Below are 56834 nucleotides of genomic sequence, written 5' to 3'. Positions count from 1 at the left end.
AGGTTGAACAACTACCTGAACCAGCGCGATAAGTTCCACAAGACCATACTTACCACGCAGAAGGACCTGGCCGAATGGAAACAGAAGAACAATGATGCCCTTTGGAATGCGGCCACATCGGGTTTTGACTTACTGTTCAGTAAATTCCTGGCCAATGTATCGCTCAAGGGAATACAGGCGGAGAATATCCGGCTCAGGCTGCTGAAGCAGGAAGAAGCGCTGCGGGCCAAAGGGGTGGACTTTGATAAGTACCTGGGTGTATTGAACCAACGGATCTTTACGGCCAATAACCTGGCAAAAGATGCGTCTGAGTTCAAGGACGCTGTGGAGTACGATGCTTTTTTCCGGGACGCGGTACAGATAGGCGCTTCCCGCATTGCGGAAACAGATACGGTATATCAGCAGATCTTACAGGATACTACGGTGAAACAACTGCTGAACGACGGCGGTTTTGTAGAAGTGGATGCCGGACAGTTTGCTGCGGGAAAGACAGTGGAGAAGATCCTGTCTTCCAATTTCCTGAAGAACCTGAAAGGGTTCAGCAATAAGATACCCTACGTTACCTATGCCCAGTTTGCAACCGATATGATCTACAACGCAACCGACTGGTGGCAAAGCTACCAGCGCATCAAACAACTGCGGGACGTAAGTGGACAGGAAACCCGGGCAGCTATGAGCCTGCAGATGAATATTGATAAAACAATGGAACAGCTAAAGGGATGCCGTGAATAATTGGGGATTAGGTGACCAACAACAGCTGGGGCAGAAGCTTGCCATATACCATAGTGCTGCTATGGGGATACCATACGCCCTGGATAGGGGTAGGCGTATCATCGGCGTATCACCGGAGTATTAACGGATAGTGATTGGATGGCAATAGCTATAACTTAACTATAACTTCACTATAAGTTAGCTATAATCTCCAGCCGATGTTGGTCGCCTGAGGTAACTATATATTTGTTAGACCAACAACGGCGGATCTATAATCCGTCGGTGTTGTTTTGATCCATTATTCTGTTCTTCGTCTCCCCCTTCATCATTCCTTGCTCACCATTCATCATTCAATATTCCCTCATCCTGCCCACCCCTCTCTGTCCAGGCTCCGGAACTGTATTGCTTCCGCCAGGTGTTCTGGTTTAATGTCGGTACTTTCCGCCAGGTCTGCAATGGTGCGGCTCACTTTCAGGATACGGTCATAGGCACGGGCACTGAGGTGTAAACGTTCCATCGCTTTTTTTAACAGGTTCTCTCCCACGGTACTGATCATGCAGATCTCGCGTAACAGTTTGCTGCTCATCTGGGCGTTATTGTAGATGCCGGTATGTGCCAGGTATCTTTCTGCCTGCAGTTCTCTTGCCCTGATCACACGGTCCCGGATCGTGGCTGAATTTTCTGCTGTTTGCTGGCTGCTGAGTTCACTGAAAGCTACGGGCGTCACTTCCACATGCAGGTCAATGCGGTCGAGCAATGGGCCGGATACTTTGTTCAGGTATTTCTGTACAGCTCCCGGCGGACAGGTACATTCTTTTTCCGGGTGATTATAATACCCACAGGCGCAGGGGTTCATGGAAGCGATCAGCATGAAATTGGCCGGGAAATCAAGGGCCATTTTAGCGCGTGAAATGGTGACCCTTCTTTCTTCCATAGGTTGACGCATCACTTCCAGCACTGTGCGTTTGAATTCCGGCAGTTCGTCCAGGAATAAGACGCCGTTATGCGCCAATGAGATCTCGCCGGGTTGCGGTGTGCCACCACCACCTACCAGGGCAACATCGGAAATGGTATGGTGTGGTGAACGGAAGGGACGTTTGCTGATGAGCGCGCTGTTTTCGGGAAGTTTGCCGGCCACACTGTGTATTTTGGTGGTCTCCAGTGCTTCCTGCAGACTCAGCGGCGGTAAGATAGTGGGTAAGCGTTTGGCCAGCATCGTTTTTCCGGCGCCCGGTGGGCCTATCAGGATGGCATTATGTCCGCCAGCTGCCGCTATCTCCATGGCCCTTTTGATGTTCTCCTGACCTTTGACCTCACTGAAATCAATATCGAACTCGTATTGGTCACTGAAAAATTCTTCGCGGGTATTGACAACTACCGGTTGCAGGTAATTTTCATCCTCAAAAAAACGTACCAGATCTGTGAGGTGTTCCACACCGTACACCTGTAGGTTGTTCACCATGCCCGCTTCCCGTTCATTGGCTTTGGGTACGATCAGGCCGGTGAATCCTTCTTTGCGGGCCTGGATGGCAATGGGTAAAGCGCCTTTAATGGGTTGTATGCTTCCATCAAGACCCAGTTCACCCATGATCACATATTGTTGCAAACGTTCAGTTGCTGTTATCTGTTCGCTGGCACCCAGGATGCCAATGGCAATGGGCAGGTCAAAAGCAGAGCCGCTTTTCCGGATATCTGCCGGAGCCAGATTCACCACGATCTTGGTACGTGGCATAAAGAAGTCATTGGTCTTGATAGCGCTTTCGGTTCGTTGCAGGCTCTCCCGTACGGCATTATCGGGTAAACCCACAATGGTGTAATGCTGCCCCATGCTTACGTTCACTTCAATCGTGATAGTAATGGCTTCTACACCATATACGGCACTGCCAAATGTTTTTACCAGCATGGGAAGCTTTCTTTTCTGCTGGCAAGATAAGCTGGATGTTTGAGCTGTGATAGCGTATTTATACCTGATTTAATGCCCGTTCCGGGAGATCACCGGATGGATTCTCGTAAAATGATCATTGGTCAGTTCCATTGGATAGCAAAGTACAGACAGGGGGTGGTACCTACATTACTCAGATTGTGCAGTACATTGGACCCCAGCCATACCACATCGCCCGGATTGGCTTTCTGGTGTTCGGAGCCTATCTGCATTTCGGCATTACCATCCAGCATGAGTATAATCTCTTCGTTTTTGTGGGTATGTGGGTCGTGACTCTTCCATCCCTGGTTCAATTGCGTTACGTGTATGTCAAAACGGTTGAACATAGTGGTTTGCCTGTCGAACAATTGACGAACACCCCCTTTGTCGTGGGGTTTGAATACCATATCATTCCAGTTCATCATAAACGAAGTACCGGCTTTGCTGCCTCTGTCCGCATCGGGTTGGGCAATGGATCTGTAGCGCATTTCGTATACCTGAGCGTCTGTATTACCGGTGTTTTCCATGCTTACCCTATCGCCGGGTAATACCAATATAACAGAACCCCGATCGAGCTGGCTATGCTGTTGGTTCAGGTGAACTGTTACCGGGCCGTTTTTAATGATGAAGAAAAGTTCGTCATCGTTAGGGGCTGGCTTGTAATGGAGGGTTTTGCCTTTCTCTATTTTGATGAGGGTAATGGTCTGTTCGGCAAGAATGGCACCTGAACCGGACAAGATCTCTTTGCGGGTGCCGGTCTTTGTTTTGGTTTCGGGGTTTTTATTCAGAAGATATACCTCTGAGACAAGGGGTGCCTGCGCAAACAATTGGATGCTGAAGAGAAGAGCAGCGAAAAGGATCGGGAGCTTCATATGGCAAGTGTTTGTACCGAGGAAGATACTTATAATTTATTCAACAAATCCACCACACCTTCTTTTTTCAGGATAAGATAACCCAGTCTGTCGTTGCTGATCCCTTGTTTTAGTTGGTAGCTGAATACGAGCTGGTCTTCTTTTACCGAGGTTTCAAAATAATGGAATTGGATATTCTCATATTTTTTGAGGTCGTCCCCGATCTCGTAGAGATGGGTAGATAATACAAAAAGGGCGTTCTGCATTTTCCGTAAACCTTCGATCACCGTGGTACTGCATTTAACGGCATCCTGCTGGTTGGTGCCTTTGAACAGCTCATCGATCAGGATGAGCCAGTTCCTGCCATCACTGATCTTTTCAATGGTGTTCTTGATGCGTTGTACCTCATTAAAGAAGAAACTTTCTCCTTTGATGATATTATCGACCACCTGAATATTGCTCAGTAACCCGTCGAACAGGCTCAGCTGCATTTGTTTTGCAGGTACGCCCATTCCGAGGTGTGCCAGGTATACGGCCACTCCTACGGCTTTGATGAAAGTGCTTTTACCGGCCATGTTGGCGCCGGTAAGAAAGAGGAAATTCCTGTCTTTGGTCAATTCAATATCATATGAAACCGGCATCTGCAGTAACATGTGATACAGTCCCTTGGTTTTAATAAAAGGCTCTTTACTTTCTGCGATCTCGGGAAAACAGAACCCATATTTGCTACAGGCTTTTGCTACGCTGAGGTATGCATCAAATCGGCTGTACAGTTCTACCAGCTCAACACTCTGGTTTTTGAAGTGGTTTCGTAAAAAACCGCCATAATATAATATCTTTTCTGGCTGTAATTGTTTTTTATCCTCCCGGATCAATTCCTGGACAGCATTTTTACTAAGCAGCATCGACATGCGCGTGGTCCAGGTGGCAAGCTGTTTGCTCAGGTTGGACTGTTGCTGCAGCAGGTCAACAATTTTTTGCAGCCCGCCTGCAAAATCAATGGCATGTTCTACCGTATAACGGATCAATGAATAATCGGGATTATTGAGGATCTTATACAGCAGGCTATTGACCCGATTGGGAATTTTTGGGAAAGCATTGATCTGTGAGTCATAGAATCTCTCCATCACCATGATGGTCCCGTTGGTGACCGTAACGGGCCAGTCCTGGGTTACTTGCATCAATTGCCGGATGGTAAGCTGCGTATCGTTGATCTCCTGAAGGGTCTGCAGCGGATGTGCCAGCAGGTAACGGAGGTATTCCCTGCCCACATTGGTTTGGGTATGGTTCAGGTGAAAAAAGACAGATTGCTCCTCTTCACTGTGAAAGATGGAGAGATCGGCAAGAGTGGTTTTGTCTACCTGCATAAGGTTAGTTGGAAGTGAGAAGTCTTACCTGAAGTTAGGTGTTGTTTGGCAATCATCCATCCCGGCTTCCGGCTTCTTTATCGTTCAAACTGCATTCTTTGTCCCTTCTGTGATTCATCAAACACCCCATTTCCATAAACCAGGTGACCATTTACAAACGTGTGTGTAACGGATGCCGGGAAATGAAAACCTTCCAGCGGGCTCCAGCCGCATTTGTACAGGATATTTTCTTTAGCCACCGTATTGCCCTGGTGCATGTTGACCAATACCAGATCGGCATGGTAGCCTTCGCGGATATAACCGCGTTCTTTGATCTGGAAACAGGTTGCCACGGCATGGCTCATTTTCTCCACTACTTTCTCTATACTGATCTTCCCTTCCTTCACATAATGAAGCATGAGTTGCAATGAATGCTGCACCAGTGGCAGGCCGGCGTGTGCATGTTCGTAGTCCTCCTGTTTCTCTTCCCAGGTATGCGGTGCATGGTCGGTGGCGATGATATCCAGCCTGTCGTCGAGCAATGCCTCCCACAGTGCTTTGCGGTTATGGGGTGCTTTGATGGCGGGGTTGCATTTGATCTGGTTGCCCAGTGTTGCATAATCCTCGCTGGTAAAATGCAGGTGGTGCACACATACTTCGGCAGTGATCCTTTTTTCAGCCAGGGGCAGCATATTACCGAACAGCTGTAATTCCTTTTCTGTGCTGATATGAAGTATGTGCAAACGACTATCAAATTTTTTGGCATACTGGATAGCGCGGAAAGAGGATTCAAAACAACCTTCCTCGTTGCGGATGATCGGGTGGTCGGAAGGTTCCAGTTTTGCTTTCCGGCTCTTCAGCGCCTGCAGGTTAGCCTTGATAATGGATTCATCCTCACAATGTGTGGCTATGAGCAGTTCGGAACCGGCAAATATTTTTTCGAGTGTCAGCGGATTGTCTACCAGGAGGTTGCCGGTAGAAGAACCCATGAATATTTTTATACCGCAGATATCCTGTTTCCTTTCATTGGTGCGCAGCACTTCTTCCAGGTTATCGTTAGAAGTGCCCATGAAAAATGAATAGTTGGCAAGGGAGGTGTTTCGGCCTATTTCGTATTTGTCTTCCAGTAAAGCATGTGTAAAAGCGGGGGGATTGGTATTGGGCATTTCCATAAAACTGGTAACACCGCCCGCCACGGCCGCTTTGGCTTCTGTGTAAATGGTGGCTTTGTGCGTAAGCCCGGGCTCGCGAAAATGCACCTGGTCATCGATCACGCCCGGCAAAAGATACCGGTCGCTGGCAACCAGTTCCGTACTGTTTTCTTTGGTGGTAATGTTCGCGGCGATCTTTTCGATCCTGCCGTTCTTCACCAATACATCAGCATGTACCTGTTTTCCTTCGTTGATGATACAGGCATCTTTCAGGAGAAATGTTTTCATGACTGCAAGTTATTAAATAGTAGTGAGTGCTGAGTAGTGAGTGGGGAGGATTGTCAATTGGCAATGGATAATTGGCAATGGAGGACTGTGTTAAGGGTTTTTTCTATTTATCGCTCACTACTCACGATTGACCATTCACGATTACCCATTGCTTATATCAATCCTCAAAATGAATGGAAAACACGATCATACGGGAGAGGATCTGGTCGAGGGCGCGTGAATATTTCAGGTTGGGGTCCACTTTATGCAGGTTGCTCAGTCCGTTACTGATCTTGATCTCCGGTGAGATGGTCACGAATGGCAGGTAAAAATTAAAGCCGATACCGAGCTCAAACCCGAAATCGTTTCTTTTGATTTTGATGATATCGTCCGCATTACGGGCGGTAGAGTTGCTCGAAAGATCCGTGTCGAATTTGATACCTCCCAACAGGTAGGTCCGAAAATTGCCAATACGGTCTGAGTTGAATTTTAGCTGGAAAGGGAAACTCACCAATGTGGTAGGAAGGGTCTGGTTCTGGAAACTGGCTTCTCCTGGCTGGGTCTTGCTGAGTGTGTAGGCGATATATTTGGAGCCGCCGATGATCAGTTGCGGATTGGCACGCACCTGCCAGTGATCGCTAAGCCTGCCGGTAGCCAGCAAGCCCATGGCAATTCCGCCGCTGGAGCCAGGTTCGGCAGACATGATGGAATCGTTCTGCAGGAAATAAGGTGATTTGCTGATGTGCAGCGAGGAGAAATTATACCCCAGGGTAAGGCCGAAATAATAAGGCATATCGTCGTGGTTACGGCGATAGACTTCCTGCTGCGCAGATACGCGGGATGCACAACAAATAAGCACAAAGAAAAACAGGACTACTTGCTTCCGCAATAGATAGTGCATATTCCTAAACTAAGTTTTTTCAGATAAGTTTGGGTAAATCCTGCTTCATTCATGATGTTTATAAAGGTTTGTCCTTCGGGGAAGGCCTGAACACTATCGTTCAGGTATTGGTATGCGTCTTTGTTTCTTGCAAAAAACTTTCCGATGGCTGGTGTTACCTTGTTCATATAGAAGTTGAACAATACCGATAACATACCCGCATCGGCTTTTGAGAATTCCAGAACCACCAGTTTGCCACCGGGACGTAATACCCGGCGCATTTCCTGCAGCCCTTTTTCCAGGTTCTGGAAATTACGTACGCCAAAAGCTACAGTAATGGCATCAAAACTGTTATCGGCAAAAGGGAGTGCTTCACTATCGCCTTCCTGTAATTCGATCTTTCCGGTAAGCCCCAGTTTTTCTATTTTTTTCCTGCCCAGTTCCAGCATGCCTGCCGAAATATCAATTCCGGTGATCTTTTCCGGTTGCAGCATCCGCCAGGTCATGATGGCTACATCACCGGTGCCGGTGGCTACGTCCAGGAGCTGTTTTGGGGCCAGTTTTTTTAACTGGCTGATCGCTTTTTTCCGCCACCACACATCAATACCCACACTCAGAAAACGGTTCATGAAATCATACCGGTAAGCGATACTGTTGAACATATCGGCTACCTGTTCTTTCTTTTCCTGCCGGCTGTTTTGGTAAGGAACAACCTCATCATGCGCAAATTTCGCCATAGACAGCGAAGATATTGATTTTCTGCTGCCTGTACCTTTGTGTTCAGGTGTTTCAGGGGGCAAGGGGGTTAATATTTAGCAAAATTTGCCTGTAAACAGACTTTCTTTTCTGTAACGGATGATTTTCAGGGCAGTATCTTCGCTGTTCATGAAAGCCCGCATCTATAAATCAACCGGTTCCTGGTATGTGGCCAAAGGGTCAGACGGGAAATTGTACAATGCCCGTATCAAAGGGATCTTCAAGATAGATGAGATCACTTCTACCAATCCCATTGCCGTGGGCGATGAAGTGGAGATGGAGGTGGAGGATGTACAGGAAGAATCGGCCATGATCGATCATATTTACGACCGGAAGAATTATGTGGCACGGGTATCACCACACAACAAAAGACAGCATCATATCATCGCCTCCAACCTTGATCAAAGTATCCTGTTTGCCACGCTGAAAGAACCCAAGACCTCACAGGGTTTCATCGACAGGTTCCTGATCTCCTGCGAGTCATATCATATTCCGGCCATCATCGTTTTCAACAAAGCGGATCTCTACAAGAAAAAAGAGATGGATAAGTTCGGAATGCTCAAAGAGATCTATGAATCCATCGGGTATAACGTTGTATTGGCCAGTGTTCACACCGGGCAGGGGATTGCGGAAGTGAAACAATTGCTGCACAACAAGACCACTTTGCTCAGTGGGCATAGCGGTGTGGGTAAATCCACTTTTATCAATGCCGTGTTCCCGCAGTTCAACCTGCGTACGCAGGAAGTGAGCGGATGGAGCGGTAAGGGGATGCATACCACCACTTTTGCAGAGATGTTCGACCTGGATGGCGGACAGATCATTGACACACCGGGTGTGCGCGAGTTCGGCCTTGTAGATATCAGTAAACAGGAATTGTCGCATTTCTTTCCCGAGATGCGGGCGCTGATCAATGATTGCCAGTTTAACAACTGCATGCACATTAATGAACCGGGTTGTGCCGTAAAAGCGGCTGTGAATGCCGGAACGGTTTCGGTAGACAGGTACGCCAGTTATCTTTCCATATTGGATACCATGGAAGAGAACCTGTATTAAGCGTTTGTGCTGGTTTATTTTGTTCCGCTCACTTCATTGTAATCACTAAACCAGGAAGCATATTTTACGTAGTTATTGGCGATGCGGTCGATTTCGTCATGTACCATGTTCTGGGAAATATCTTTTACTTTTTTAGCCGGAACACCTGCGTAAATACTGCCAGCTTCCACTACGGTACCTTCCAGTACCACAGCACCAGCAGCGATGATGGCATTGCTGTGAACCACGCAACGGTCCATCACAATAGCTCCCATGCCGATCAGTACATCGTCCTGGATGGTGCAGCCATGTACCATCGCATTGTGGCCGATGGATACGTTATTGCCGATCACGGTTGGGTTTTTCTGGTAAGTGCAATGGATCACAGCACCATCCTGTATGTTCACTTTGTTACCCATTTTGATGAAATGAACATCACCCCTGATCACGGCATTGAACCATACGCTGCAATCATCACCCATCACTACATCTCCCACGATGGTGGCATTGGGTGCCACAAAACAATTTTGACCGAATTGGGGATGTTTTCCGAGAACAGGTAGTATGGTTGCCATATTTATGCGATTTTTACGGAATAAATTTCGCGTATAAATTTGAGGAATACCAAAAAAGATGAGTGGAATTTCAAATAGGCAATTATTTCTCGCACATGTGGCGCAGACCTCATCTGCCCCTATTGGTATTGAAATGGTGAAAGCCGCCGGCATTCATCTGTGGGATGCGGAAGGAAAAAAATATGTGGACCTGATTTCAGGTTTCAGTGTTTGTAATATTGGTCACTCACACCCCAAAGTGGTGAAAGCGGTGCAGGACCAGGCAACAGAATATATGCACCTGATCGTGTATGGTGAGTTTATAGAGTCACCGCAGACCGCTTATGCCAAATTGCTTACAGACCTGTTGCCTCCTTCGCTTGATTGTGTATACTTTACCAACAGCGGTGCCGAAGCCACTGAAGGTGCCATGAAACTGGCCAAACGGGTTACGGGGCGGACAAAGATCCTTGCCTGCAACAAAGCCTATCATGGCAGCACACAGGGTGCTTTGAGTGTGATGGGCGATGAATACTGGCGTAATGCATTCCGGCCATTGCTGCCGGATGTGTATCATTACGACTATAACAAACCGGAACTAACCGCTGCTATCGATACACAAACAGCTTGTGTGATTGTGGAAACCGTACAGGCTGAAAGCGGCATCATACAACCTTCTGCTGAATGGCTGCAGGCCATCCGGAAAAAATGCGATGAACAGGGCGCATTACTGATCCTCGACGAGATTCAGGCCGGTTTTGGCCGTACAGGCTCTCTCTGGGCTTTTGAACAGATGCAGTTGGTGCCCGATGTGTTGCTGCTTGGGAAAGCCCTGGGTGGCGGTATGCCCCTGGGTGCATTCATTGCAGGTCACAGCCGCATGCAAATGCTGACAAAGGATCCTGTATTGGGTCATATCACCACATTTGGCGGCCATCCTGTTTCCTGTGCTGCCGGTAAAGCTGCGCTGGAAGTATTGCTGGAGGGTCATTATATTGAAACGGTAAAAGCGAAGGAACAGTTGTTGCAGGAGAAACTGGTGCATCCCGCTATTGTTTCAAGGCGAAGTGCCGGTCTGTGGATGTCGTTGCAGTTTGCCTCAGACAAGATCGCCCAGGCAGTCGTACATGAATGTGTTCGGAACGGCCTGATCACCGACTGGTTCCTGTTCGCTCCCGATCGCATGCGTATCGCACCGCCGCTGATCATAACAGAAACAGAACTGGCCGAAGTTTGCGCAACCATCCTGCAAAGTATCGATGAGGTGATCAATAACGGCCACTAGATCAGCTCCCAGAGGACACCACGCTGAATTACTAATTATTAATTTCTAATTACTAATTAACCTTACAGGTATCCATCCGGCAAAAGCGGCTGTATAATTTCTCGTAAACGGGGATGATGTTTTTGATATCGAAACGGCAGGCCTGTTCATAAGCGGCTTCTTTCATAGCTGCCAGTTTCTTGTCGTCTTTCAGCAGTTCAATGGTATAACGGCTCATACCGCCCACATCGCCCACATCGGACATGTAACCGGTTTTTCCCTGAATATTGATTTCCGATAATCCTCCCGCATTGGTACTTACGACCACGGCCCTTGCTGCCATGGCTTCGAGTGCGGCCAGACCAAAACTTTCATATTCGGAAGGAAGCAGGAACACATCACTGACTGCCAGTATATCTTCCATCTGTTCCTGTTTGCCCAGGAAACGGATATCTTCTTCGCGGCCCAGGGCACGGGCCATTTCTTCGGCGGTATGTCTTTCGGGTCCGTCTCCCACCATCAGTAATTTGGCGGGCATTTCTTTGCGTACAGCATCAAAAACGTTGATCACATCATCCACCCTCTTCACTTTACGGAAATTGGAAGCATGCACCAGGATCTTTTCGCCGGCGGGGGCGATCACTTTCCGGAAAGCATCGATGGGTTTTTTGTTAAACCGTGCTACGTCCACGAAATTGTGGATCACGTCGATCTCTTTGGTGATGGCGAAAGATTTGTAGGTCTCATCCTTCAGGTTCTGCGAAACCGCTGTTATGGCATCACTTTCGTTGATGGAAAAAGTGACTACAGGTTCGTAGGTCTTGTCCCTCCCCACCAGCGTGATATCGGTACCATGCAGGGTGGTGATTACCGGAACATCCCTTCCGTTTTTCTTTTTTACGATCTGTTTGGCCATATAGGCAGCTGAAGCGTGCGGGATGGCGTAGTGCACATGCAACAGGTCAAGATCGTGGTTGATGATCACATCCACCATAGTGCTGGCCAGCGCCACTTCATAAGGCGGATAATCGAATAACGGATAGGTGGGGACCCGTACTTCGTGATAAAATATGTTGGCATTGAATACATTGAGCCTTACCGGTTGCTGGTAAGTGATAAAATGCACTTCATGACCCTCATCGGCCAGTGCTTTGCCCAATTCTGTGGCCAGCACACCGCTTCCACCAAAAGTGGGATAACAGACAATCCCTATACGCATGACTTTCAGAAGTTTTGGGCGCAGTACCGGAAGCAGGGTGTTTTGATCAGCCAACTGCTTCAGATAGGGCACCAATTGTATTGCAAGTAACAATTATTTCTTCATTTGGCCTCTCCGTTTATCCCGGTTGCTGAAATACCACAAATGGTTAACTTTAGCCTTATGAAAAAAACACTCACGGCATTATTGTTCTTACCACTGGTAGGTATGGCACAGACTGGCGATGAAGCCAGGATCAAAGAACTTTCAGACGAGATCATGCGTAACGGCAAAGCCTACAAACTGCTTCGCCAGCTAACCAAGGATATTGGCGGCAGGTTGTCCGGTTCGCCCCAGTTTGCCAAAGCAGTGCAGTGGAGTAAACTTTCCATGGAGCAGAATGGTGCCGATAAAGTGTACCTGCAGGAGTGTATGATACCACATTGGGTTAGGGGCGGTCAGGATAAGGCCTACCTGGTAGAGATCGATAAAAAGAAGACCAGCCAGAAGCTGGACGTGTTGGCATTGGGTAATTCGCTTGGCAGTGGAACAGTGACCGGTGAGCTGCTGGCCGTGGCTGATTTTGCGGAACTGGAAAAAAGAAAAGACGAGGTAAAAGGGAAGATCGTTTATTATAATAGCGGGTTTAATCCTACCAATATCAAACCTTTTGTTTCCTATGGTGAATCGGGTATCTATCGTCGCTGGGGCGCCAGCCGTGCCGCCAAATACGGGGCTATCGGCGTGATGATCCGCTCACTCACCGAATCAACGGCCAATGATCCGCATACAGGTGGCATGGCCTATATCGATTCGTTCCCCAAGATACCGGCCATCGCCGTAGGGCCCAGAGATGCGGATAAAGTATGGGCCATGAGCAAAGCTTCTGCCATGAAGCTGTCCATGACCACCAACGGTCATTTCCTGCCGGATACCATCGGTCATAATGTGATCGCTGAACTGACGGGTACCGAATTCCCCGATCAGATCATCACGGTGGGAGGTCACCTGGACAGCTGGGATGTGAACGAAGGGGCACATGATGATGGTACCGGCGTAGTGCAGACCATCGAGATTATGCGTGCCCTGAAAGCGATCGGATACCAGCCCAAACACACCATCCGTTTTGTACTGTTTGCCAATGAGGAGAACGGTTTACGCGGTGGTACCAAATATGCGGCGGAAGCCAAGGCTAAGGGGGAGAAACATGTGTTCGCACTGGAAAGCGATGCAGGTGGTTTTACACCCAGAGGTTTTTCTATCCAGGCCAGTAAAGCGCAGCTGGAAAAACTAAGAAGCTGGATCCCGCTGCTTTCCCCTTATGGTTCTTTCGAGATCACGGGTGATGGTGGTGGTGCGGATATCGGTCCGCTGAACAGGACCTTCGGGATACCCGTAGGTGAACTGCTGCCCGATCCGCAGCGATACTTTGACCTGCACCATGCCCGCAGCGATGTTTTTGAGAACGTGAACAAGAGGGAACTGCTGTTGGGTGCGGTAAATATGGCAGGCCTGATCTACCTGGTTGATAAATACGGGTTATAATGAAGAAGATATTCTGGACGGTTGGCGCCATCACGTTGTTGATCTTACTCATCTTCTGTTACTGGCGTTTCTATTTTGTACTGGCCGAAGGTACCCAGGCCGGTACGCTCAATATTTTCCAGAAGAAAGGTATTGTTTTCAAAACCTATGAAGGAAAGATCATTCTCAGCGGTTTTAAGGCCAACGTGCAGAGCAATGAGTTCTCTTTCAGCGTTACCAAAGAAGAAGTGGCGCAACAGTTGCTGCAGGTATCGGGTAGGGAAGTGAATGTGCATTACAAACAATATTTTGGTTCGCTGCCCTGGCGCGGAATGCAGAAATACATCGTAGACAGTATTTACGAAGTAAGGGGCGTGCCGGGCGAACCGGTGTTGAGGCCGAAGTAGGGAGTGGTGAGTAGTCAGTGGGTAGGAGTAAAGAATGCTATTTCGTATCTCTTCACCACTGACTACTCACTACTCACCAACCGCTCATATCATGCATGAAGCAGGAAGATGGCCAGCCTTTTATGGATATCCGGAATTTCCTGTTTCCATTTTTTGATGGATTTGGTTCGGATGGATTCTGAGGACGCCGTAATATCAACTGCAATGCACAAACGGGTCTCTTCGCGGCAGCTGTCTAAAATGTCTTTGATCAGCGGATTGTTGCGGTAAGGAGTTTCAATGAATATCTGTGTGCAGTTTCTTTTGTGTGAGTCGGTTTCCAGTTCGCGTAGTTTCTTTTTTCTTTCTATGGCATCGATGGGCAGGTATCCATGAAACTGGAAACATTGACCGTTCATACCACTGGCCATCAAAGCCAGCAGAATGGAGCTTGGACCAACCAGCGGTTTGATGGTGATGCCTGCCTGTTGGGCTGCTTCGGTCAATACCTGGCCGGGATCTGCTACGCCCGGACAGCCCGCTTCACTGATGATACCGATATTTTTCCCCGCTTTCAGCAACTGCAGGAACTGTGATTTTACCTCTTCTTCTGCCTTATGTATGGTAAACCACTGGTAATCATCGATGACCATTTCGCGCCAGATCTTTTTCAGGAAACGGCGGGCGGTCTTTTCATTCTCTGTAAAAAATACGGAACAGTCTTTCACGGCATCCAGCAGGTAGGCCGGAATGGTTTCCAGTGCTTCTTCGTGCAGTACGGTAGGTATCAGGTAAACTTTGCCTTGGCTCATAATTTAGCTGCCATTTATTTTTCGGCTTTTTTCAGCGGGTAGATGCTTAGTGTGGCGGCGATCACCGAATAAGCGGGGGCCAGTACCCATCCTACAATGGGTAGCAGATGCATCATGTAAAAAATGAGTCCGTTACCTACGGCCAGTCCTTTGTGGTTACCAATGAAGAAAATGCTTTGTGCCGGTGTTCGTTTGTGCCGTTCCATGCTGTAATCCAGCATGGAGAACCCGTAATAATAACATTCTACCAACACGGCAAGAATAGGAGTCAACCAGCCAATCAAGGGTATCAGACTAAGCAATAGGATGGATAATGTGTATACGGTTTGCCAGAGACTGTTTCTTGCGGCAATGATGATACCTCTTTTTATATCTTTCAGCAGTTGCTGAAAACTGAAAGGATATTCTTTACCCTCAATGATTGATTCTGTTTTTTCGCTCAGGTAGGCAAACAAGGGTGAGCCCACGATCAGGAAAACATATTTGAAAAGGGAAAAATAAAATAGCATCAGGATAAGCCATAGCAGCAGGTTGCCGATGATGAAGATAAACCCCAGAAACCCATTATCCAGTTTGTTCAGCCACTTGGCCAAACCGGTACGGTTACTCATCCATTCAAAGAATTCGCTGGATGTCTGGCTGAAGAAATACATACCCAAAACGAATAAAACCGCGTAAATGATACCTGGTATGATGATCCACTTCCACAGCTTATGCTCCCGTATGAACCGGTGAGCCTGGAAAAAAGCCTGGATACCAATGATCATTTCTTTCAGCACAGCTGGGGGATTTAGATTCGTAAAGTTAACACAATCCTTAGTTTTATGTCTATGAAAGCTATAACGCTCGGGCAGTATGATAAATTGCCTGTAGACTTTTACCAGCAAAAAGATGTTTGTGCGGTTGCCAGGGCTTTACTGGGCAAAATTGTTGTTACAGGTATAGATGGCAAACTCACCGCAGCCCGTATTGTAGAAACTGAAGCGTATAATGGTATTGTAGATAAAGCCTCCCATTCCTGGAATGGCCGCAGAACGGCACGTACTGAAGTCATGTATGCTGCCGGAAGCGTGTCTTATGTGTACCTGTGTTATGGGATACATCATTTGTTCAATGTAGTTACAGGGGAAAAAGGCGTACCACAGGCAGTGCTCATCAGGGCTGCGGAACCTGTATCGGGACTTGAACACATGTTGTTCCGGACACGTAAAAGAACGCCGGATCATTCTATCACCCGTGGACCGGGCAATTTTTCAAGGGCAATGGGTATTTGTACTGTTCATACCGGTATCAGTTTGCTCGGTGATGAGTTATTTATAGTGGATGATCGGTTACGTATCCCACCTTCATGCATATTAACTACGCCGAGAATCGGTGTGGATTATGCAGGAGAGGATGCAAGGCTGCCATATCGTTTTATACTGAAAGATAACCTGTATGTAAGCGGAAAACGATCTCAAAATATGTAATATTTATTGACAGATATATCGTTTTAATGCTATGAGTTGTATCATATAGGAGAAATATAGTTACAGGCTTCCAAATATCGCTTCCGGTGGGTGAATTTACTCTCTCAGGATAGTATAAATACGCTTGTATGGGTAGGGGGATATCTATAGATTAACGCTTATAAAATAAGCGTATGGGTAAAGTAATACAAACCTATCCCGCCCGGATAGTTCAACGAATCTTTTTTATCAGGATGCATAAAGTCATATTTGATTTTGACCTTGCAGAAATGTATGGTGTTGAAACCCGTGTATTAAAGCAGGCTGTGAGGAGAAACATTGATCGGTTCCCTAAGGATTTTATGTTTCAGCTAACTAAAAAAGAATTCAATGAGGTTATCACAAATTGTGATAACCTCATACAACTGAAATATGCCCCTGCACTACCAATGGTGTTTACAGAGCAAGGTGTTTCTATGCTTTCTTCTGTATTAAAAAGCAAACAGGCGATCAAGGTTAATATTGCAATCATGAGGGCATTTGTTCAGATGCGGCAATTGCTGGAAGGAAATAAAGATCTGGCAAAAAGGATCATTGAGCTCGAAAAGAAATATGATGGTCAGTTCAAAACAATATTTTCCGCTATCAGGTCTTTACTGCACGAAAAACAACGTCCAAGGGAACGGATCGGGTTCATAAAAGACAGAATACATTAATGGAAAAGGTTATCACAAATTGTGATAACCTTTTCCATTAATGTATTAAACAGTTGATATTGACAATCAGAACTTAGGACAATTCACAGGTTTGTCGGTAGAGGGCCTGCGTATATAGATCAGTGATAATTCGATACCTCCGCGGTTTTGTGAGGCAGTCTTTAAGGAAGAAGAGTTGTAATCATATGTGACACCCAGCCGAAAATCATCAAACTCCAAACCGAAATAGGGGATGATGGCATCTTTGAACCTGATCCAACTGCCGAAATAAAAACTGGTGGGCTTGGGTACATCCGGTGTGGCTGTCAGTTGTATGGCACCTCCGAGGATAGTGGCAGACGCACCTCCCTGAAACATTTGTTGGGCACTTACATGCAGGCTGGTATTTTGTCCGATAGGGAAATAACCACCGCCGTGAAAAGTGGTTCTGGGGTTTAGTACATACTGTGCCCCGGTAAAACTTTGCTGCGGGCGGTTGATATGATACATGCTTACACCAAAATAAAAATTATTCTGCTCAGAAGTGCTACCGTTATATAGAATACCTGCGTTCACATCAACATAGTTGGACTTCAGCGTAGCGCCGTTAAAGACCTCAGAAGTAACGCCCGTAAAACCTGAACTGGTAAGCTGGTCCTCAAATTTCAACTGAGCAGTGTTGATGAGCATATTGGCATAAGTTACCTGGAAACCACCCCCCAGCGTATGCATGCCATCTTCATCCAGTCCTTTGTGATAGGCTGTAGACAACGAAGCATAGTTAAACTTAACGGCTCCGTTGGCGCTGTTGTCATTGTAACCTACAGCACCGATCCCCCAGGTATCATTGCTGGGAATCCGGTTTTGCAGCATATGAAAATCGGCAGAAACGGTGGCAGTGGTAAATGCGTTATTTATAGAGGGCCACTGGTTACGGTAATTACCGGCAATACGGTAAGACCCAAAGAACTTACCTGTTAAAGCAGGATTCAATGTGAGCGGGGAACTGAAAAATTGTGAAAAATGCGGATCCTGTGCATTGGCAGAAACCAATACGAGGCATACCCAGCAACTAATGAACAATTTTTTTATAAACATCCGCAATATCGAATTTAGGTGAATCCGCTGAAGTTGCGGGTCCCATAACAAATATTAAAGCCGTCTTAACTATTTGCCGTTACGGGTGCAGGAGAAAGAATCAGAAGTTGATCAGGACTGCATTTTGGTACCAAAAGCGAGGTCGCCGGCATCACCCAGGCCGGGAACGATATAACCTTTGGCCGTCAGCTCTTCATCAATATCTCCGCACCAGATATAAATATCATCCCCACATTCGCGTTGGATATATTCAATGCCCATAGTGCAGGCAATGGCAACTACCACGTGAATTTCTTTGGGCGTGCCCTCATCCTTCATGTATTGGATCGTTTTTACGATGGAAGCGCCGGTAGCCAGCATGGGATCACTGATGATGACGATCCGGTTTTCTAGTGAAGGACAGCTCATGTATTCCAGGCTGATCTCAAAACTGCCATCACGGTGATGTTTCCGGTAGGCAGAAATAAAAGCGTTATCAGCCTTATCGAAATAATTCAGCATGCCATTGTGCATAGGTAAACCTGCCCTCAAAATGGTGGCCAGTATCGGTTGCAACTCCAGCACTTTGCTGTCATGTGCACCCAGGGGAGTAGGTATATCAACCGTTTTGTACGGTAAACGTTTACTGATCTCATAAGCAGCTACTTCGCCAATACGCTCCAGGTTGCGGCGGAAGCGCATGCGGTCGCCCTGCATATTCACATCTCTGAGTTCAGAAACCCAGTTGCTGACCAGGCTGTGTTGTTCGCTTAAATTAACTATCATGGCACCAGGGAATTACGGGGTAATTTGATCCCCAAAACTAAATTCTATCGGCTGGAATGGGAAATTTATGTTTTTACGACACAAAGGCGAACCGGTCACCATCAAAAAGTCCTTTGTCGCTTAATTTCAGGTGGGGTATCACCAGCAAAGCCATGAAACTGAGGGTCATGAACGGTGCACCCAGTGATGATCCCAGGGATTTGGCCATGGCGTCGATCTCCGTGTATGCCGCTGCTACCTGGTACCCATCGTTGGCGCTCATTAATCCTGCTACGGGCAGTCCCAGTACCTTTTCTGCACTGCCGTTTACACAACTGATACCTCCTCTTTCCCTGATTACCAGGTTGATGGCTTGAGCGATACTTATATCATCTGTACCTACAGCTACAATATTATGGCTATCGTGCGCTACGGAAGAAGCGATGGCCCCTTCCCTGAATCCGAAATTCCGGATAAAACATTTGGCCACCGGTGTGCTGTGGTAACGGTTAACGACCACCATCTTCAACACATCGTTGGTCACATCGCTTACCCAGGCACCATCGATCTGTTTGCCTGGCAGGTTCAGCCGGTTGGTGATGAGCTGGCCATCCAGAGCTTCCATCACCGGGATATTCCCATTGGAAGAAGGATATTCATTTGATTTGACCACCAGCTGCTCGGCTGCAATCGAAACACAGTTAAACTGGTTAATGGGTGTGGTTATAACTGAATGGATAAAGGATTTGCCGTTTTCAGCTACCAGTTTGCCATCGATAAAAGTTTTCAATATCCTGAAGTTTACCAGGTCTTCCGCCACAATAAAATCAGCCGGATCACCCTCGCGGAGCAATCCGATCGGGAGCTGGTAATGCAATACAGGATTAATACAGGCTGCACGCACCACATTGAAAATATCGTGTCCTTTGGCAATGGCACGGGCGCAGAGCTGGTTCAGATGACCTTCTACCAGACTGTCGGGATGTTTATCATCGCTACAGAACATGATCATTTTGGGATGGTCTTCCAGGAGTTCTATCAGGGCTTCGAAATTTTTAGCAGCACTTCCCTCCCGGATGAGTATCTGCATACCGTGCGCAAGTTTGTCTACCGCTTCTTCCGCTGTAAAACATTCATGGTCGGTAGAAATACCCGCTTCAATATATTGTTTGGCTTGCTCGCCCCTTAGTCCGGGTGCATGTCCATCCACTGGTTTGCCTGCCGCATGTGCTGCCGCGATCTTTTTCATTACTTCAGGATCCTTGAACAGGACCCCGGGAAAATTCATCATCTCGCTCAGGTACCGGATCTCCTTTTTCGCCAGCAGTTCAGTAATATCGTCACTGGTAATTGTGGCGCCAGCCGTTTCAAATACGGTGGCCGGAACACAGCTGGGCGCACCAAAATTGAATTTGAAAGGGGTTTGCTTCCCGTTCTCGATCATAAACTCAACACCGGGCATCCCGCATACATTGGCTATCTCATGTGGATCGCTCACTGTGCCCACGGAACCGTGTACCACGGCTAACCTGGCAAATTCGCTGGGTATGAGCATGCTGCTTTCAATGTGTACATGACTGTCTACAAATCCCGGCAGTAAAAATGTACCGACTGCAGAAGCATCTTCGCCGATTTGGGTAATGGCACTGATGATACCGTTATCTACTTTTATTTCTGCAGGGTAAATGGCTTTTTTCCAAACATCTACCAGATTGCCGGTGATCGTGAATGATGAGGATTGCATAATAAGAAAAACTTAAATGAACGATAAAACTCTGCTCCGTTTGTTCTTGCCTGTTTTTTGCAAGTACATTTGAAACCTTAACGAAATTAGACCATATGAAAAAAATATTCACAGGTTTGTTTTTACTGCTGGGGATTCTGCAGGTGCGATCGCAAACCGTAGAAGAGATCCTGACCAAATACGAAGTTGCAGCCGGTGGCCGCGAAAAACTGGAAGCCATCCGTTACCTGGAAGTACTGAGTAATGTAAAAATGGGTGTTATGGGGCAGAATATAGAACTGCCGCTGACACTGGTGAGAGAAAAAGGAAAACTATTTCGCAGGCAGGTAGGGGGAATTATGGGGATGGGGGATAGTTTTACCATGCTAACTGATACTTCGGGAGTGATTTATGTACCCCCGGTAAGGGGCTTTGGCGGTCGTGGCGGCTTCGATGGTATGCCACAAAGTAATGAACCCACTATCACCCGGATGAAACCGGAGGAAGTAATCGCACAGCAATATGAACTTGATTGCGCCGGAGCTTTTGGCGAATTGGTGAATTATGCTGCTAAAGGACATACGGCTGAGCTCAGTGGTACGGCCAAAGTGAATAAAGTGACTTGTTATAAAGTAAAACTGACTTTGAAGACCGGACAAACGGTGATGTATTATTTAGATTCCCAGACCTTCCTGGTGAAACAGGTGGAAGCTACCGGCGATATGGCCCTTAACCTGACTGGTTTTGGTCCTATGATGAAAGCTTTTGGCAGCAGGGTAGGTAAAGACACCAAAGCCAGCTTACTGGTGAAAGAATACAAAGAGTTTAAAGGTATCCAGTATCCTGTAAAAGCGATCCTGAGTTTTGGTCCGGTAGAATCGGAAGTGGAGAATGTGACGGTGAACATTAACGAAGGACTGGAAGAAAGGTGGTACCATGTGAAATAGACATCATCCATAAGAACCGTGCCTTTGCACCTTGTGAGAAAATTTTCTCGTAAGGTGCAAAGGCGCGGTTGGTTTATGGGATGAATCTGATTTTTTTCTGATAGAATAGTAAAGTAACTTACTCTCCCAATTCTAACGATTATGAGAAAATCAATCCTTCTGCTACAGGCAGTGCTTTTACTGTCTGTGGGCATGTTTGCACAGAAAGCGAACAAAGCCAAGAGCGCTTCACCTGTTACCGTTAAACAGGATAACAGTGATTCTGTTTTTCACTCCCGACAACGATATCGTTTGGTAGGTCCTTTCCGTGGAGGCCGTAGTGGTGCTGTGGCTGGTAGTTACAAGAACCGGAACACCTTTTATTTTGGTGGTACCGGTGGTGGCGTTTGGAAAACACAGGATGGTGGCAGTAACTGGAAGAATATCACTGATAAATATTTTGGCGGAACCATCGGTGCCGTAGCAGTAGCTCCAAGCGATGAAACGGTGGTGTATGTAGGCGAAGGTGAAAACACCATGCGCGGAAACGTGGCCGAAGGTCTGGGCGGCATCTGGCGCAGCGATGATGGCGGTAAGAACTGGCGAAATCTGGGACTGAAAGACGGTCGTCATATTATCCGCATTGTTGTTCATCCAAAAGACCCGAACACGGTCTGGGTGGCCGTGATGGGGCATCTGTTCGGACCCAATGAAGAACGTGGTGTATACAAAACAACCGATGGCGGTAAAACCTGGAAGAAAACCTTATTCGTCAATAACCAGACAGGTTGCTCAGACCTGGTAATGGAACCTGGTAATCCTTCCGTATGGTATGCAGGTATGTGGCGCGTGATCCGTACTCCGCACAGCATGGAAAGTGGTGGTGAGGGAAGTGGTCTGTACAAGTCTGTTGATGGTGGAGAAACCTGGACCAGCCTTTCCTCCAAAAAAGGATTGCCCAAAGGAACCTGGGGTATTGTGGGTGTGGCCGTAGCGCCATCCAACACAGATAAGATCTATACCATTATCGAAAATGCCAATGGCGGCCTGTTCATGAGTGCCGATGGCGGCGATAGCTGGACACTTACCAGCAACGATAACAATATCCGCCAGCGTGCCTGGTATTACAGCAAAGTGTTTGTAGATCCGAAAAATGAGAACCTGGTATACTGTCCCAATGTTGAGTTCATGCGCAGTCGTGACGGAGGCAGAACTTTTCAGGCGATGAATACGCCACATGGCGATCACCATGATCTCTGGATCGATCCCGAAGATGGTAACCGCATGATTGTGGCAGACGATGGCGGCGCACAGGTGAGTTTTGATGGTGCCAATAACTGGAGCACCATGAATAATCAGCCAACCGGCCAGTTCTATCGGGTATCCACCGATAATGCATTCCCTTATCGCATATTGGGGGCACAACAGGACAATTCAACGGTTCGCATCAAGAGCCGTACCTCAGGAGCAGGCATCACAGAAAGGGACTGGGATATCACCGCAGGTTCTGAAAGCGGTTATGTACAGGCTGATCCGCTGAATCCGGATATTGTGTATGGTGGTAATTATGGCGGCTACCTGTCAAGACTGGATCACAGGACCGGAGAGAACCGTGCTATCAACGTATGGCCTGATAACCCCATGGGCGCAGGTGCCGATGTGCTGAAATACCGTTTCCAGTGGAACTTCCCGTTTTTCTTTTCTCCGCATAATCCAAAAAGGTTGTATGCAGGCGGTAATCACCTGTTTGTGACCGAAAATGAGGGACAGAGCTGGGAGACCATCAGTCCGGATCTTACTACCAATGATAAATCAAGACAAGTATCCAGTGGGGGTCCTATCACCAAGGACAATACTTCGGTTGAATATTACTGTACCATCTTTACCGCTGCGGAATCCGTGCTGGAGAAAGACTTGTTGTGGACAGGCAGTGATGATGGTCTGATACATGTGAGTAAGGATGGTGGAAAGAACTGGGAAAATGTAACCCCGGCCGAAGCAGGAAAATGGATGATGTGGAACTGTATTGAAACAGACCCTTTCAAAAAGGGTACTGCTTATTTTGTGGGGACCAAATATAAACTGGACGATTTTGCACCGTACATCTTCAAAACAGAAGATTATGGTAAGACCTGGAAGCGCATCACCAATGGTATCGATAATATGCATTTCACCAGGGCGCTGCGTGCCGATAAAAAACGTCCTGGCCTGTTGTATGCAGGTACGGAATATGGTATGTACATCAGTTACGATGATGGTGCAAACTGGAAAAAGTTCCAGCTGAACCTTCCGGTCGTTCCGATCACCGACCTCACTATTAAAGAGAATGACCTGATCGTTGCTACACAGGGCCGTTCTTTCTGGGTGCTGGATGACCTAAGTGTGATACAGCAGAAAGATGCCGAACTGCTCAATAAGAATCTGCATGTATTTGCTGTGAATGACGCTTACCGAACAGAAGGAGGCGGAGGCCGGAGGATGCGCGGACAGGCCGGCACACAGGCCAATATGGGAGAGAACCCAGCTTCCGGTGTGGTGTTTAACTATTACCTGAAGGGAGCTGATGATTCTTCTAAAGTGTCTATTACCGTATTTGACAAACAGGGTAAAACCATCAAGACCTTCAGCAAAAACGCGAAAGCAGCTACTGATAAGATAGATTTCAACAACGGGATGAACCAGTTTGTGTGGGATATGAATTATCCTCCGGCAGAAACCGTAGAAGGGCTGATCTTATGGAATGGCAGGATCAGTACTGCCAAAGCGGCGCCTGGCAAGTACAGTGCACGTTTCCGGTACGGTAAAGATTCTGTGGATGTTCCTTTTGTGATCAAGGCCGATCCTAACTATAAAATGACGGAAGCTGATTATGATGCGCAGGTAGACTTTTTGCTGCAGGTCAGAGATAAGTTCAGTGAAGTGCAGGTGACCATCAAGAATATCCGCTCATTGAGAAGCCAGATCAACGAGTTCACTGCCAAACTGGAACCAGGTGAAAGCAGTAAGGAGATCAAGAAAATGGCCGACAGCATCAACAGGCAGATGACAGCGGTGGAAGAAGCCCTATACCAGACTAAATCCAAAAGCGGGCAGGATGTGTTGAACTTCCCGATACGCCTGAATGATAAGCTGGCCGGATTATATGGTGTGGCTTCCAGTGGTCAGAACCCACCGAGCAAGCAGGCTCGTGAAGTATTTGCCGACCTGGGCGCACAATCTGATGTACAGATGGCCAAACTGAAAAAGATCATGGACACAGACCTGAAAGCATTCAACAAAATGATCAATGATAAACAGCTGCCGGTGATCGGGGTGAAGAAATAAAACAATAAAGCATTTGCTGCTTGGCGGGTTAGCGGATCGATACAACGATCTGGTAACCCGCTTTTTTTGTATTGGCTGATCCGCTAGTCCTCCAACATATCTGGTCTTCTCTCTTTTGTGCGCTGCAGCGATTGCTCATGCCGCCATTCTTCTACTTTTTTAGGATCACCCTGCGTAAGGATCTCGGGCACTTTATCGCCGCGGAAATCGGCTGGGCGGGTATACACAGGTGGGGCGAGCAGATTGTCCTGGAAGGAATCGAACAGCGCCGAGGTTTCGTCATTCAATACGCCGGGGATCAACCGCCCAATGGCATCCACCACTACGGCCGCGGCCAGTTCACCGCCACTCAGTACATAATCGCCAATAGAGATCTCCATGGTTACATACCGTTGACGAATACGCTCGTCAATGCCTTTGTAATGACCGCAGATGATCAGGATATTCCCTTTCAGTGATAGGTTGTTCGCGGTTTTTTGGGTAAAGGGTTTTCCGTCAGGTGTCATGAAAATGATCTCATCGTATTTGCCATCCTGCTGCAGTTCATCAATGGCATTGGCCAGGGGCTCGGGCATGATCACCATACCGGCACCACCGCCAAACTGGTAGTCATCTACCTGCATATGTTTGTTGATGGCCCATTTGCGAAGGTTGTATACATTCACCTGCAGCAGGCCTTTTTCACGGGCGCGTTTCAGGATGCTGTGACTGAAAGGGCTTTCCAGCAGGTCGGGAACCACGGTGAGTATATCGATCTTCATGCTGCAAACATACTGAATACCTGCAGAGGCTGCAACCGACTGTGCGGCGAGCGGGTTCAGATATCCATGAACCCTTCCAGGTCGCGGCGTTCGCGTTTGGTAGGGCGGCCGATCTTACTGAGTCGTTTACCGGTATGAAAGCTGGCAGCTTCAAAACGTATGCGATCCAGCTCTTCAGCGGGTGTCAGGTCAATATAATAGTTGATGGCATCTGAATACTGCACGCGGCTGTGCAGCAGTCCGGAAACTTTTACCACCCATTTACGGGCTTCCGTTTTTACTTCATACTCATCACCGATGACTACAACGCGCGAAGCTTTCACGGCCATGCCGTTCATCTTCACCTTGCCTTTGTCACAGGCATCACCGGCCTGGCTCCTGGTTTTGAATAACCGGATGGCCCAGAGGTATTTGTCGATGCGGAGTTTTTCTTTTTGCTCGCTCATGGTAGAAAAAACTTTGGGAAAGCCAGTACACTTTCCCAAAGCAGTTTATTTATCATTATTTCATCTCAGCATAGAACTGGTGAAAATAAGGGATGGTTTCAATACCCTTATAGAAATTCACCAGGTCGTATTTTTCATTCGGACTGTGCAGATTATCACTGTCAAGACCAAAACCCATGAACACGATTTTCAGTCCCAGTTCTTTTTCAAACAGGGAACAGATAGGGATGCTGCCGCCACCCCGAACCGGGATGGGTTCTTTGCCGAATGTGGCATGGATGGCCTTGGCTGCTGCTTTGTAGGCATCTGAATCGATCGGCGTCATATACGGCTCACCACCATGATGTTCCTCGGCTTTCACCGTTACACCGGCTGGAGCAATGCTTTTGAAATAGTTCAGGATCTTTTCGGTCATTTTTACCGAAGACTGGTTAGGCACCAGGCGACAGGAGATCTTGGCAAAAGCCTTCGATGGCAATACGGTCTTTGCACCCTCACCCGTATATCCGCCCCAGATTCCATTCACTTCCAGGGTAGGACGGATCCCGGTCCTTTCATTGGTAGTATAGCCTTTTTCGCCCCAGAGTTGTTGCACACCCAGGTCGGTCTTGTATTCTTCTTCGTTGAAAGGGGCCTGTGCCATTTTCTCTCTTTCGGCAGGGGTAGATTCTACCACATCGTCGTAAAAACCGGGAATGGTGATGTGGTTATTCTCGTCGTGACAGGAAGCGATCATCCTGGCCAGCATGGTAATGGGATTGGCAACAGCGCCACCATATACGCCACTGTGCAGGTCACGGTTCGGGCCGGTCACTTCCAGCTCAATGTAACTCAGTCCGCGAACGCCGATATCAATGGAGGGCGTGTCCATACTCAGCATAGAAGTATCGCTGATCAGGATCACATCTGCCTGCAATAAACTTTTATTGGCCTTTACAAATGTGGCCAGGTTTGGACTTCCCACTTCTTCTTCGCCTTCAATCAGGAACTTCACGTTGCCGGGTAAAGTATTTGTCTTTACCATGGTTTCGAGGGCCTTTACGTGCATATAAAATTGTCCCTTGTCATCGGCAGAACCGCGGGCGAATATTTTTCCGTCTTTGATCACCGGCTCAAATGGACCGCTGTTCCAGAGTTCCAGCGGATCAGCAGGTTGTACGTCGTAGTGTCCATATACCAATACGGTGGGTTTGGAAGGGTCAATGATCTTTTCACCGTAAACGATGGGATGACCTTCGGTGGGATAGATGGTCACGGTATCGGCACCAGCTTCCAGCAAACGTTGCTTTACGGCTTCGGCGCAATGGTTCATATCTGTTTTGTGCTCGCTGCGGGCGCTAACGCTGGGGATGCGCAATAAGTCCAGCAATTCGTTCAGGAAACGCTCTTTGTGCTGTTCCTGGTACTCTTTCCAAACCTTCATGATCGTTGATTTTATATGATAGATAGTTTGATCTTATTGTTGCCCCGCAAAGGTAAGCAGGTTTTCGCGATTCATGGCCGTGACAAATGGCCTGCCCATCAGCTGATCCGGTACACTCATAACTGGTGTTTCTGGTTCGACAGGATATTCTCCAGGCTCCAGGTCAGTCTTTCTTTCATGGGCTGCTGGCGCACACTGCAATCTGTTCTGGTGCAGATGGTGCAGCTGAAAGGCAGACAGCCATCGGTATGTACAAACAGTTCAATGGCATCGCCGAACTCTTTTTTGATGAGGTCCGCAAGTGCATCGATCTCTTTATGTGCTTCGTGTACGTTCAGGTACCAGGGTACGGTCAAATGACAGTCGATATGGAGTAAAGCGCCATACTTGATCACCCGCAGGTTATGCAGATCTATCCAGTTGGCGCGCCGGTTCCGGTTCAGCACAGCAATGAAATTATTGAGCAGTTGCAGGTCAGCTTCATCCATGATACCTGCCAGTGAAGTGCGGATGATGCGGTAGCCGTTATAGATCACGAGCACGCTCATGCCCAGTGCGATCACTTTATCCAGCCAGAGCAGCCGGGTGACCAGTATGATCACAAGTCCGGCAATGATACCGATGGTGGAGTATGTATCCGTTTGTAAATGTTTGCCGCTGGCTTGTAAGGCCAGTGATGAATTCTTTTTACCGATCCTGATGCACACCATACCGGCAATGTAATTGATGATTGCTGTGGCCCCCACCAGTACCAGGCCGGTATCCAGTTTCTGTAAAGGGTTTTCGTGCAGGAAGTTCATCACGGTCTCATAAATAATCATGATACCTGCCGCCACAATCAGGCCCCCTTCAATGGCTGCAGAAACGAACTCGGCTTTACCATGGCCGTAAGGATGTTCCCTGTCGCGGGGTTTGGCCGCTACATAGAGACTGTAGAGTCCGATAAAACCGGCAATCACATTCACTATACTTTCCAGTGCATCGGAAAGTATGGCCAGGGAGTGCGTGAAATAATAGGCAATGATCTTGGTGAGGAACAATACCACGCTCAGGACGGTGATCCAGAGCTGTACGCGAAAATTCTGTTTGGCTGACTGCAGAAAAAAAGTTTCTGCAAAGGTATCTGTAAATCGGGAAGAAAGAACTGCTTATCTCAGCTTATGCGCAGCCACACCTTCCCGGGTGATGATGACAGGTTTGATGAAACCGTTCTCGTCGAAATACAGTTGCTCAATACAGGTAACCCTTGCGTTGGCATCTTTTTCTCCCTGCGGGCGGCGGTGGTAGACAATGTACCATTGGTCTGTACCCGGTACCCGTATCACTGAATGGTGTCCTGCACCGGTAGCAATGGTGGGATCCTGCTGCAAAATTTTCCCGATACGTTTAAAAGGGCCAAGCGGAGAGTCGGCTATGGCGTATGCCACTGTGTAATTGGGCCCGGTCCAGCCGCCTTCCGACCACATGAAATAATATTTGCCATTCCGTATGAACATGAATGGTCCTTCCACATACCCTTCCGGTGTGATCTCCTGGAAAGTATTGCCATCCTTGAATGGAACAAAACCGGTGAAATCAGCATTAAGCCTTCCGATATTGCAATGCCTCCATCCGCCATAGATAAGGTAATGCTGCCCGTCCTTATCTGCAAATACGAATTGGTCAATGGGTTGGGCGCCGTTGTAAAACTGGTCCACCAATGGTTTGCCCAGGTGATCCCTGAATGGCCCGGCCGGGTCATCGGCTACGGCCACACCGATGCCTCCTTTTTCCTGGTTGCTCTGGATATCGTTGGCACCAAAGAACAGGAAATACTTTTTGTTGTGCTGTATGATGGACGGTGCCCACATGGCACGCCTGGCCCATTTGATGCTGGCTGTGTCCAGAATACGACTGTGTTTTGTCCAGTTCACCAGGTCAGGAGAGGAAAAAGCATCCAGGAATACCTGTTTGTCGTAAGGAGCAGAGTAGGTAGGATAGATCCAGTAGCGGTTGCCAAAGATCGTTCCTTCCGGGTCCGCATACCAGCCCGGGAACACCGGGTTGTTTGGTTTTACAGCAGGTGGTGTTTCCTGGGCATGCAGCCATACCTGTATTGTCAGCAAAGCGGCGAGTAACAGCAGTTTGTTCGGCATGGTATACAATAACAGCCTTTTCAGTGATCAGATCAATTCAATGGTATAACTGATATCGCAATGTTTGGCCAGCATAGCAGAGATGCCGCAATATTTTTCCTGCGAAAGGTCCACGGCTCTTTTTATCTTATCCAGGTCTTCCGGTTTGGCATCAATGCGGTATGTCATTTTGATGAACGTGAAGGTCTTGGGATGGTCTTCTGTCTGCTCGGCTTCTGCCACTATTTCAAACTTGCTGAAAGCTACTTTCATCTTCTTCAGGATCTCTACCACGTCCATGCCGCTGCAGCCGTTCAATGCACCCAGTAACATTTTTTTGGGATTCATGCCACTCGCAGTTCCTCCACCTTCTACGGTGGTGTCTATTCTAACGGTCTGACCGGTATCGGCAGTGGCATCAAATGCCATTCCTCCTGCCCATTTGGTTACGGTTTTCATCTGCTTTTTTTTAAGTCAAAATTCAAAAGTAAAAAGTAATAAGTGCAATTTTGACTTTTTACTTTTAACTTTTGCATTTGTTTCATCCCAATTCATATCTTTTCTGAACAAATTCCCAGTTCACCACATTCCACCAGTTATTGATGTAGTCGGGGCGTTTGTTCTGGTATTTTAGGTAATAGGCGTGTTCCCAAACATCCAGTCCCAGCAAGGGTGTTCCTTTCAGGTCACTGATATCCATCAATGGGTTGTCCTGGTTCGGGGTTGATCCGATGGCCAGTTTTTTATCTGCGGTCAGTACCAGCCAGGCCCATCCGCTTCCGAAACGGTTTTTGCCGGCATCGGTGAACTGTGTTTTAAACGCTTCAAAAGATCCGAAACTCTGGTCAATGGCCATTGCCAGTTTGCCTTCAGGTTTGGTGGCTGCTCCGGGTTTCATACACTGCCAGAACAGTTCGTGGTTATAATGACCACCACCATTGTTGCGCATTTTGGCTGAGTATTTGGATGCGCTGCGCAATACGTCTTCCAGTTTTGCGCTGTTGGTATCTACTTTTTCAGCACTACAGGCTTCTGCCAGGTTTTTGGCATAGGCTGCTGCATGTTTGGAATAGTGGATCTCCATGGTCATGGCGTCGATCACGGGTTCCAACGCTTTATAATCGTAGGGCAGGGGTTGTTGCGAAAAGGGATTGCCTGCTGCAACAGGTGATGCCTGTAAGAAACCGGGCAGCACAGTAAGTCCAATACCGGTTACGCCCGTGGTCTTGATGAACGCACGACGGCTTTTGTTATGTGTAGTCATAAAATAGGGTTTAGGATTTTTTAGAGAAACTAAAATTAGCCAAAAAATTCCGCAACTGTTTGAAAGATCGGTAGTAGAATTCCTGGTTAAAGAGTTGTGAATCGCGCATGGCTTTGTAAGTAAGGAAAGCGCCGATAGGGATGAGGATGAAAGTGGAGAGCCACATGCCCATGAGCGGACTGGCCTGCTCCGATTTGACGAATTTTTCGCCGAATGTGTTGAATAAGTGGAAGATGACAAAGAAAATAATCGCAAATACCAAGGGAGTACCCAGTCCGCCTTTCCGGATAATGGAACCCAGCGGTGCGCCGATCAGGAACAGCACGATACAGGCAGCCGACAGGGTCAGCTTCCGGTGCCACTCGATCTCATGCAGGCGGAGTGATTTCTGGCGTTCCTTGTAATCGGCTTCCAATGCGGCAATATTTCCTTTGACACTTTGTAACTGGCTGATGGCTGCGTCGGTCACGCTTTGTTTGATCGAATCAGCGATCAACTCATCAAAATATTTGATCTTTTTTAGCGAGTCGGGTTTAATCAGGGCCCAGCCGGTATCGCGAAAACGGGTAAAACGCAGATAGGGAGATACTTCCCGCTCGGTACGCTTCAGATAAAAGCTGTCGAGACTTTGCAATGAGTCAATGGCTCCATTCAACTGTCGGAGACTCAGCATTTTGGGGTCGTAAAAAGCACTGTCGCCCGATTTGTTCATCTGGAAACTTTTCAGGTCGAACACTTTCTTGTATTCCTGGAAGCCCATACGGGTGAATTCGGTATTGGTGGTAGAACGTTGCCCTTTTTCCTCGTATCGCCAGCCTTTCTTGAGGATGAATTCCAGAAAACGTTTGTCCTGGGTGATTCGCATCACACCGCTTTCAGCGATCAGCATATTGTCCTGCAGGCCATTCTTCTTTTCAAAGATCACCACGTTGTGGATCACACTGTCGTTCTTCTCTTTCTTGCCCAGTTTGATCACATAACCTTCTATTTTATCATAAAAGATCCCTTCTTTGATGTCGAAAGCAGGCTTGGAAACGATGATGTCATATTTCAGGGCCGACAGTTTCAACTGGGTCACCGGAATGATATTGTTGGCGAACAGGAATGCTAGTCCGCTGATGAATATGGTGATGATCAGCAGGGGACGCATAAAACGAAGTAATGGGATGCCGGATGCTTTGATGGCCACCAGCTCAAAAGTTTCTCCCAGGTTACCAAAAGTCATGATGGAAGAGAATAACAGCGCCAGGGGCAAAGCGGTGGGTACCCAGAACAGGGTTACCAGTCCAACGAGTTTCAGAATGGTGAAGAGGTCAAGCCCTTTTCCCACCAGGTCATCAATATACAGCCAGAAGAACTGCATGGTAAGTACGAAGACGGAAATGGCGAATGCAGCGATAAAAGGACCGATAAAGGAGCGGATAACGAGTATATCGAGTTTTTTAATCACTGGTCCTTGCTTAATATTGTTTTATGAGCCCTGCAAAAGTAATGCTTTCACCAAAGGAACGGGAACTGGTAACCGATGCCGGTTGGATTTTAACAAAGAACCAGATTATTGCTAAAGTATACACGCTCTTTGGCAACCTGAGTGAGCAGTACAGGATAGTATGGCAACAGTACCCCATGCTGGCGGGCACGGAACCTGGTTTTCATTCTCCCAAAATATCGAAGGGAGAGCAATACAGGGGTTTGCCCTGGGTGATGCTGGACCAGCCCCGGCATTTTATTGCGGCTGAAAGTTTCGCGATCAGGAGTTTTTTCTGGTGGGGAAATTTTTGCAGCATCACATTACAGCTGTCGGGGAAATATCAGGCTCAATACGCTGCAGGACTGCAGGAATATTTCCGCTTACATCCCGAAATGCGGGCAGGCTGGTACATTGCCGTAGGTGCAGATGCCTGGGAGCACCATTTTGAAATGGATAACTATGTGGCTCTTGCTGAACAGATGGATGCCTCATGGACAGCGCTTCCTTTTTTTAAACTGGCAAAAAAAATCCCATTGCAGGAATGGGATGGATTGACTGATTTTTTTGAAGACACTTACCAGGAAATACTGCAAATGCTGTCTGGCGTTGACCATTAAGCACTACCTAAACGGTGAAACAGGTCTTTGATCTGGTAGCCCCATAATTGGCTCTGGTCTTTGATCTCGTTCTTTTCGGCAAAATCCTTGATTACCAGAATCGTCTGGTTGGAGATCTCTGTTTTTTCGATGCGGAATTCGAAATATTCGTTCTTATCGCTATGCTGCCAGTGGAAACGGATGAATTTGTCCTCCTCCTTGTCAACCACATCTGCTTTATCGGGTGTACCACCGTTCCATGAAAAGCTGTACACATTCTCCCATTCGTCTACTTTATCGGCAAACCACTCCTGCAAACCGGCAGGTGTAGCTAAAAATTCAAATAAAATCGTTGGGGAACATCTGACCGGGAATTCCAACGTAAATAGTTGCTTCTTACTCATTACAATCTCTTTAACCTACAGTCCATCGTAGGCCTGCAATAATATTAAATAATCCTTCGCTTCCAAATGTTTTTTTGACAACATAGATGAATTCCTTTATCCGAAAAAGCTGTTGTCAAAAAAGAATTATTTAATATATTGACTATCAATTGTTTGTAGAAAATATATTTTTTGATAAGTTTTCAGAATTTGTTAAATTGCTTAACAACAGACTATGTGGCGTAGTGTTTTGTTTGAATGACCCTGCAAGCTCGGTTTCTATCACCAATATAACCACTATCTAAAATCCGATTATTATGAGTATGCGCCAGCTCAAGATAACAAAGTCTATCACCAACCGCGAGTCGCAAAGTCTGGAAAAATATTTACAGGAAATCGGTAAAGTGGACCTGATCAGTCCTGAAGAAGAAGTGCAGCTGGCCATGCGTATCCGGGAGGGAAACCAGGCGGCGCTCGACAGGTTGGTGAAAGCCAATCTCCGTTTTGTGGTGTCCGTAGCCAAACAATATCAAAACCAGGGACTGACCTTACCAGACCTCATCAACGAGGGTAACCTGGGCCTGATCAAAGCCGCACTGCGTTTTGATGAGACCCGTGGTTTCAAATTTATTTCTTACGCCGTATGGTGGATACGGCAGAGCATATTACAATCCCTGGCTGAACAGAGCCGTATCGTTCGTTTACCCCTGAACAAAGTAGGACTTACCAACCGCATCAGTAAAGCGTACCAGCAGCTGGAGCAGGAATTTGAACGGGAGCCTACACCCGAAGAGCTGGCCGATCTGCTGGAGATTGGCATAGAGGAAGTTACCGCTACCATGAGCGTGGGTTTCAGGCATATAAGCATGGATACCCCTTTGTCTGATGGTGAGGACGGCACCCTGCTTGACCTGATGGAGAACCCCAATGCCGATAAGACCGATGAGAACCTGGTGCACCATGAGTCGCTCCGCATGGAAATAGAACGCAGCCTCCGTACACTTACCGAGCGGCAGAAAGATGTGGTCTGTTATTTTTTTGGGATTGGTGTAGACCATCCGCTGAGCCTGGAAGATATCGGGGAAAGGTTTCACCTCACCAGGGAAAGGGTAAGGCAGATCAAAGACAAAGCCATAACGAAGCTCAGAAGTACCAACCGGTCCAAACACCTGCGTTTTTACCTCGGTTAACGCTATCAATTAGTCATATCTATTAACTCATATCGGAACCCCAGCTTTCAGGCTGGGGTTTCTTGTACATGTTACTTACAGGGATTCGGCCATGGCCCTCAGGCTGGGTGTTTAAATAGAAAATCCTGCATTTCGTAGCTACATTTTATATTTGCACTCCTTACTGAATATGGCTTCGGTTATTATTCATTTTTATTTGTGATCATCAGAAACCCGTGAATTATGTTTAACTCTCTCAGTGAGAAGCTCGAATCGGCCTTTAAGAACCTCAAAGGGGAAGCAAGGATCAATGACCTCAATATTGCCAATACAGTAAAAGATATCCGCCGTGCCCTGATCGATGCGGACGTGAATTTCAAGATAGCCAAGGAATTCACTGATAAGGTCAAGGAAAAAGCGACCGGTGAAAAAGTGATCAATGCCATCAGTCCCGGACAACTGATGGTGAAGATCGTTCAGGATGAACTGACCGAACTGATGGGTGGATCTGAGGCGCAGTTCAACGTGTCGGGTAATCCGGCCATCATCCTGGTTGCGGGGCTGCAGGGTAGTGGTAAGACCACGTTCACCGGTAAACTGGCCAATTACCTGAAGACCAAAAAGGGTAAATCGGTATTGCTGGTGGCAGCAGATATCTACCGCCCGGCGGCGATAGACCAGCTGACCGTGCTGGCAGAACAGGTTGGTGTGGATGTGTACAGTGAAAGGGAGAACAAAGACGCGGTTGCCATTGCACAGAACGCGATCAAGGAAGCAAAAGCGAAGAATAAGAATGTGATCATCATCGATACCGCCGGCCGCCTGGCCATTGATGAGGCGATGATGACGGAAGTGGCCAATATCAAATCTGCCGTGAATCCGGCAGAGATCCTGTTCGTAGTGGATTCCATGACGGGTCAGGATGCGGTGAACACCGCCAAAGCCTTCAACGACCGGCTCGATTTCACCGGTGTGGTACTGACCAAACTGGATGGTGACACCCGGGGTGGTGCAGCGCTCTCGATCAAGTATACCGTTAACAAACCGATCAAGTTTGTGAGCAGCGGTGAGAAGATGGATACACTGGATGTGTTCTATCCCGACCGTATGGCGCAGCGTATCCTGGGTATGGGAGATATTACCAGCCTGGTAGAGAAAGCGCAGGCCCAGTACGATGAGGCAGAAGCCAAAAAACTGGAGAAGAAGATCCGGAAGAACCAGTTCGATTTTCAGGATTTCATGGACCAGTTGCAGCAGATCAAAAAAATGGGTAACCTGAAAGACCTGATGGGCATGATACCCGGTGTGGGCAAAGCCATGAAGGATATCGATATCAAGGATGACGCTTTCAAAGGGATCGAAGCAATGATCAGTTCCATGACACCTTTTGAAAGGGCCAATCCCGATTCCCTCACCCCCTCACGCAGGCAACGGATCGCGAAAGGCAGTGGCAAGGATATGGCCGAAGTGAATGCCTTCATGAAACAGTTCGACCAGATGAAGCAAATGATGAAGATGATGAACAATCTTCCGATGGGCGGCAGGTTCCCTGGGATGAAACGGTAGGGAATATTGAACAGACGAGCAAGGAACAGAGGAATGTTGAATGGAGGAGAAAGGATAAGCCTCTGCGTCATCTCCCCGCTCTCCCCGGCTCCGCGGTGAAAAATACCCCTGAATTCTCTGCAAAATGGCGCCCTTCAGCTGAAGTGTGCGACGCAAGGGACGCCCAGATGCCATGCAAGTGCCTGGATAACAATAATTTAATATTTCCTTGACAGACGGTCTTGGAAAAATTCTCTTTTCCCTTTACATTTGCCGTCCGGTTATTCTTAGCCGGATTAACCAATTTCTTTAACGCCTTTAAATTTCTATTTAACATGGCAGTCAAAATCAGACTACAGCGTCACGGTAGCAAAAAGCGTCCGTTCTACTTTATCGTAGTGGCCGATGCCCGTGCACCAAGAGATGGTAAGTTCATCCAGAAGGTTGGAACTTACAACCCGCTTACAGTACCAGCAACTATCCAGTTGGACCGTCAGAAGGCCCTGGAGTGGCTGAACAAAGGAGCTCAACCCACCGATACTGTACGCCGAATTCTCTCTTTCAAGGGAGTATTGTACCTGAAGCATCTGTTGAGAGGTGTGAGCCTGGGATTGTTCGACCAGGCTGCGGCTATGACCAAATTCCAGGCATGGCACGAAGCGCATGAAGCTAACGTTACACGTCGTTCTAGCGAGCACAAGAACACTCAGAGAGCTAAGAAAGCTTATGTTCCCGTTGTAAAAAAAGTGGAAGTTAAGCAGGAAGAAGCTCCTTCTGAAGGCGCTGCTGAAGCACCAGCTGAAGCTTAGTAAGTACGACTTACGATATTCCAGTAAAAGCCCGATTCGAAAGTTTCGGGCTTTTGTGTGTAAAACCGGGACTTGATGGGAAAACTTGCTCGCAAAGTCGTAAAAGCACGGTTTATTGAGATTCAATTAAATTGCATATCGATGAAAGATTATATCAACATAGGACGCATCGTAGCAGCTTTTGGCTTGCAGGGGGAAGTGATCCTGAAACATGCATTGGGTAAAAAAACAGTGCTGAAAGATATCGAAGCCATATTCATTGAGGAACATAAGGGGTCTTATCTGCCCTATTTTGTTGAGTCATCGAAGGCAAAGGATACCGAAGAGACCTATGTGAAACTGGAGGGTGTGCATACGCGTGAGACAGCGGCGAGACTGGTCTCAAAAAATGTATGGTTGCTGGATGTGGACTTCCGGAAACTGGCCGGCAAAACAGCACCGATCTCCTTACTGGGATTCGAAGTGATCACGGATGAGGACGAGAACCTGGGACCGATAGAGGAAGTGATAGAACAACCCCACCAGGTATTGTTGCGCATCAGTCTCGATGGCAAAGAAGCCCTGATACCCCTGCATGCAGAATCACTCGACAGGATCGACCACAAGCAAAAGCAGGTGCATGTGATTTTACCCGATGGATTACTGGATATTTACCGATAGTCTTTTTTATCATAACATTCCATGGAACCAGCCCCCGTATTTGAGTATCGCATCAAAGTGATGCAGGAGCATATCGATGAACTTGAGCACGTCAACAATGTGGTCTACGTACAGTTCATGCAGGATGTGGCTGATAAACATTGGCATAGTATAGCTTTAAGCGATCAGGAAAAAGAACTGGTCTGGGTGGTACGCCGCCATGAGATCGATTACCTGCACCCGGCCGTACTGGGTGATGAACTGTTGATCCGTACCTGGACAGGTGAACATGGTACCGTTACCTGGGACAGGCATTATGAGATCATTCGTCCTGCCGATCAAAAAAGGATTATCACAGCCAAAAGTGTATGGGTACTTCTTGATAAAATCACTGGTCGTCCCAGGCGTATAGAAGAACCGATGCTCCGACGGTTTTTATGATTTGATGGACGGATTACGGATCGTTAACCCCTTCTTCACTTATTCATCAAATTCACGATCCGCTTAGCCATCAATCATTTCATCATTTCACCCCTTACTGCAAAACCATCCAGTTTTTTTAATGGAATACCTGCATTTTGCAAGGCACGCTCAGCCTGCAGGATATGCCGGTAGTTATGGGCGATCAGGAAAAGAAAGATGTCTCCCAGCTTCAGTTTGATGAATGTGGCGATGGAGATCGGTATCCTCACTTTGTTAAGATCCACCTGCTTGGCTTTCCGTAATAAACGCAACAGTTGTTCCTGCTGCTCAATGAACTCGGCAATCGCTGCATAGCTGTCCTCATTGCTTGTGGGAGTATGATCTTTGGGTGCCGACATTTTTTTAGCGGGAAACCCGGTCTCTTTCGGAAGCATCATCTGTGTGAAATAATTGCCCAGCCAGCCGGCAGTAAAACGGATAGCAGGTTTCTGTTGCTGCTGTATGGCATCCTCAATGGCTTTTTCCATTTTGGGCAGGTAATAACGGCCATAACTGTTCAGGTGCATCAGACACTGGTTGGCGCTCCATTTTTCTGACGAGCTCTTATATGCGAACTGGTGATGGGGCAACATCTGCCACTCGCTTACGGCTTTGTTCAGAAAAGCATCTGTCTGGTCGATCAGCGAATCGGTCAGGGTTTGTGATAGGTAAACTGGCATATTGTTTTGTTTTTGATACCACAAAACTGGCATCGGCCCGGGGAATAATTCTTGGTGTAGACTAAGATTTTATTGTACTGCTGTAAATAGTTTCTATTACTCACTCCTATTTTCCTATACCCGAACCGTTCCCAGCAGTTTGCTGAAGGTAGTGGCATCGATACCCAGGTAGGAAGCCAGGTATTTATGCGGGATAAGGGTAAGCACATGCGGACTTCTTTTTAACAGTGTTCTGAATTTTTGCTCCGCCGAAAAACACTGCAGTTCTATTTGACGTTCCAATACACCTGCCATTGTATAACTGGTGGCTTTCCGGATCAGCCGCTCAAAATTGTGGTAGCGGTCAAGCAGGTCCTGCACCTGCTGGTAAGTGGTACGGATGAATTCGCTTTTGGTAAGGGTTTCCAGGTGGTATTTGGAGGGCTGCTGCAGTAAGAACGAATCTGCCACACCCGAAAAAGAAAAGGGATAGGTGAAAACAATGGTGGCTTCCTTATCATCCTCGGCCAGGTAAAAAGCGCGCTGTACCCCTTCTGTAACAAAATAGAGGTATTTCTCCGTTTCACCGGCTGCTGTCAGCAGTTCCTTACGCTTGGCAGAGAAAGGTTGCCAGATCGATGCAAATGCGGTCCATTCCTCTTCCGTTAAAGGATGGATCGGGTCTATGAACCGTTTCAGCTGTTCTATGGCGATGTTGTTATTCACAGATTGATGGATTTCGGATGGTATGATTCGGCTAATGCTTCTTCAGCCAATTTACAGCGCTTTCCAGAACCGTGTCTTTTTTTTCTTTTAGGTCCATGGAACTTGGTTTTATCAGTATATCCGGCAGTATCGGATCAAAATTCTTTTCATCACCATCGGCCCTGGTGAACATCTTGGTAGAAGCCCTGGCAATGATATGTGAATGCGGAAGCATGAACTGGTACATCTCCCCGAAATCGTTACCCGGTTCACTGGTGGGTTCCCCGAACAGGGTTGCCAGCCGGTATGATTTGATACCATCTGCCAACATATTGGCGCTTGAAAAAGTATTCGGACCGATCAGCACAGCGGTTCTGCCTGTAAATGTCAATGCTGAATTAAGCGGCTTGCGCTTTTGTTTGTTCACGTAAGAATAGGTATCGCCATCTTTAATGGAGTTATAGAAACGCGTATCCATGTTCACCCCATTTTGTTGCAGCAGCCGTTGGTATTCTTTGTAGTGTATACTGCTTTTCCATTTCATTCCGCCGGAAAGCATATAGGGTGTGGTAGAGAAATAGCCGATCAGTGAATCACCAAAGACAGAATTGCCGCCGCCATTCTCACGAAGGTCAATGATGAGACCGATGGCATTGGCTTCTCTGATCTTTGTAAAACTGTTATGCAGGAATGTGGAGAAAGGCAATGTGGATGGCGATACCATATGCCGGTAATTGATATAGGCAATATTGCCGGGCAGCATCGTGAAGGTATACGGATCACCGGGGTTACTGATGCTTGCCGCCAGTACTTTATTCAGGCTGTCTGCCTGTTGCCTGGAATATCCCTGTACCGTATAATCGATAAGGGTACCGTCTTCTTTGCGGGCTTTGATCCGGTATGGGCTTTCTATGCCGTGCAGGAATAACAATTTACGGACATACGTGGTGATCTGCTGTTTACGCCAGGTTTCCAGTCCGCCATAATATTCCCTGAACTGTTGGTTGAGCTCCGAAACAGATTTGCCATTCACTTCTAGTATCGCTGCGTTTATGCCCAGCTTTTGTTCAGTGCTGAGGTCCCGGTCTACGATCCATTGATCATCTTCCGCTTTTTGCAGCAAAAAAGGGAAACGCAGTGAGTAGGTATACAGACTGTCAGTAACGGCATTGTATAGCATACCAATATGCCCTTCATTCAGTGCAGCCGAAAGTTTACCGAAAACCAGTATGGCATCCGTTTGTGAAATGCTGTCCGGGTAACGGTTCAGCAGATCTGTTTCCATTTTTCCGAGTGTTTCCCTGCTGATCGAATGATATAGGTTCACATGCGATTCTTCCATCACTTTGTGCCAGAAACGGATATCTTCTGCCAGTTGTTCTTTGGCTATTTTTCGAAAAGCGGCCCCAGGTAACGGTTCCTTTTCGTATACGATGCCTCGCTGCGCCCGGAGGGAGCCGAGCGACAGGACCATCAAAGCCAGGAAAAATGTTTTCATAAGTAATGCTTGAAGTCACTAAAATAGAGGCTTTCCCGGCATATTCCTTTCACATAAAAGGGAGATTTACAGAAGGCGAAAACGGCGATCTTTGTTAACTTTCCCGCAGGATGAACGGTCCCCAACGTTATATTGCCCATTTTGACCTGGACTCATTTTTTGTGAGTGTGGAGGTATTGAACGACCCTTCCCTGAAAGGGAAAGCCGTGATCGTAGGGGGCTCACGTGAGCGGGGTGTGGTGACCAGCTGCAGTTATGAAGCCCGGAAATTCGGTGTACACAGTGCCATGCCTATGAACCGGGCCATGAAGTTATGCCCGCATGCCATTGTGGTTCGTGGTACGCGGGGGGAATATAGCCGTTATTCACGCTGGGTCACCGATATCATTGCCGCCAAAGCACCCTTGTTCGAAAAAGCATCCATTGATGAGTTCTACCTGGACCTTACGGGGATGGATAAATTCTTCGATCCCTATCAATGGACAATCGACCTGCGTGCGGAGATCATTGAGAAAACACAGTTACCGATCTCATTTGGTCTGGCCACCAACAAAATGATTGCCAAGATCGCTACCGATGAGGCCAAACCCAATGGTTACCTGTTTGTGCAGCCAGGTATGGAGAAACAATTCCTGGCACCCTTGCCTGTCAATAAATTTCCAGGCGTGGGTGAACATACTTTTCTTACGTTGAAGTCGATGGGAATCCATACCATCCGCGACATCGCCAATACGCCGGAGGCAGTGCTGGAGAAAAAGCTGGGGAAATACGGTGCCGATCTATGGCAAAAATCACAGGGCCTGCATTTTGGCGAAGTACATGCGTACCATGAGGCCAAGTCTATCTCAACGGAAAACACGTTCGAGGAAAATATTGCGGATGGGGAACGTTTACTGAGTGAGTTGGTTCGCATGACCGAAAAAGTGGCTTTTGAACTGCGGCAGGATGAAAAACTCACAGGTTGTATCGCCGTAAAAATCCGGTATCCTGATTTTGAGACCACTTCCCGTCAGACAACTATCGACTATACTTTGCGTGATGATGAGCTGATCCCGGTTGCCATCGACCTTTTTCATAAACTATACCGTAAGGGACAACCCGTCCGGTTGCTGGGCGTTCGTTTGAGCGAACTCACCAATCACGCCGTACAGGCCAGTTTGTTCGATGATGCGGAAAAGAAGAACAAACTCTATAAGGCCATCGATGATGTGAAGAATACATTTGGCAAAACATCCCTCAAAAAAGCCAGAACCCTGGGTTCCGGAAAACGAACCGATAAATAAGACGTAACCGGCATATGCTAACAGGTGTTATTTTCTGTTCTAAAAATTAGTCTATCTTTTTAATAGGAAATTATTATTTTTACCTCACAAAATCAAAAACACATGAGTTTACGTTTAGGGGATATTGCTCCCAACTTCAAAGCAAAAACGACTATCGGAGAGATTGATTTTCATGAATACCTGGGTAATGGATGGGGGATCCTCTTTTCTCACCCTGCAGATTATACACCGGTGTGTACCACTGAGCTGGGCAGAACTGCATCGTTACAGGCTGAGTTTGAAAAGCGTAACGTGAAAGTACTCGCGTTGAGTGTTGACTCAGTAGAGAGCCACAAAAACTGGATCAGTGATATCAATGAGACCCAGCATGTGTCTGTGGGTTTTCCCATTATTGCTGACGAAGACAAAACGATCGCACATGCTTACGATATGATCCATCCCAATGCATCCGAAACGTTTACGGTGCGTTCCCTGTTCATCATTGGTCCCGATAAAAAGATCAAACTCATGATCACTTACCCCGCTTCTACCGGAAGGAATTTTGTAGAGGTTTTACGTGTGATCGATTCACTGCAGTTAACCTCTGGCTACAGTGTGGCCACACCTGCCGACTGGAAAGAAGGTGAGGATGTGATCGTTGGTCTGAATGTGAGCACCGACGATGCGGTGAAGAAATTCCCGAAAGGAGTAAAAGTGGTGAAACCTTACCTGCGGTATACGCCGCAGCCTAATAAATAAGCAGGCAATCGTTTATTTATTTTTTCGTACTTGTTCCGGCCCCGATGTCTATCGGGGCTTTTTTATGGGCTTTCAGGCAGATATCTTTATCTTTCTGTAAAATAACTCCTCATGAGAAAATTATCCCTGTTGCTGGCATCGGTTCTGTTGATGAACCTTTTAATGGCCCAACGAACCATTCTGCATTGCGGACAACTGATCGATGTCAGGAACCTGCAGGTACAGAAAGAAATGTCTGTAGTCATTCTGGGCAACCGGATCGCCGAAGTGCAGAAAGGGTACATGACCGCGACTGCAGGTGATAAGCTGGTTGATCTGAAAAATGCAACTGTTATGCCCGGTTTGATTGATATGCATGTGCACATGGAAAGTGAAACCAATCCTGCCAATTACCTCAATGGCTTTACCTGGAACGGGCCTGACTATGCGTTCCAGTCCGTTGTATTCGCAGAAAGGACCCTGATGGCCGGTTTCACTACCGTGCGCGATCTGGGCGGAAGTGGTGCCAATATATCGCTGCGTAATGCGATCAACAAGGAATGGATCAAAGGTCCCCGCGTATACACTGCAGGGAAATCCATTGCCACCACTGGCGGACATGCAGATCCTACCAATAATTACCGCAAGGACCTGATGGGCGATCCTGGCCCGAAAGAAGGGGTGGTGAATGGTGTGGATGATTGCGCCAAAGCAGTGCGCCAGCGTTATAAGGAAGGTTCAGATGTGATCAAGATCACGGCCACCGGCGGTGTGCTGAGTATGGCCAAGGACGGCAGTGGCGCTCAGTTCACTGTGGAAGAGGTGAAAGCCATTGTTGCCACTGCTAAAGATTATGGCTTCAAGGTAGCAGCCCATGCGCATGGTGCAGAAGGCATGAAACGTGCCGTGTTAGGTGGCGTCAATTCCATTGAACACGGAACCTATATGAGCGATGAAGTGATGGAACTGATGAAAGAACGCGGTACGTACCTGGTGCCTACCATTATTGCCGGAAAATCATCGGCAGATTCCGCTAAGAAACCCGGCTACTATCCCGAGATCGTTCGGGCCAAAGCAAGCGTAGTGGGCAACTATATACAGGCCACATTCGCCAAAGCGTATAAAGCAGGCGTGAAGATCGCTTTTGGAACGGATGCCGGTGTGTATGCACATGGTAAGAACTGGATGGAATTTGTGTACATGACAGAAGCGGGTATGCCCATTCTCGAAGCCATCCGTTCGGCTACCTTGTCTGCTTCCGATCTGCTGGGAGATGACAGGCTGGGCCTGATTGAAAAAGACAAACTTGCTGATATTATTGCCGTTGACGGCGACCCGGTGAAAGATGTGAAAGCCATGGGTCGTGTGAAATTCGTTATGAAGAACGGGACGGTGTATAAGAATGAGTGAATGATAGAATGATAGAATGTGGATCATTCACTCATTCTATCATGCTATCATTCTATCATTGATTAACCTTTCCATTTACGCAGCTGCTGCAGCACGGCTTTCAGGTCTTTGGGCAGGGGGGCTTCGAGTTCGAATTTTTCTCCGTTAAGGCTGAAACTCAGACGATGTGAATGCAGGGCCAGGCGTGCGAGGATAGGTTTTTCTTCTTCAGCCGTTTTGGATAGTTTGAAATTCTTCTTGAGCGATGACAGAAGGATGGGTTTTGCATCACCATAGATCTCATCGCATACAATGGAATGACCGATATGCTGCATGTGTACCCTGATCTGGTGCGTACGTCCGGTATGGATCCGGAACTGCACCCAGGAGTAGAGGCGGAAAGATTCCAGTACTTCATAATCAGTAAGGGACGCCTTCCCTTTGGCATGTGTCATCATTTTGGATGTCTTGCCGGGGTGTTCCATGATGGGTGCGTCAATACTGCCGGAGGGGTTCACCATTTGTCCATACACCAATCCCACATAATATTTTTCCATATCCCTGCCTTCAAACAACTGGGATAATTCTTTGTGCGCTTCCTCGGTCTTGGCAAATACGATGATACCGCTGGTATCACGGTCAAGACGATGGACCGTATAGATATTCCCGAACTTCTCTTTCAGGATGTCTTTTAACGAAGGTTCCTGTCCAAGCCTGTCGGGTATACTGAGCAGACCGGAAGGTTTGTTGACCGCTATGAACCGGTCGTTCTCAAAAATGATATCGGGATGCATGATCGTAAAGTTGTGTGTCGGTTCTGACAAAGTGGTAACAAAGCAGCATTCTGTGCACTAGTGTTTATTCCTCTTCTCCTGAATGCCGTTGTTTGGTGTCTTTGTTTTTTCTCAGGAACGACTGGTTCATGAATTTTAGCAACCTTACTTCCTTCTCCTGCAGGAAACGCCATTTGCCGCGCTCCACATTTTTCTTGGTGAGGTTGGCAAACATTACCCTGTCGAGTCCTTTCACATCATAGCCCAGGTGCTCAAATATGCGGCGCACAATACGGTTACGCCCGCTGTGGATCTCGATACCGATTACATGTTTGTCCTTAGGATCGGCATACCCTGCTGCATCTGCTTTCACAAAACCATCTTCCAGGGTCACACCCTCGAGGATGGACTCCAGGTCTTTTTTGGTAACGGGTTTGTCGAGGGTTACTTCATAGATCTTTTTGATCTCGAAAGAAGGGTGGGTAAGTTTCTGCGCCAGTTCCCCATCGTTCGTCAATAACAAAACGCCGGTGGTATTCCGGTCTAAACGGCCTACGGGGTAAACTCTCTCTGGTGTTGCCTGTTTCACCAGGTCCATCACGGTTTTCCTGCCTTGCGGATCGTTGGCCGTGGTAATGAAATCTTTGGGTTTGTTAAGCAGGATGTATACGGAATTGCGCTGCAGGAAAACGGCTTTGCCTTTTACAACCACTTTGTCCTTACCGCTTACTTTATAACCTGGTTCAAAGACCTTATCGCCGTTCACGGTCACTTTGCCTTCTTTTACCAGCTCGGCTGCTTCGCGCCTTCCGCAAACACCGGAATGGGCGATGAACTTATTCAGCGGCATTAACTCAGAAGCAACCTTCTGGTTCTCCGGTCTTCCTTCATTTGTCTTCTGGGATCTTTCAGCGTAAGATTTTCCGCCGCTTCTCTCTTTTCCGGGAGCAGGCTTTCGATCTGTCTTACTATGCGCAGGTCGCGCATCGTTACGTGTTTCCCACTTCTTAGCAGGTTTTTCCTGTTTCCGGGCTCCGGTTTTTTGTGATCTGGGTTCTTCGTCCCTCACAATGCCACGCATTTTGTCGATCTTCTTTTTCCGCATCTCTTCACCTGCGGCGCGGGCTTCCTGTTTGATCTTTTTCTTTTCCTGGCGGAAAGCTTCTTTAATGGCGCTGCCTCTTGTTTTATTGGCAAACTTGTCGAAGTTGTCGGTTCTTTTTTTCATCAAGTGTGATTTATGCTGTTTTTCAACAGGAAAGGCAAAGGTAGCATATTAAGAATTAATGCTAATTATACGCAAAAGCCAAGGAATCATGAATATCGAACAAGGAATGATGAATGACGAAGTTCACCTCCGATCAACATTCATCATTCCTTGTTCAATATTCAATATTCTACCTGCCTTTGTTTGCCAGCTGTCCGCAGGCTGCGTCAATATCCTTACCCCGGCTGCGGCGTAAGCGTGCGTTTACTTTGTTGGATTCCAGGATACCCATGAACTGCTGTATGCCTTCCTCATCCGGTTTGGTGAATTTGAAAGCATCGATGGGATTGTATTCGATGATGTTCACCAGGTCGGCGGGCACCTGCCGGTAAATGCGCGTCAGCTCTTCCGCATCTTTTGCAGAATCATTCAGGTTCTTGAAGAGGATGTATTCCAGTGTGATCTCGTTACCGGTCTGTTTATAGAAATAGTTGAGTGCCTCTATCAGTACTTTGATGTTATTGCTTTCATTGATGGGCATGATCTCGTTACGCTTGGCATCATTGGCCGCATGCAGCGAGAGTGCCAGTTTAAAACGGACCTGGTCATCGCCCAGTTTTTTGATCTGTTTGGCAACTCCTGCAGTAGATACGGTGATGCGTTTGGGACTCATGAACAGTCCGTCTTCGGCAGTGATCCTTTCAATGGCTTTGAGTATGTTGCTGTAATTCATCAATGGCTCGCCCATACCCATGAAAACGATATTGGACAGTTTCTTTTCGTAAGTGGCTTCACTTTGCTGGTTGATGAGTACCACCTGGTCGTAGATCTCATCGTACGTGAGGTTTCTTTTGCGGTCGAGGTAGCCGGTTGCACAGAATTTACAGCTAAGGCTGCAACCGATCTGGGAGGATACGCAGGCGGTCTTACGTTCATCGGTAGGGATCAGTACCCCTTCTATCAGGTGGTTGTCAAAGGTTTTAAAACGGCTTTTGATGGTGCCGTCATCGCTGAACTGGGTAGCATCCACCCGCAGGGCGGGCAGGCTGAAGTCGGTGGCCAGTTTGGCACGCAGGTCCTTGCTCAGGTTCGTCATATCGTCGAAACGGTGCGCATGTTTCTGCCAGATCCATTCCCATACCTGTTTTACACGGAACTTCTTATCGCCGATGGAGGTAAAATAAGTCTCCAGGTCGGCAATACTCTGGTGGCGTATATTGGGTAATTCAGCGTTCATCCGGCAAAGATACCGCCAAAGCCCCTGAAGGAGGGAATTTTTGTGCCACAAACTCTATCTTGCGCAGGTATTTTAACGATTATACGCAACCGGAATTCCTACGAACTATGAAAACATGTTATGTGATTGATGCGGTGAGAACACCGATTGGCAGGTATGGTGGCAAACTGAGTTCTATCCGTCCAGACGACCTGCTGGCGCATACCCTTGTGTCATTGCTACAACGCAATGAGGGCATTGATGTATCCCGTATTGAAGATGTGATCGCTGGTGCGGCCAACCAGGCCGGTGAAGATAACCGCGATGTGGCCCGTATGGCGGCATTACTGGCGGGTTTGCCGGTATCTGTGGCCGGTAATACGGTTAACCGTTTGTGTGCCAGTGGTTTGCAGGCCGTAATGGATGCCGCCCGTGCCATCATGTGCGGAGAGGGTATGCTGTATATCGCCTGTGGCGTGGAAAGTATGACGCGTGCCCCTTTTGTAACGGCTAAAAGCGACGGTGCCTGGAACCGGAAAGTGGAAACTTACGATACCACCATCGGCTGGCGTTTTACCAATAAGAAACTGGCTGAAATGTACTACCCGTACAGTATGGGCGAAACTGCCGAGAACGTAGCACGCGAATGGAATATCGGCCGTGAGGAACAGGACCGTTTTGCCCTGGCTTCCCAACAGAAATATTTTGCTGCAAAGGAAGCCGGTAAATGGGATGCGGAGATTACGGCTATTGAAATGATCAACGATCGCCTGATCACCTGGTTCAATGAAGATGAACATCCGCGGCAGACCTCGCTCGAGAAATTGGCCGGTTTAAAGCCTGCATTTGCCAAAGATGGCAGTGTTACGGCAGGTAATTCTTCGGGCATCAATGACGGTGCTGCCGCTATGTTACTGGCCAGTGAAGAAGCCGTAAAATTATTTAACCTGCAGCCTATGGCACGTGTGGTCAGTATGGGCGTGGCGGGTGTGGACCCTGCCATCATGGGTATGGGACCGGTTCCTGCATCGCAGAAAGCATTGCAGCGGGGGGGACTTTCCGTTGCAGACCTTGACCTGGTGGAACTGAATGAGGCCTTCGCTTCGCAGAGCCTGGCCTGCATCAAAGAGCTGGAGCTGAATCCGGACAGAGTGAATGTGAACGGTGGCTCCATTGCCATTGGTCATCCGTTGGGATGCAGCGGTGTTCGTATCTCTGCCACTTTGCTACATGAGCTGTTCCGCAGGAAATCCAGGTATGGATTGGCTACGATGTGTGTGGGGGTGGGACAGGGCGCTGCCGTGGTATTTGAGGGCCTGTAAACAGGATGACTAAGGAAAATTTAAGGTTGCGAAAATTTTGAGATATCACAAATAGCACTAAATTGGAACCACTAAAAAGATACTATGAAGAGATTGTTGCTGTTTTTCGTTCTTTCTATGGGTCTGGTAACTATGGCCCAGGCGCAGCAGAATCCGGCTCCTGCGAAGGATACCGCTGCTTTACAACAGTATGTAGGCAAGTATGTTTTTCCTGAAGGAAGTGTTGTGCCGGATGTAACCGTGTCTATTGAAGACGGTGCACTGGTGATGGCTTCTTCACAGGGGAATTCATCATTGGAAAAACAGGGTGAAGACCTGTATACCATCGTTCAGTTCCAGGGTACGGCTAAATTCAACAGGGATGCCAATAAAAAGATCATTGGTGTCAGCATCAATGCGATGGGTTACCAGTTGGAGGGTACCAAGGGTGAGACTAAAACGATCGCATTGGCGAACCTGAAAAAATACCAGGGTCAGCAGTTGTTCACTGCACTGGCCCGTTAAGAGACCGATTGCTTGCGGTAAATACAAAAGGCTGGGATTTCTTATCCCGGCTTTTTTATTGGTAATAGGTCTCATCCAGGTAAAACAGTCCGTCCTCTTTTTGCCAGTACCAGAACTTCTTTTTAAAGATCACGTACACGCCCCGGGCGGATTTTTGTGACAGTTTTTCGGGAACATACAATACCCTCGGAGGTACCATCTGGAATCGATAGATCAGGTTTTTTCGCTGGGCAGGTGTAAAAGATCGGGTGATACTCCGGTAATTGGTTTTTTCTGCAATGGTAGGTGGTAACTGGCTGCGGGAAGTTACCACGTTGCCATTGGCATCGATCACGATCATCGGGTCCGGATAAGGATCAGGGACTTCTATTGGATTGGTGGCAGGAGGCAGTACTTCTGTCCTGGTTTCCGGAACAGTTTTCCAGGGGGCGATCACGGGACTTTTTTTGGAGGCTGCAGATGATGCTGCCGGCTGCGTTTTTCTGCTGCAGCCAGCCAATACCAATACAACCAGGAAGATCCATGGGTTTTTCATGATACCGGTTTGGTATCTGTTATGAAAAAACTATGCCAAAAAGAATCCTGACGCCCCAAAGGACTCAGGCTGTGAAACTGAAGCCAACCAGTTTGTCCTGTGCCAGGCTTTGCTGTTCACCCTTGCGCAGGTCTTTCACCAGGCAGGTACCATTGGTCAGTTCTTCACTGCCAAGGATCACCACATAGGGAATGCTTTTCTTTTCTGCGTATTTGAATTGTTTGTCGAATTTGGTGTTCTCGTGAAACAGTTCGCAGGCAATACCATGGTTCCGCAATTGTTGCATCAGCCCAAATGCCTGTTTGCTTTCTGCTTCGCCCAGGTTAAAGAACAGGACCCTTGTGCCGGCCTGTACTTCTTCCGGAAAACAGTTCAGTTCTTCCATCACATCATAGATCCTGTCTACGCCAAAACTGATCCCAACACCCGGTACATTGGGCACCCCGAATAGACCGGTCAGGTCATCATAACGCCCGCCGCCGCCGATACTTCCCATCTGCACCTGTTTTGCCTTCACTTCAAAGATGATGCCTGTGTAGTAGTTCAGTCCACGGGCAAGGGTGAAGTCGGTAGTCAGTGGTGACTGGTGAGTGGTGAGCGGGTAGTTGAGTACGTATTCGATCTCTTCAATACCTTTCAAACCTGTTTCGTTGTTTCCGATCAGTTGTTTGAGTGCAGCTATTTTTTCTTTGTTGTTACCGGATATAGAAAGGTACTGCTCAATGGTGGTGACCTGTGCATCAGACAATCCTCTGGCAGTAAGTTCTGCTTTCACTTTTTCCAATCCTATCTTATCCAGTTTGTCAATGGCAACGGTGATATCCACCATCTTATCGGCGCCGCCGCATAACTCTGCCAGGGCGGCCAATATTTTCCGGCTGTTGATCTTGATCTCCACCTCGATGCCCAATTTTTCGAATACGGTGGCATAGATGCCGGCAAGTTCCACTTCATTCAACAGCGATCTGCTGCCAACCACATCGGCGTCGCACTGGTAGAACTCGCGGTAGCGGCCTTTCTGGGGCCTGTCGGCGCGCCATACGGGCTGCACCTGGTAACGTTTGAACGGAAGGGTGAGCTGCCCGTAATTCATGGCCACATATCTGGCAAAGGGAATGGTGAGGTCGTAACGTAAGGCCCTTTCAGTGATGCCCTTGGTGTTCTTCCCCGAGAGTACTTTTTCAAAATCAGCTTTGGCCTGCTCGTGTTTCTCAGGATTATCGAGGCCATTGTTCAGGATCTTGAAGATGAGTTTATCGCCCTCTTCCCCATATTTGCCCATCAGGGTGTCCAGGTTCTCCATGGCAGGCGTTTCGAGCGGCTGAAAGCCATAACGCTCGAATACAGAACGGATGGTCTGAAAAATATAATTGCGTTTGTGTACAACAGCTGCGCTGAAATCTCTGGTTCCTTGTGGTAAGCCGGGTTTGCTCATGGGTGGGCGTTCATTAAGTAGTTAGTTCCTGTCGGGAGGCGGTTGCCATCCTTCCGTGTTCGGGTTTATGGTTCCTGCCGGTATGCTGCTATCAGTCTGTCGCAGGCTTTTTCCAGCATATCGTATACTGCATGATAATCTTTTTCGGTTCCATACCAGGGATCGGGCACTTCCCGTTGTTCTCCGGGGTACAGCAGGTCGAGGAGAAATGTCACTTTCCTGTCATTTTTTTCTGCATGCCAGCTTTCGCCGAAGATCCTTTTTACGGCTGCATAATTGTCCCGGTCCATCACAAAGATCCTGTCGAAACGATGTATATCCTCTTTCACCAATTTCCTGCATCGCTGTCCGCTGATGTCGATCCCGTGAAGCCGGGCCACCCGCTGTGATAAAATATGCGGCTGCTCCCCGATATGATATCCGTTGGTGCCCGCGCTGTCTATCTCCCAGTCAAGTCTGGCCTCACTAACTTTTTGTGCCAGTATGCCTTCTGCCAATGGACTCCTGCAGATATTCCCCAGGCAAACCATCAAAATTCTCATGTGCGCAAAGATAGTGTTGTGGCTGCAATTATCGTCTGCACAGGACCTCGCTGTGCATGCTAATGGCCGTTAGCCGGCGCAGGCTTCATATTATGGAATTGTTGCTGCGTATGCATCCTATAAAAGAGTTAACCGGCGAATTGTTTCAAATTGTCGGCCACAATTGTTGCAGACAAATAAAATTATTGCCTAAATTGCCCATCCCTGTTTTAATTGAATGTTAAATGGAAAACGATTTCAGAGCTAAACAGAAGAAAAGCTATAATTTGATGCGCATGTCATACGATTTCACCATCGCAGTGTTACTGCTGGGAATGGCGGTCGTTATGTTGTTCGCAGACAAACTGAACATCGAACAGTTGATGGACGAGGATAACGAATTTTTCAGGTATTTTTTTGGTATTCTTTGTCTTTTATATGGAAGTTTTCGATTATACAGAGGGTTCAAGCATGATGAAATAAGATGAAAAAGAGTGTGTTATACGGTTTTTTGGGGGGCATGTTATTGTTCTTTGTTTCTTGTAACAGATCGGGGAAAAAAGAGGATACCCGCGACACACCCACTTCGGGGTTCATCAGGATCAGTGTGGATGAGAGTTTCAAGCCGGTGATTGAAGAGCAGCTGAAAGTGCATCATTCCTCTTTTCCGAATACCCGGATCGAGGTTAGCTATAAATCGGAAGCAGCCTGTTTCAGGGACCTGCAGTCGGACAGCACCCGGATGATCATAGTAGCCAAGGGCTTAACGGATAAAGAAGCGGAGATTTTTGAGAACAGCCTGTCTTTCAAACCACAATATGGGATCCTGGCTTATGATGCCGTGACCGCTATTGTGAACAGGGCCGCAAAGGACAGTGTGTTCACGATCGCACAGCTGAAAGATATTCTCAGCGGAAGAAATAATATTACCGCTGTGATGGATGGGAAGAATGCAACCAGTACAATCCGGTACCTGCAGGACAGCGTATTGCGGGGCGAACCGTTGGGGAAAAATGTGGTGGCGGCTCAGAACAGTGATGAAGTGATTGAAGTCGTATCGAATAACCCCAATGTGATCGGTTTTGTAGGGTTGAGCTGGGTAGGAGACAGTTATGATCCCAAACAGGTGGCGCAATTGAAAAAGATACGAACGGCGCTGGTAGAATGTGTTAAATGTGAGGAAAAAGACCTGTTTGCCAAGCCTTCGCAGGCATCACTGGCATATGGTCAATACCCGCTGGCACGCCCCTTGTATTATATATTGAAAGAGAATTCGGCGGGACTGGGCACAGGGTTCATGAATTTTATGAGCCTGGAGCGCGGACAGCTGATATTCAGAAGATCATTCCTGGTACCGGCTAAGATGGGATTCAATAACCGGTTAGGGAAAATAAAAGAGTCAGCAGATTGACACTATAATAATAAAAAAACCAAAATGAAGAAGACCGTTTCTTTAATGTTGACAGCGATGCTTGCTGCACAGTGTTTGATGGCCCAGATACCGGCTGGGATCAAATTTCTGAACTACGAAAAGAACAAGAGTGCAAAAGAAGCATTTCAGAAAGCTTATGATGCCAATCCGAAAGATCCCCAGGCTATTTACTGGCTGGGTCAGGCCATGCTGGCAACAGACGGTGCAAGTGAACCTTCAAAAGAACAGATTGCAGAAGTTAAAGCGCTGTACCAGAAAGGGTTACAGGAAGTGGGCAGTGATGCCTGGTTACTGGTGGGAATGGGTCATGTGGGTATCCTCGAAAAAGAAGACATCAACTCTGTAAAGCAGAAATTTGAGCAGGCGATTACTTCTACCATTGAAACAAAAGGTAAGAACAAAGGCAAACCCAATCCTGCCATCCTGAACGCCATTGGTCGTGCCAATGCAGAAGTGGGCAGCGACCAGGGAGATCATAATTATGCGATCGAAAAACTGAAACAGGCGGCAGCTCTTGACCTGACTGATCCGGATATCCTGATCAATATGGGTATCAACTACCTGAAAATGGGTGGTGAAAATGGCGGTGATGCGGTAAAAGCCTACCAGGAAGCCCTGACCAGGGACCCTAAGAATGCCCGTGCCTTCTATCGTATCGGTAAGATCTACCAGAGCCAGAACAACAAAGAACTGTTCGAGCAGAACTTTGCCAGCGCTATAGAAGCCGATCCCGCATATCCGCCTGTATACTTCAATTATTACGATTATTATGCTACCCGCGATGTGAACCGCGCGAAAGAATACCTGGATAAATACATAGCCACAGCCGATAAGGACCCGATGCTGGAACTGGTGATGGCCGATTACCTGTTCCGTTCAGGTAAGAATGCCGAGTCTCTGGCCAAAGTAAAAGAGCTGGAAGCAGCCGTTGGTATCAAAGCGTTACCTAAACTGGATGTACTGTATGCATTCAACTACGACAGAACCGGTGATTCTGTACAAGCCAAAAACGCATTGACCCGTTATTTCAGCAATGCGCCTGTTAATAAAATAGCTCCCAGCGATTATGAGCTGGCGGTAAAAGTATTCTCTAAATTCCCCGGCAGTGAAATGCAGGCCGTAGGTTACCTGGAGAAGGCTTTGAACAACGATACTTCCAAAGTGAACAAACTGGAATATATGGGCCAGGCAGCAGAACTGTTTGGGAAAGCCAAGATGTATGATAAGCAGATTGAATGGTTACAGAAGCAGGCAGCTTTGAAAGGCGGTACTTTGAGTGAGTTCGATTACTACAAATTAACCAGTACCGCTTTTACTGCCAAGAATTACCCACTTACCATTGAGCTGGCAAAAAAATACATGATCGATTTCCCTGATAAACCACAGCCATTCGTTTTCTTCAAAAGGGCGGCACTGGCTTCCGATCCGGATACTACCAGTGGTTTGGCTGCCACACACCTGATGTACCTGGATTCTGTATATACTGTGCTGGATAAGGAAAAGTATAAGAAAGATATCTTCCTGAACCAGTACTATATCCTGAATTACTACATCAAGAAAATCACAATGTTAAAGAACAACCCTGACTTCAAGATCACTACCGATGGCCGTAAAACAGCTGTGGTGGACGAATACCTGGCCGTTTGCCAGAAAGCAGTGGAAGTTACTGATAGTATGATTGTGGCTTACCCCGATCCAAATGATGATAACAATAAATTCGCACAGGGAGCGAGGGCCGAGATCCAGAAAAGGATTGATTACTACAGCAAACCTCCGGTTCCCGCCAAGAAGGGTGGCAATACCGGTGGAAACAGCACTTCTGGCAAAGGATAATACAAGATACCTGAAGAAAAAACTCTCCTTAACCGGGGAGTTTTTTCTTTTATTTATATCCCCCACAAGTGTATTTTTGCAGCACTTTAATGATTTCACATGAGTTGGCTTTCCTTGTTATCTGATGCCAGTGCATCCCAGTCTGCAGCGAATTATTTTCCGATAGGGGTTCAATTGATCTTTGCGGCTGGTTTTGTGGCCCTTATGCTCGGGGTTTCTGCCTGGGTGGGACCCAAACGCCAGACCAGCGATAAACTGGAGAACTTTGCCAGCGGTATCGAAACCCATGGAAATGCCCGCCAGCCGATGGCCATCAAATACTTCCTGGTGGCGATCCTGTTCGTGTTGTTTGATGTGGAAGTGATCTTTTTCTATCCTTACGCGGTTAATTTCCGGGAACTGGGTTGGGGTGGATTCAGTGCCGTACTGATGTTCGTCGCTTTTTTCATGGTAGGCTTCATCTATATCATCAAAAAAGGGGCTTTGACCTGGGAAGACTAGTAGGGAAGGTAATTAACAGCCCATTAATCTTGAGGCCTGAACCAACGCAACGCCTAGGGGTTATTATAACGGGATCTGCTCAATTACCCATTATTAATTACTAATCATCAATTTATCATATGCGTCCTGTACGTTTCAATATTCACCCGAAAGAACCCATGATCAGGGAGGCGGTTTCCATGGTAGATGCGCCCGAGGGTTATTCAGGAGAAGGTTTTTTTACCACCAAACTGAGCGATGTGGTGGGCCTGGCCCGCAAGAATTCCATGTGGCCCCTGCCTTTTGCCACTTCCTGCTGTGGTATTGAATTCATGGCAACCATGGCATCTCACTATGACCTGGCCCGTTTTGGTTCCGAAAGGGTGGGTTTCTCTCCCCGCCAGTGCGACCTGCTGATGGTGATGGGGACCATTGCCAAAAAAATGGGACCGGTACTGCGCCAGGTATACCTGCAGATGGCAGAACCCCGCTGGGTGATCGCCGTGGGTGCCTGCGCCTCCAGTGGCGGTATCTTTGATAGCTATAGCGTATTACAGGGGATCGATCAGATCATCCCTGTGGATGTATATGTGCCCGGTTGCCCGCCCCGCCCCGAAGCCATCCTGGATGGTTTTATGAAAGTGCAGGAGCTGGTAGGACAGGAAAGTATCCGCCGCAGAAACAGCGAGCAATACAAGGCGCTCATGAACGGATACGGAATAGAATAAGGGATGCCGGCGAAAGGGTGAATGAAACGCCCCATCGCCTTACAATAGTATAAATCCTTGTTGCCCGGTACGCCAGGTAACTTGAACCTGATAGAAATGGCCTTAACCAACGAAAGAATTCAACAACGACTGACCGAAAAATTCGGAGACGCTGTCTTCGGTTTTAAAGAGTCGTATGGCCTGCTCAGTTTTGAAGCAGCCAAAGAGAATAATCTGAAAGTGCTCCAGTTCCTGAATGACGACGAGGAACTGGGTTTTCATTTCCTGACCGATCTCTGTGCAGTCAACTATCCCGACCAGGCCGGTCGTGAACTGGCCGTGGTATACCACCTGCACAACCTGGCTGAGAATGTGCGCCTGCGTTTCAAAGTATTCACCGATATCCAGACACCGGATGTGTTCACCGCATCCAAGCTGTTCAACAGCGCCAACTGGATGGAGCGTGAGACCTATGATTTCTTCGGGGTGAATTTTGTGGGGCACCCGAACCTGAAGCGGATCCTGAATGTGGACGAGATGGACTATTTCCCGATGCGCAAGGAGTTCCCGCTGGAAGACCAGACGCGTATCGACAAGGACGATGAGATGTTTGGCCGTGGCTAGGGATCGAGAGTGTTGAGACGGGAACCGATCGTTCGTATCCCCCTCACTGACGATTCACGACTCACGAAAAGCTGCAAAGCGGACTGAACGTACCAGTGAGTGACATAACGAAGTTGATTAAAGATATATAGCTGATTATATAATGACAGAGCATCACCAACATATCAAACTGCCGGAAGGCTCGATAGAGAAACAGACCACCACGCTGAACGTGGGTCCTACGCACCCGGCCACACACGGTGTGTTCCAGAATATCATGGAACTGGACGGGGAGCGTATTGTATCTACAGAGTCAACGGTA

Annotated in this window: 58 protein-coding genes (2 of these 58 cut by a window edge); 27 read left to right on the top strand and 31 right to left on the bottom strand. The window is 47.6% G+C overall.

Features of this window, described 5'->3' with window-relative positions; all coding sequences use genetic code 11:
- A protein-coding gene (locus tag ACH3Y6_RS00540) for a hypothetical protein (RefSeq protein ID WP_490833608.1) crosses the window boundary here: on the top strand, window positions 1-732 show its end. The gene continues 759 nt to the left of window position 1, outside the view; the window shows 732 of its 1491 coding nt (coding positions 760-1491); its start codon lies off the left edge, out of view; its stop codon occupies window positions 730-732.
- 340 nt (window positions 733-1072) lie between these two features.
- Here ACH3Y6_RS00540 and ACH3Y6_RS00535 read toward each other — a convergent pair whose 3' ends face one another.
- The 6 genes from ACH3Y6_RS00535 to ubiE form a co-directional block, all read right to left on the bottom strand.
- Complete coding sequence (locus tag ACH3Y6_RS00535; RefSeq protein WP_490833607.1) at window positions 1073-2614, bottom strand: YifB family Mg chelatase-like AAA ATPase; 1542 nt, start codon at window positions 2612-2614, stop codon at window positions 1073-1075.
- Window positions 2615-2736: 122 nt separating this feature from the next.
- Complete coding sequence (locus ACH3Y6_RS00530) at window positions 2737-3504, bottom strand: cupin domain-containing protein (protein ID WP_490833606.1); 768 nt, start codon at window positions 3502-3504, stop codon at window positions 2737-2739.
- 29 nt (window positions 3505-3533) lie between these two features.
- A complete protein-coding gene (locus tag ACH3Y6_RS00525) occupies window positions 3534-4850 on the bottom strand; it encodes a MutS-related protein (RefSeq protein ID WP_490833605.1) in 1317 nt (438 codons plus the stop codon).
- 77 nt (window positions 4851-4927) lie between these two features.
- Entirely contained in the window at window positions 4928-6268 is a 1341-nt protein-coding gene (locus tag ACH3Y6_RS00520) for a dihydroorotase (protein ID WP_490833604.1), read from the bottom strand.
- 157 nt (window positions 6269-6425) lie between these two features.
- Window positions 6426-7148, bottom strand: a complete 723-nt coding sequence (gene porT / locus ACH3Y6_RS00515) for a type IX secretion/gliding motility protein PorT/SprT (protein ID WP_490833603.1) — start codon at window positions 7146-7148, stop codon at window positions 6426-6428.
- Complete coding sequence (gene ubiE / locus ACH3Y6_RS00510) at window positions 7121-7864, bottom strand: bifunctional demethylmenaquinone methyltransferase/2-methoxy-6-polyprenyl-1,4-benzoquinol methylase UbiE (RefSeq protein ID WP_490833602.1); 744 nt, start codon at window positions 7862-7864, stop codon at window positions 7121-7123. The genes porT and ubiE overlap by 28 nt, the downstream gene beginning before the upstream one ends.
- 148 nt (window positions 7865-8012) lie before the next feature.
- Between ubiE and rsgA the strand changes: the two genes are divergently transcribed.
- The gene (rsgA, locus tag ACH3Y6_RS00505) at window positions 8013-8936 is read left to right on the top strand and encodes a ribosome small subunit-dependent GTPase A (RefSeq protein ID WP_490833601.1); all 924 of its coding nucleotides are present in this window, start codon (window positions 8013-8015) and stop codon (window positions 8934-8936) included.
- Window positions 8937-8950: 14 nt separating this feature from the next.
- On the opposite strand, the gene ACH3Y6_RS00500 is transcribed toward rsgA, so the two are convergent.
- Window positions 8951-9490 (bottom strand): gamma carbonic anhydrase family protein, encoded by a 540-nt coding sequence (locus ACH3Y6_RS00500; protein WP_490833600.1) that lies wholly within the window; start codon window positions 9488-9490, stop codon window positions 8951-8953.
- Window positions 9491-9548: 58 nt separating this feature from the next.
- On the opposite strand from ACH3Y6_RS00500, the gene ACH3Y6_RS00495 reads away from it, so the two are divergent.
- Window positions 9549-10754 carry an aspartate aminotransferase family protein gene (locus ACH3Y6_RS00495; RefSeq protein WP_490833599.1) on the top strand — a complete coding sequence of 402 codons (1206 nt, stop codon included), beginning with the start codon at window positions 9549-9551 and terminating at the stop codon, window positions 10752-10754.
- Between the two features lie 52 nt (window positions 10755-10806).
- On the opposite strand, the gene bshA is transcribed toward ACH3Y6_RS00495, so the two are convergent.
- Complete coding sequence (bshA, locus tag ACH3Y6_RS00490) at window positions 10807-11952, bottom strand: N-acetyl-alpha-D-glucosaminyl L-malate synthase BshA (RefSeq protein ID WP_490833598.1); 1146 nt, start codon at window positions 11950-11952, stop codon at window positions 10807-10809.
- Window positions 11953-12114: 162 nt separating this feature from the next.
- On the opposite strand from bshA, the gene ACH3Y6_RS00485 reads away from it, so the two are divergent.
- Together ACH3Y6_RS00485 and ACH3Y6_RS00480 are read left to right on the top strand one after the other, a co-directional pair.
- The gene (locus ACH3Y6_RS00485; RefSeq protein WP_490833597.1) at window positions 12115-13476 is read left to right on the top strand and encodes a M20/M25/M40 family metallo-hydrolase; all 1362 of its coding nucleotides are present in this window, start codon (window positions 12115-12117) and stop codon (window positions 13474-13476) included.
- The gene (locus ACH3Y6_RS00480; protein WP_490833596.1) at window positions 13476-13862 is read left to right on the top strand and encodes a DUF8785 domain-containing protein; all 387 of its coding nucleotides are present in this window, start codon (window positions 13476-13478) and stop codon (window positions 13860-13862) included. The genes ACH3Y6_RS00485 and ACH3Y6_RS00480 overlap by 1 nt, the downstream gene beginning before the upstream one ends.
- Before the next feature lie 89 nt (window positions 13863-13951).
- Here ACH3Y6_RS00480 and ACH3Y6_RS00475 read toward each other — a convergent pair whose 3' ends face one another.
- The gene (locus ACH3Y6_RS00475) at window positions 13952-14653 is read right to left on the bottom strand and encodes an SAM-dependent methyltransferase (RefSeq protein WP_490833595.1); all 702 of its coding nucleotides are present in this window, start codon (window positions 14651-14653) and stop codon (window positions 13952-13954) included.
- Between the two features lie 14 nt (window positions 14654-14667).
- A complete protein-coding gene (locus ACH3Y6_RS00470) occupies window positions 14668-15432 on the bottom strand; it encodes an EI24 domain-containing protein (protein ID WP_490833594.1) in 765 nt (254 codons plus the stop codon).
- Between the two features lie 45 nt (window positions 15433-15477).
- Between ACH3Y6_RS00470 and ACH3Y6_RS00465 the strand changes: the two genes are divergently transcribed.
- Both ACH3Y6_RS00465 and ACH3Y6_RS00460 read left to right on the top strand, forming a co-directional pair.
- Window positions 15478-16122 carry a DNA-3-methyladenine glycosylase gene (locus tag ACH3Y6_RS00465; RefSeq protein WP_490833593.1) on the top strand — a complete coding sequence of 215 codons (645 nt, stop codon included), beginning with the start codon at window positions 15478-15480 and terminating at the stop codon, window positions 16120-16122.
- A gap of 173 nt (window positions 16123-16295) precedes the next feature.
- Window positions 16296-16817 (top strand): ORF6N domain-containing protein, encoded by a 522-nt coding sequence (locus ACH3Y6_RS00460; RefSeq protein ID WP_490833592.1) that lies wholly within the window; start codon window positions 16296-16298, stop codon window positions 16815-16817.
- 66 nt (window positions 16818-16883) lie between these two features.
- Here ACH3Y6_RS00460 and ACH3Y6_RS00455 read toward each other — a convergent pair whose 3' ends face one another.
- From ACH3Y6_RS00455 to ade, 3 genes are all read right to left on the bottom strand, one after another.
- Complete coding sequence (locus tag ACH3Y6_RS00455) at window positions 16884-17894, bottom strand: PorP/SprF family type IX secretion system membrane protein (RefSeq protein WP_490833591.1); 1011 nt, start codon at window positions 17892-17894, stop codon at window positions 16884-16886.
- Between the two features lie 111 nt (window positions 17895-18005).
- Window positions 18006-18659: a uracil phosphoribosyltransferase gene (gene upp, locus ACH3Y6_RS00450; RefSeq protein ID WP_490833590.1), complete on the bottom strand. Its 654-nt coding sequence runs from the start codon at window positions 18657-18659 to the stop codon at window positions 18006-18008.
- A gap of 73 nt (window positions 18660-18732) precedes the next feature.
- On the bottom strand, window positions 18733-20382 hold the full coding sequence (gene ade / locus ACH3Y6_RS00445) for an adenine deaminase (RefSeq protein WP_490833589.1): 1650 nt from the start codon (window positions 20380-20382) through the stop codon (window positions 18733-18735).
- 95 nt (window positions 20383-20477) lie between these two features.
- Here ade and ACH3Y6_RS00440 point away from each other — a divergent pair, with 95 nt between their 5' ends.
- Window positions 20478-21308, top strand: coding sequence for a hypothetical protein (locus ACH3Y6_RS00440; protein WP_490833588.1), 831 nt, complete (start codon window positions 20478-20480; stop codon window positions 21306-21308).
- A gap of 141 nt (window positions 21309-21449) precedes the next feature.
- Complete coding sequence (locus ACH3Y6_RS00435) at window positions 21450-24611, top strand: VPS10 domain-containing protein (RefSeq protein ID WP_490833587.1); 3162 nt, start codon at window positions 21450-21452, stop codon at window positions 24609-24611.
- Window positions 24612-24694: 83 nt separating this feature from the next.
- On the opposite strand, the gene trmD is transcribed toward ACH3Y6_RS00435, so the two are convergent.
- The 8 genes from trmD to ACH3Y6_RS00395 form a co-directional block, all read right to left on the bottom strand.
- The gene (gene trmD, locus ACH3Y6_RS00430) at window positions 24695-25372 is read right to left on the bottom strand and encodes a tRNA (guanosine(37)-N1)-methyltransferase TrmD (RefSeq protein ID WP_490833586.1); all 678 of its coding nucleotides are present in this window, start codon (window positions 25370-25372) and stop codon (window positions 24695-24697) included.
- 56 nt (window positions 25373-25428) lie between these two features.
- Window positions 25429-25818 carry an RNA-binding S4 domain-containing protein gene (locus ACH3Y6_RS00425; protein WP_490833585.1) on the bottom strand — a complete coding sequence of 130 codons (390 nt, stop codon included), beginning with the start codon at window positions 25816-25818 and terminating at the stop codon, window positions 25429-25431.
- 55 nt (window positions 25819-25873) lie between these two features.
- Window positions 25874-27241 carry a dipeptidase gene (locus ACH3Y6_RS00420; RefSeq protein ID WP_490833584.1) on the bottom strand — a complete coding sequence of 456 codons (1368 nt, stop codon included), beginning with the start codon at window positions 27239-27241 and terminating at the stop codon, window positions 25874-25876.
- A 116-nt stretch (window positions 27242-27357) separates the two neighbouring features.
- A complete protein-coding gene (locus ACH3Y6_RS00415) occupies window positions 27358-28302 on the bottom strand; it encodes a cation diffusion facilitator family transporter (RefSeq protein ID WP_490834581.1) in 945 nt (314 codons plus the stop codon).
- A gap of 87 nt (window positions 28303-28389) precedes the next feature.
- Window positions 28390-29376, bottom strand: coding sequence for a glycoside hydrolase family 43 protein (locus tag ACH3Y6_RS00410; protein ID WP_490833583.1), 987 nt, complete (start codon window positions 29374-29376; stop codon window positions 28390-28392).
- 27 nt (window positions 29377-29403) lie between these two features.
- Complete coding sequence (locus tag ACH3Y6_RS00405; RefSeq protein ID WP_490833582.1) at window positions 29404-29814, bottom strand: OsmC family protein; 411 nt, start codon at window positions 29812-29814, stop codon at window positions 29404-29406.
- A gap of 82 nt (window positions 29815-29896) precedes the next feature.
- On the bottom strand, window positions 29897-30619 hold the full coding sequence (locus ACH3Y6_RS00400) for a superoxide dismutase (protein WP_490833581.1): 723 nt from the start codon (window positions 30617-30619) through the stop codon (window positions 29897-29899).
- 10 nt (window positions 30620-30629) lie between these two features.
- Window positions 30630-32069 carry an LptF/LptG family permease gene (locus ACH3Y6_RS00395; RefSeq protein ID WP_490833580.1) on the bottom strand — a complete coding sequence of 480 codons (1440 nt, stop codon included), beginning with the start codon at window positions 32067-32069 and terminating at the stop codon, window positions 30630-30632.
- A gap of 23 nt (window positions 32070-32092) precedes the next feature.
- Between ACH3Y6_RS00395 and ACH3Y6_RS00390 the strand changes: the two genes are divergently transcribed.
- Complete coding sequence (locus ACH3Y6_RS00390; protein WP_490833579.1) at window positions 32093-32707, top strand: hypothetical protein; 615 nt, start codon at window positions 32093-32095, stop codon at window positions 32705-32707.
- On the opposite strand, the gene ACH3Y6_RS00385 is transcribed toward ACH3Y6_RS00390, so the two are convergent.
- A complete protein-coding gene (locus ACH3Y6_RS00385; protein WP_490833578.1) occupies window positions 32704-33090 on the bottom strand; it encodes an START-like domain-containing protein in 387 nt (128 codons plus the stop codon). The genes ACH3Y6_RS00390 and ACH3Y6_RS00385 overlap by 4 nt on opposite strands.
- A gap of 296 nt (window positions 33091-33386) precedes the next feature.
- Between ACH3Y6_RS00385 and ACH3Y6_RS00380 the strand changes: the two genes are divergently transcribed.
- From ACH3Y6_RS00380 to ACH3Y6_RS00360, 5 genes are all read left to right on the top strand, one after another.
- The gene (locus ACH3Y6_RS00380; RefSeq protein ID WP_490833577.1) at window positions 33387-34259 is read left to right on the top strand and encodes a sigma-70 family RNA polymerase sigma factor; all 873 of its coding nucleotides are present in this window, start codon (window positions 33387-33389) and stop codon (window positions 34257-34259) included.
- A 222-nt stretch (window positions 34260-34481) separates the two neighbouring features.
- Window positions 34482-35804 carry a signal recognition particle protein gene (ffh, locus tag ACH3Y6_RS00375; RefSeq protein WP_490833576.1) on the top strand — a complete coding sequence of 441 codons (1323 nt, stop codon included), beginning with the start codon at window positions 34482-34484 and terminating at the stop codon, window positions 35802-35804.
- Window positions 35805-36025: 221 nt separating this feature from the next.
- Entirely contained in the window at window positions 36026-36592 is a 567-nt protein-coding gene (rpsP, locus tag ACH3Y6_RS00370; protein ID WP_490833575.1) for a 30S ribosomal protein S16, read from the top strand.
- 141 nt (window positions 36593-36733) lie between these two features.
- Window positions 36734-37252, top strand: a complete 519-nt coding sequence (gene rimM, locus ACH3Y6_RS00365) for a ribosome maturation factor RimM (RefSeq protein ID WP_490833574.1) — start codon at window positions 36734-36736, stop codon at window positions 37250-37252.
- Between the two features lie 21 nt (window positions 37253-37273).
- Window positions 37274-37672, top strand: coding sequence for an acyl-CoA thioesterase (locus ACH3Y6_RS00360; RefSeq protein ID WP_490833573.1), 399 nt, complete (start codon window positions 37274-37276; stop codon window positions 37670-37672).
- 74 nt (window positions 37673-37746) lie between these two features.
- On the opposite strand, the gene ACH3Y6_RS00355 is transcribed toward ACH3Y6_RS00360, so the two are convergent.
- The 3 genes from ACH3Y6_RS00355 to ACH3Y6_RS00345 all read right to left on the bottom strand — a co-directional run bounded on the left by ACH3Y6_RS00355 (window position 37747) and on the right by ACH3Y6_RS00345 (window position 40555).
- A complete protein-coding gene (locus ACH3Y6_RS00355) occupies window positions 37747-38373 on the bottom strand; it encodes a DinB family protein (RefSeq protein WP_490833572.1) in 627 nt (208 codons plus the stop codon).
- A 114-nt stretch (window positions 38374-38487) separates the two neighbouring features.
- On the bottom strand, window positions 38488-39078 hold the full coding sequence (locus ACH3Y6_RS00350) for a Crp/Fnr family transcriptional regulator (protein ID WP_490833571.1): 591 nt from the start codon (window positions 39076-39078) through the stop codon (window positions 38488-38490).
- A 31-nt stretch (window positions 39079-39109) separates the two neighbouring features.
- The gene (locus tag ACH3Y6_RS00345; protein WP_490833570.1) at window positions 39110-40555 is read right to left on the bottom strand and encodes a S41 family peptidase; all 1446 of its coding nucleotides are present in this window, start codon (window positions 40553-40555) and stop codon (window positions 39110-39112) included.
- 110 nt (window positions 40556-40665) lie between these two features.
- On the opposite strand from ACH3Y6_RS00345, the gene dinB reads away from it, so the two are divergent.
- The 3 genes from dinB (at window position 40666) to ACH3Y6_RS00330 (ending at window position 43965) form a co-directional block, all read left to right on the top strand.
- On the top strand, window positions 40666-41838 hold the full coding sequence (dinB, locus tag ACH3Y6_RS00340; protein ID WP_490833569.1) for a DNA polymerase IV: 1173 nt from the start codon (window positions 40666-40668) through the stop codon (window positions 41836-41838).
- Between the two features lie 102 nt (window positions 41839-41940).
- Window positions 41941-42576 carry a peroxiredoxin gene (locus ACH3Y6_RS00335; protein WP_490833568.1) on the top strand — a complete coding sequence of 212 codons (636 nt, stop codon included), beginning with the start codon at window positions 41941-41943 and terminating at the stop codon, window positions 42574-42576.
- Window positions 42577-42687: 111 nt separating this feature from the next.
- The gene (locus tag ACH3Y6_RS00330; RefSeq protein ID WP_490833567.1) at window positions 42688-43965 is read left to right on the top strand and encodes a metal-dependent hydrolase family protein; all 1278 of its coding nucleotides are present in this window, start codon (window positions 42688-42690) and stop codon (window positions 43963-43965) included.
- A gap of 62 nt (window positions 43966-44027) precedes the next feature.
- Here the strand turns inward: ACH3Y6_RS00330 and ACH3Y6_RS00325 are convergent, their stop codons facing one another.
- The 3 genes from ACH3Y6_RS00325 to rlmN all read right to left on the bottom strand — a co-directional run bounded on the left by ACH3Y6_RS00325 (window position 44028) and on the right by rlmN (window position 47161).
- Window positions 44028-44738, bottom strand: a complete 711-nt coding sequence (locus ACH3Y6_RS00325) for an RluA family pseudouridine synthase (RefSeq protein ID WP_490833566.1) — start codon at window positions 44736-44738, stop codon at window positions 44028-44030.
- A gap of 64 nt (window positions 44739-44802) precedes the next feature.
- Entirely contained in the window at window positions 44803-45945 is a 1143-nt protein-coding gene (locus ACH3Y6_RS00320) for a pseudouridine synthase (protein WP_490833565.1), read from the bottom strand.
- 169 nt (window positions 45946-46114) lie between these two features.
- Window positions 46115-47161: a dual-specificity RNA methyltransferase RlmN gene (gene rlmN / locus ACH3Y6_RS00315; protein ID WP_490833564.1), complete on the bottom strand. Its 1047-nt coding sequence runs from the start codon at window positions 47159-47161 to the stop codon at window positions 46115-46117.
- 107 nt (window positions 47162-47268) lie between these two features.
- On the opposite strand from rlmN, the gene ACH3Y6_RS00310 reads away from it, so the two are divergent.
- Both ACH3Y6_RS00310 and ACH3Y6_RS00305 read left to right on the top strand, forming a co-directional pair.
- Window positions 47269-48462, top strand: a complete 1194-nt coding sequence (locus tag ACH3Y6_RS00310; RefSeq protein WP_490833563.1) for a thiolase family protein — start codon at window positions 47269-47271, stop codon at window positions 48460-48462.
- An 84-nt stretch (window positions 48463-48546) separates the two neighbouring features.
- Window positions 48547-48966, top strand: coding sequence for a DUF3471 domain-containing protein (locus ACH3Y6_RS00305; protein WP_490833562.1), 420 nt, complete (start codon window positions 48547-48549; stop codon window positions 48964-48966).
- Between the two features lie 55 nt (window positions 48967-49021).
- Here the strand turns inward: ACH3Y6_RS00305 and ACH3Y6_RS00300 are convergent, their stop codons facing one another.
- The 3 genes from ACH3Y6_RS00300 to ACH3Y6_RS00290 form a co-directional block, all read right to left on the bottom strand.
- On the bottom strand, window positions 49022-49501 hold the full coding sequence (locus ACH3Y6_RS00300) for a hypothetical protein (RefSeq protein WP_490833561.1): 480 nt from the start codon (window positions 49499-49501) through the stop codon (window positions 49022-49024).
- Window positions 49502-49565: 64 nt separating this feature from the next.
- Window positions 49566-50936: a histidine--tRNA ligase gene (gene hisS / locus ACH3Y6_RS00295; protein WP_490833560.1), complete on the bottom strand. Its 1371-nt coding sequence runs from the start codon at window positions 50934-50936 to the stop codon at window positions 49566-49568.
- A 65-nt stretch (window positions 50937-51001) separates the two neighbouring features.
- The gene (locus ACH3Y6_RS00290; protein WP_490833559.1) at window positions 51002-51478 is read right to left on the bottom strand and encodes a low molecular weight protein-tyrosine-phosphatase; all 477 of its coding nucleotides are present in this window, start codon (window positions 51476-51478) and stop codon (window positions 51002-51004) included.
- Window positions 51479-51753: 275 nt separating this feature from the next.
- On the opposite strand from ACH3Y6_RS00290, the gene ACH3Y6_RS00285 reads away from it, so the two are divergent.
- From ACH3Y6_RS00285 to ACH3Y6_RS00255, 7 genes are all read left to right on the top strand, one after another.
- The gene (locus ACH3Y6_RS00285; RefSeq protein WP_490833558.1) at window positions 51754-51945 is read left to right on the top strand and encodes a hypothetical protein; all 192 of its coding nucleotides are present in this window, start codon (window positions 51754-51756) and stop codon (window positions 51943-51945) included.
- Window positions 51942-52868, top strand: a complete 927-nt coding sequence (locus ACH3Y6_RS00280) for a PstS family phosphate ABC transporter substrate-binding protein (protein WP_490833557.1) — start codon at window positions 51942-51944, stop codon at window positions 52866-52868. The genes ACH3Y6_RS00285 and ACH3Y6_RS00280 overlap by 4 nt, the downstream gene beginning before the upstream one ends.
- A 24-nt stretch (window positions 52869-52892) precedes the next feature.
- Entirely contained in the window at window positions 52893-54722 is a 1830-nt protein-coding gene (locus ACH3Y6_RS00275; protein ID WP_490833556.1) for a tetratricopeptide repeat protein, read from the top strand.
- A 99-nt stretch (window positions 54723-54821) separates the two neighbouring features.
- Window positions 54822-55223 carry an NADH-quinone oxidoreductase subunit A gene (locus ACH3Y6_RS00270; RefSeq protein ID WP_490833555.1) on the top strand — a complete coding sequence of 134 codons (402 nt, stop codon included), beginning with the start codon at window positions 54822-54824 and terminating at the stop codon, window positions 55221-55223.
- 119 nt (window positions 55224-55342) lie between these two features.
- Window positions 55343-55930, top strand: a complete 588-nt coding sequence (locus tag ACH3Y6_RS00265; RefSeq protein WP_490833554.1) for an NADH-quinone oxidoreductase subunit B — start codon at window positions 55343-55345, stop codon at window positions 55928-55930.
- Window positions 55931-56026: 96 nt separating this feature from the next.
- Entirely contained in the window at window positions 56027-56533 is a 507-nt protein-coding gene (locus tag ACH3Y6_RS00260; protein WP_490833553.1) for an NADH-quinone oxidoreductase subunit C, read from the top strand.
- 142 nt (window positions 56534-56675) lie between these two features.
- On the top strand, window positions 56676-56834 hold the 5' end (the start) of the coding sequence (locus ACH3Y6_RS00255) for an NADH-quinone oxidoreductase subunit D (protein WP_490833552.1). 1071 nt of this gene lie beyond the right edge of the window; only the first 159 of its 1230 coding nucleotides appear in the window; it begins with the start codon at window positions 56676-56678; its stop codon lies off the right edge, out of view.

The organism is Sediminibacterium sp. FW305-C-269 (assembly GCF_058231045.1).
Note: the sequence above shows the minus strand (reverse complement) of the source record. Positions and strands in the feature narration are given on the sequence as shown.

What these genes read in the sequence shown, in the direction of transcription:
- ACH3Y6_RS00535 (WP_490833607.1), bottom strand. Translation starts at nt 2,614, where the DNA reads ATGCTGGTAAAAACATTTGGCAGTGCCGTATATGGTGTAGAAGCCATT.
- ACH3Y6_RS00530 (WP_490833606.1), bottom strand. Translation starts at nt 3,504, where the DNA reads ATGAAGCTCCCGATCCTTTTCGCTGCTCTTCTCTTCAGCATCCAATTG.
- ACH3Y6_RS00525 (WP_490833605.1), bottom strand. Translation starts at nt 4,850, where the DNA reads ATGCAGGTAGACAAAACCACTCTTGCCGATCTCTCCATCTTTCACAGT.
- ACH3Y6_RS00520 (WP_490833604.1), bottom strand. Translation starts at nt 6,268, where the DNA reads ATGAAAACATTTCTCCTGAAAGATGCCTGTATCATCAACGAAGGAAAA.
- porT (WP_490833603.1), bottom strand. Translation starts at nt 7,148, where the DNA reads ATGCACTATCTATTGCGGAAGCAAGTAGTCCTGTTTTTCTTTGTGCTT.
- ubiE (WP_490833602.1), bottom strand. Translation starts at nt 7,864, where the DNA reads ATGGCGAAATTTGCGCATGATGAGGTTGTTCCTTACCAAAACAGCCGG.
- rsgA (WP_490833601.1), top strand. Translation starts at nt 8,013, where the DNA reads ATGAAAGCCCGCATCTATAAATCAACCGGTTCCTGGTATGTGGCCAAA.
- ACH3Y6_RS00500 (WP_490833600.1), bottom strand. Translation starts at nt 9,490, where the DNA reads ATGGCAACCATACTACCTGTTCTCGGAAAACATCCCCAATTCGGTCAA.
- ACH3Y6_RS00495 (WP_490833599.1), top strand. Translation starts at nt 9,549, where the DNA reads ATGAGTGGAATTTCAAATAGGCAATTATTTCTCGCACATGTGGCGCAG.
- bshA (WP_490833598.1), bottom strand. Translation starts at nt 11,952, where the DNA reads ATGCGTATAGGGATTGTCTGTTATCCCACTTTTGGTGGAAGCGGTGTG.
- ACH3Y6_RS00485 (WP_490833597.1), top strand. Translation starts at nt 12,115, where the DNA reads ATGAAAAAAACACTCACGGCATTATTGTTCTTACCACTGGTAGGTATG.
- ACH3Y6_RS00480 (WP_490833596.1), top strand. Translation starts at nt 13,476, where the DNA reads ATGAAGAAGATATTCTGGACGGTTGGCGCCATCACGTTGTTGATCTTA.
- ACH3Y6_RS00475 (WP_490833595.1), bottom strand. Translation starts at nt 14,653, where the DNA reads ATGAGCCAAGGCAAAGTTTACCTGATACCTACCGTACTGCACGAAGAA.
- ACH3Y6_RS00465 (WP_490833593.1), top strand. Translation starts at nt 15,478, where the DNA reads ATGTCTATGAAAGCTATAACGCTCGGGCAGTATGATAAATTGCCTGTA.
- ACH3Y6_RS00460 (WP_490833592.1), top strand. Translation starts at nt 16,296, where the DNA reads ATGGGTAAAGTAATACAAACCTATCCCGCCCGGATAGTTCAACGAATC.
- ACH3Y6_RS00455 (WP_490833591.1), bottom strand. Translation starts at nt 17,894, where the DNA reads ATGTTTATAAAAAAATTGTTCATTAGTTGCTGGGTATGCCTCGTATTG.
- upp (WP_490833590.1), bottom strand. Translation starts at nt 18,659, where the DNA reads ATGATAGTTAATTTAAGCGAACAACACAGCCTGGTCAGCAACTGGGTT.
- ade (WP_490833589.1), bottom strand. Translation starts at nt 20,382, where the DNA reads ATGCAATCCTCATCATTCACGATCACCGGCAATCTGGTAGATGTTTGG.
- ACH3Y6_RS00440 (WP_490833588.1), top strand. Translation starts at nt 20,478, where the DNA reads ATGAAAAAAATATTCACAGGTTTGTTTTTACTGCTGGGGATTCTGCAG.
- ACH3Y6_RS00435 (WP_490833587.1), top strand. Translation starts at nt 21,450, where the DNA reads ATGAGAAAATCAATCCTTCTGCTACAGGCAGTGCTTTTACTGTCTGTG.
- trmD (WP_490833586.1), bottom strand. Translation starts at nt 25,372, where the DNA reads ATGAAGATCGATATACTCACCGTGGTTCCCGACCTGCTGGAAAGCCCT.
- ACH3Y6_RS00425 (WP_490833585.1), bottom strand. Translation starts at nt 25,818, where the DNA reads ATGAGCGAGCAAAAAGAAAAACTCCGCATCGACAAATACCTCTGGGCC.
- ACH3Y6_RS00420 (WP_490833584.1), bottom strand. Translation starts at nt 27,241, where the DNA reads ATGAAGGTTTGGAAAGAGTACCAGGAACAGCACAAAGAGCGTTTCCTG.
- ACH3Y6_RS00410 (WP_490833583.1), bottom strand. Translation starts at nt 29,376, where the DNA reads ATGCCGAACAAACTGCTGTTACTCGCCGCTTTGCTGACAATACAGGTA.
- ACH3Y6_RS00405 (WP_490833582.1), bottom strand. Translation starts at nt 29,814, where the DNA reads ATGAAAACCGTAACCAAATGGGCAGGAGGAATGGCATTTGATGCCACT.
- ACH3Y6_RS00400 (WP_490833581.1), bottom strand. Translation starts at nt 30,619, where the DNA reads ATGACTACACATAACAAAAGCCGTCGTGCGTTCATCAAGACCACGGGC.
- ACH3Y6_RS00390 (WP_490833579.1), top strand. Translation starts at nt 32,093, where the DNA reads ATGAGCCCTGCAAAAGTAATGCTTTCACCAAAGGAACGGGAACTGGTA.
- ACH3Y6_RS00385 (WP_490833578.1), bottom strand. Translation starts at nt 33,090, where the DNA reads ATGAGTAAGAAGCAACTATTTACGTTGGAATTCCCGGTCAGATGTTCC.
- ACH3Y6_RS00380 (WP_490833577.1), top strand. Translation starts at nt 33,387, where the DNA reads ATGAGTATGCGCCAGCTCAAGATAACAAAGTCTATCACCAACCGCGAG.
- ffh (WP_490833576.1), top strand. Translation starts at nt 34,482, where the DNA reads ATGTTTAACTCTCTCAGTGAGAAGCTCGAATCGGCCTTTAAGAACCTC.
- rimM (WP_490833574.1), top strand. Translation starts at nt 36,734, where the DNA reads ATGAAAGATTATATCAACATAGGACGCATCGTAGCAGCTTTTGGCTTG.
- ACH3Y6_RS00360 (WP_490833573.1), top strand. Translation starts at nt 37,274, where the DNA reads ATGGAACCAGCCCCCGTATTTGAGTATCGCATCAAAGTGATGCAGGAG.
- ACH3Y6_RS00355 (WP_490833572.1), bottom strand. Translation starts at nt 38,373, where the DNA reads ATGCCAGTTTACCTATCACAAACCCTGACCGATTCGCTGATCGACCAG.
- ACH3Y6_RS00345 (WP_490833570.1), bottom strand. Translation starts at nt 40,555, where the DNA reads ATGAAAACATTTTTCCTGGCTTTGATGGTCCTGTCGCTCGGCTCCCTC.
- dinB (WP_490833569.1), top strand. Translation starts at nt 40,666, where the DNA reads ATGAACGGTCCCCAACGTTATATTGCCCATTTTGACCTGGACTCATTT.
- ACH3Y6_RS00335 (WP_490833568.1), top strand. Translation starts at nt 41,941, where the DNA reads ATGAGTTTACGTTTAGGGGATATTGCTCCCAACTTCAAAGCAAAAACG.
- ACH3Y6_RS00330 (WP_490833567.1), top strand. Translation starts at nt 42,688, where the DNA reads ATGAGAAAATTATCCCTGTTGCTGGCATCGGTTCTGTTGATGAACCTT.
- ACH3Y6_RS00325 (WP_490833566.1), bottom strand. Translation starts at nt 44,738, where the DNA reads ATGCATCCCGATATCATTTTTGAGAACGACCGGTTCATAGCGGTCAAC.
- ACH3Y6_RS00320 (WP_490833565.1), bottom strand. Translation starts at nt 45,945, where the DNA reads ATGAAAAAAAGAACCGACAACTTCGACAAGTTTGCCAATAAAACAAGA.
- rlmN (WP_490833564.1), bottom strand. Translation starts at nt 47,161, where the DNA reads ATGAACGCTGAATTACCCAATATACGCCACCAGAGTATTGCCGACCTG.
- ACH3Y6_RS00310 (WP_490833563.1), top strand. Translation starts at nt 47,269, where the DNA reads ATGAAAACATGTTATGTGATTGATGCGGTGAGAACACCGATTGGCAGG.
- ACH3Y6_RS00305 (WP_490833562.1), top strand. Translation starts at nt 48,547, where the DNA reads ATGAAGAGATTGTTGCTGTTTTTCGTTCTTTCTATGGGTCTGGTAACT.
- ACH3Y6_RS00300 (WP_490833561.1), bottom strand. Translation starts at nt 49,501, where the DNA reads ATGAAAAACCCATGGATCTTCCTGGTTGTATTGGTATTGGCTGGCTGC.
- hisS (WP_490833560.1), bottom strand. Translation starts at nt 50,936, where the DNA reads ATGAGCAAACCCGGCTTACCACAAGGAACCAGAGATTTCAGCGCAGCT.
- ACH3Y6_RS00290 (WP_490833559.1), bottom strand. Translation starts at nt 51,478, where the DNA reads ATGAGAATTTTGATGGTTTGCCTGGGGAATATCTGCAGGAGTCCATTG.
- ACH3Y6_RS00285 (WP_490833558.1), top strand. Translation starts at nt 51,754, where the DNA reads ATGTCATACGATTTCACCATCGCAGTGTTACTGCTGGGAATGGCGGTC.
- ACH3Y6_RS00280 (WP_490833557.1), top strand. Translation starts at nt 51,942, where the DNA reads ATGAAAAAGAGTGTGTTATACGGTTTTTTGGGGGGCATGTTATTGTTC.
- ACH3Y6_RS00275 (WP_490833556.1), top strand. Translation starts at nt 52,893, where the DNA reads ATGAAGAAGACCGTTTCTTTAATGTTGACAGCGATGCTTGCTGCACAG.
- ACH3Y6_RS00270 (WP_490833555.1), top strand. Translation starts at nt 54,822, where the DNA reads ATGAGTTGGCTTTCCTTGTTATCTGATGCCAGTGCATCCCAGTCTGCA.
- ACH3Y6_RS00265 (WP_490833554.1), top strand. Translation starts at nt 55,343, where the DNA reads ATGCGTCCTGTACGTTTCAATATTCACCCGAAAGAACCCATGATCAGG.
- ACH3Y6_RS00260 (WP_490833553.1), top strand. Translation starts at nt 56,027, where the DNA reads ATGGCCTTAACCAACGAAAGAATTCAACAACGACTGACCGAAAAATTC.